This is a genomic window from Nocardioides humilatus (assembly GCF_008373755.1).
In the GTDB taxonomy this organism is placed as follows: Bacteria; Actinomycetota; Actinomycetes; order Propionibacteriales; family Nocardioidaceae; genus Nocardioides; species Nocardioides humilatus.
The window spans coordinates 281,759-339,429 of the sequence record NZ_VUJV01000006.1 but is presented as its reverse complement, the minus strand read 5'-3'; the positions used below and the strand labels follow the sequence as shown (position 1 = coordinate 339,429).

The 57,671-nt window shown below is 70.4% G+C and carries 49 protein-coding genes (2 of these 49 running past the window's edge); 18 read left to right on the top strand and 31 right to left on the bottom strand.

Features of this window, described 5'->3' with window-relative positions; genetic code table 11:
- The 5 genes in view from hutI to hutH are tightly spaced (each overlapping or abutting the next) and all read right to left on the bottom strand, a layout consistent with a single transcriptional unit that may run on beyond the window.
- On the bottom strand, positions 1–782 hold the 5' portion of the coding sequence (hutI, locus tag F0U44_RS17850) for an imidazolonepropionase (RefSeq protein ID WP_149729710.1). 397 nt of this gene lie to the left of the window's left edge; the window shows 782 of its 1,179 coding nt (coding positions 1–782); the start codon lies at positions 780–782; its stop codon lies beyond the left edge, outside the window.
- Entirely contained in the window at positions 779–1,912 is a 1,134-nt protein-coding gene (locus F0U44_RS17845) for a formimidoylglutamate deiminase (RefSeq protein WP_246160594.1), read from the bottom strand. Before F0U44_RS17845 ends, hutI begins: the two co-directional genes overlap by 4 nt.
- Positions 1,912–3,105, bottom strand: coding sequence for an allantoate amidohydrolase (locus F0U44_RS17840; protein WP_149729708.1), 1,194 nt, complete (start codon positions 3,103–3,105; stop codon positions 1,912–1,914). The genes F0U44_RS17845 and F0U44_RS17840 overlap by 1 nt, the downstream gene beginning before the upstream one ends.
- Entirely contained in the window at positions 3,102–4,763 is a 1,662-nt protein-coding gene (hutU, locus tag F0U44_RS17835) for a urocanate hydratase (RefSeq protein ID WP_149729707.1), read from the bottom strand. The genes F0U44_RS17840 and hutU overlap by 4 nt, the downstream gene beginning before the upstream one ends.
- Positions 4,760–6,316, bottom strand: coding sequence for a histidine ammonia-lyase (hutH, locus tag F0U44_RS17830; RefSeq protein WP_149729706.1), 1,557 nt, complete (start codon positions 6,314–6,316; stop codon positions 4,760–4,762). The genes hutU and hutH overlap by 4 nt, the downstream gene beginning before the upstream one ends.
- 96 nt (positions 6,317–6,412) lie before the next feature.
- Here hutH and F0U44_RS17825 point away from each other — a divergent pair, with 96 nt between their 5' ends.
- Together F0U44_RS17825 and F0U44_RS17820 are read left to right on the top strand one after the other, a co-directional pair.
- On the top strand, positions 6,413–7,222 hold the full coding sequence (locus F0U44_RS17825) for a VOC family protein (RefSeq protein ID WP_149729705.1): 810 nt from the start codon (positions 6,413–6,415) through the stop codon (positions 7,220–7,222).
- 4 nt (positions 7,223–7,226) lie between these two features.
- Positions 7,227–7,976, top strand: coding sequence for an IclR family transcriptional regulator (locus F0U44_RS17820; protein WP_149729704.1), 750 nt, complete (start codon positions 7,227–7,229; stop codon positions 7,974–7,976).
- On the opposite strand, the gene F0U44_RS17815 is transcribed toward F0U44_RS17820, so the two are convergent.
- Positions 7,973–8,350, bottom strand: a complete 378-nt coding sequence (locus F0U44_RS17815) for a hypothetical protein (RefSeq protein WP_149729703.1) — start codon at positions 8,348–8,350, stop codon at positions 7,973–7,975. The two genes, F0U44_RS17820 and F0U44_RS17815, sit on opposite strands and share 4 nt — an antisense overlap.
- Positions 8,338–8,775: a GNAT family N-acetyltransferase gene (locus F0U44_RS17810; protein WP_223163738.1), complete on the bottom strand. Its 438-nt coding sequence runs from the start codon at positions 8,773–8,775 to the stop codon at positions 8,338–8,340. The genes F0U44_RS17815 and F0U44_RS17810 overlap by 13 nt, the downstream gene beginning before the upstream one ends.
- Before the next feature lie 206 nt (positions 8,776–8,981).
- Between F0U44_RS17810 and F0U44_RS17805 the strand changes: the two genes are divergently transcribed.
- On the top strand, positions 8,982–9,929 hold the full coding sequence (locus tag F0U44_RS17805) for a DUF7485 domain-containing protein (RefSeq protein WP_149729701.1): 948 nt from the start codon (positions 8,982–8,984) through the stop codon (positions 9,927–9,929).
- Between the two features lie 59 nt (positions 9,930–9,988).
- On the opposite strand, the gene F0U44_RS17800 is transcribed toward F0U44_RS17805, so the two are convergent.
- Complete coding sequence (locus F0U44_RS17800) at positions 9,989–11,320, bottom strand: amidohydrolase family protein (RefSeq protein ID WP_149729700.1); 1,332 nt, start codon at positions 11,318–11,320, stop codon at positions 9,989–9,991.
- 161 nt (positions 11,321–11,481) lie between these two features.
- The gene (locus F0U44_RS17795; protein ID WP_149729699.1) at positions 11,482–11,769 is read right to left on the bottom strand and encodes a hypothetical protein; all 288 of its coding nucleotides are present in this window, start codon (positions 11,767–11,769) and stop codon (positions 11,482–11,484) included.
- A 58-nt stretch (positions 11,770–11,827) separates the two neighbouring features.
- On the opposite strand from F0U44_RS17795, the gene F0U44_RS17790 reads away from it, so the two are divergent.
- Positions 11,828–12,394 (top strand): GNAT family N-acetyltransferase, encoded by a 567-nt coding sequence (locus tag F0U44_RS17790; RefSeq protein WP_149729698.1) that lies wholly within the window; start codon positions 11,828–11,830, stop codon positions 12,392–12,394.
- Between the two features lie 13 nt (positions 12,395–12,407).
- Here the strand turns inward: F0U44_RS17790 and F0U44_RS17785 are convergent, their stop codons facing one another.
- Genes F0U44_RS17785 through F0U44_RS17770 form a run of 4 tightly spaced genes read right to left on the bottom strand, consistent with a single transcriptional unit; the run spans position 12,408 to position 15,604 of the window.
- Entirely contained in the window at positions 12,408–12,986 is a 579-nt protein-coding gene (locus F0U44_RS17785) for a DM13 domain-containing protein (protein ID WP_149729697.1), read from the bottom strand.
- A gap of 10 nt (positions 12,987–12,996) precedes the next feature.
- Positions 12,997–13,824: an ABC transporter permease gene (locus F0U44_RS17780; RefSeq protein ID WP_149729696.1), complete on the bottom strand. Its 828-nt coding sequence runs from the start codon at positions 13,822–13,824 to the stop codon at positions 12,997–12,999.
- On the bottom strand, positions 13,821–14,639 hold the full coding sequence (locus F0U44_RS17775) for an ABC transporter permease (RefSeq protein ID WP_149729695.1): 819 nt from the start codon (positions 14,637–14,639) through the stop codon (positions 13,821–13,823). The genes F0U44_RS17780 and F0U44_RS17775 overlap by 4 nt, the downstream gene beginning before the upstream one ends.
- Entirely contained in the window at positions 14,639–15,604 is a 966-nt protein-coding gene (locus tag F0U44_RS17770; RefSeq protein ID WP_438616496.1) for an ABC transporter ATP-binding protein, read from the bottom strand. The genes F0U44_RS17775 and F0U44_RS17770 overlap by 1 nt, the downstream gene beginning before the upstream one ends.
- 75 nt (positions 15,605–15,679) lie before the next feature.
- Between F0U44_RS17770 and F0U44_RS17765 the strand changes: the two genes are divergently transcribed.
- Entirely contained in the window at positions 15,680–16,198 is a 519-nt protein-coding gene (locus F0U44_RS17765) for an ATP-dependent endonuclease (RefSeq protein ID WP_149729694.1), read from the top strand.
- Here F0U44_RS17765 and F0U44_RS17760 read toward each other — a convergent pair.
- Positions 16,164–17,609, bottom strand: coding sequence for an HsdM family class I SAM-dependent methyltransferase (locus F0U44_RS17760; RefSeq protein WP_149729693.1), 1,446 nt, complete (start codon positions 17,607–17,609; stop codon positions 16,164–16,166). The two genes, F0U44_RS17765 and F0U44_RS17760, sit on opposite strands and share 35 nt — an antisense overlap.
- A 59-nt stretch (positions 17,610–17,668) precedes the next feature.
- On the opposite strand from F0U44_RS17760, the gene F0U44_RS17755 reads away from it, so the two are divergent.
- Genes F0U44_RS17755 through F0U44_RS17745 form a run of 3 tightly spaced genes read left to right on the top strand, consistent with a single transcriptional unit; the run spans position 17,669 to position 20,261 of the window.
- A complete protein-coding gene (locus F0U44_RS17755) occupies positions 17,669–18,985 on the top strand; it encodes a nicotinate phosphoribosyltransferase (protein ID WP_188113542.1) in 1,317 nt (438 codons plus the stop codon).
- Positions 18,982–19,554, top strand: coding sequence for an isochorismatase family protein (locus F0U44_RS17750; protein ID WP_149729692.1), 573 nt, complete (start codon positions 18,982–18,984; stop codon positions 19,552–19,554). Before F0U44_RS17755 ends, F0U44_RS17750 begins: the two co-directional genes overlap by 4 nt.
- On the top strand, positions 19,551–20,261 hold the full coding sequence (locus F0U44_RS17745; protein ID WP_149729691.1) for an NUDIX hydrolase: 711 nt from the start codon (positions 19,551–19,553) through the stop codon (positions 20,259–20,261). Before F0U44_RS17750 ends, F0U44_RS17745 begins: the two co-directional genes overlap by 4 nt.
- On the opposite strand, the gene F0U44_RS17740 is transcribed toward F0U44_RS17745, so the two are convergent.
- Entirely contained in the window at positions 20,210–21,511 is a 1,302-nt protein-coding gene (locus F0U44_RS17740) for an APC family permease (RefSeq protein ID WP_149729690.1), read from the bottom strand. The genes F0U44_RS17745 and F0U44_RS17740 overlap by 52 nt on opposite strands.
- Positions 21,508–22,197: a pyridoxamine 5'-phosphate oxidase family protein gene (locus tag F0U44_RS17735; RefSeq protein ID WP_246160593.1), complete on the bottom strand. Its 690-nt coding sequence runs from the start codon at positions 22,195–22,197 to the stop codon at positions 21,508–21,510. Before F0U44_RS17735 ends, F0U44_RS17740 begins: the two co-directional genes overlap by 4 nt.
- A 79-nt stretch (positions 22,198–22,276) precedes the next feature.
- On the opposite strand from F0U44_RS17735, the gene pdxR reads away from it, so the two are divergent.
- On the top strand, positions 22,277–23,608 hold the full coding sequence (pdxR, locus tag F0U44_RS17730) for a MocR-like pyridoxine biosynthesis transcription factor PdxR (RefSeq protein WP_149729689.1): 1,332 nt from the start codon (positions 22,277–22,279) through the stop codon (positions 23,606–23,608).
- A 24-nt stretch (positions 23,609–23,632) separates the two neighbouring features.
- Here pdxR and F0U44_RS17725 read toward each other — a convergent pair whose 3' ends face one another.
- Together F0U44_RS17725 and F0U44_RS17720 are read right to left on the bottom strand one after the other, a co-directional pair.
- The gene (locus F0U44_RS17725) at positions 23,633–24,433 is read right to left on the bottom strand and encodes a hypothetical protein (RefSeq protein WP_149729688.1); all 801 of its coding nucleotides are present in this window, start codon (positions 24,431–24,433) and stop codon (positions 23,633–23,635) included.
- Positions 24,430–25,011 (bottom strand): zinc metalloprotease, encoded by a 582-nt coding sequence (locus F0U44_RS17720; RefSeq protein ID WP_149729687.1) that lies wholly within the window; start codon positions 25,009–25,011, stop codon positions 24,430–24,432. Before F0U44_RS17720 ends, F0U44_RS17725 begins: the two co-directional genes overlap by 4 nt.
- 222 nt (positions 25,012–25,233) lie before the next feature.
- Between F0U44_RS17720 and F0U44_RS17715 the strand changes: the two genes are divergently transcribed.
- The 3 genes from F0U44_RS17715 to F0U44_RS23080 are packed head-to-tail and all read left to right on the top strand — an operon-like array spanning position 25,234 to position 26,677.
- A complete protein-coding gene (locus tag F0U44_RS17715; RefSeq protein ID WP_149729686.1) occupies positions 25,234–25,608 on the top strand; it encodes an ArsR/SmtB family transcription factor in 375 nt (124 codons plus the stop codon).
- Positions 25,605–26,108 (top strand): SRPBCC family protein, encoded by a 504-nt coding sequence (locus F0U44_RS23085; RefSeq protein WP_188113540.1) that lies wholly within the window; start codon positions 25,605–25,607, stop codon positions 26,106–26,108. Before F0U44_RS17715 ends, F0U44_RS23085 begins: the two co-directional genes overlap by 4 nt.
- Entirely contained in the window at positions 26,105–26,677 is a 573-nt protein-coding gene (locus F0U44_RS23080; protein ID WP_188113539.1) for a TIGR03086 family metal-binding protein, read from the top strand. The genes F0U44_RS23085 and F0U44_RS23080 overlap by 4 nt, the downstream gene beginning before the upstream one ends.
- A gap of 7 nt (positions 26,678–26,684) precedes the next feature.
- On the opposite strand, the gene F0U44_RS17705 is transcribed toward F0U44_RS23080, so the two are convergent.
- The 3 genes from F0U44_RS17705 to F0U44_RS17695 all read right to left on the bottom strand — a co-directional run bounded on the left by F0U44_RS17705 (position 26,685) and on the right by F0U44_RS17695 (position 28,601).
- On the bottom strand, positions 26,685–27,002 hold the full coding sequence (locus F0U44_RS17705) for a hypothetical protein (RefSeq protein ID WP_149729685.1): 318 nt from the start codon (positions 27,000–27,002) through the stop codon (positions 26,685–26,687).
- Between the two features lie 21 nt (positions 27,003–27,023).
- A complete protein-coding gene (locus F0U44_RS17700; protein ID WP_149729684.1) occupies positions 27,024–27,785 on the bottom strand; it encodes a hypothetical protein in 762 nt (253 codons plus the stop codon).
- Positions 27,786–27,965: 180 nt separating this feature from the next.
- On the bottom strand, positions 27,966–28,601 hold the full coding sequence (locus tag F0U44_RS17695) for a class F sortase (protein ID WP_149729683.1): 636 nt from the start codon (positions 28,599–28,601) through the stop codon (positions 27,966–27,968).
- A 68-nt stretch (positions 28,602–28,669) separates the two neighbouring features.
- On the opposite strand from F0U44_RS17695, the gene F0U44_RS17690 reads away from it, so the two are divergent.
- Positions 28,670–29,002, top strand: a complete 333-nt coding sequence (locus tag F0U44_RS17690) for a TfoX/Sxy family protein (RefSeq protein WP_149729682.1) — start codon at positions 28,670–28,672, stop codon at positions 29,000–29,002.
- Positions 29,003–29,045: 43 nt separating this feature from the next.
- On the opposite strand, the gene F0U44_RS17685 is transcribed toward F0U44_RS17690, so the two are convergent.
- Positions 29,046–29,498, bottom strand: coding sequence for a hypothetical protein (locus tag F0U44_RS17685; RefSeq protein ID WP_149729681.1), 453 nt, complete (start codon positions 29,496–29,498; stop codon positions 29,046–29,048).
- A 161-nt stretch (positions 29,499–29,659) separates the two neighbouring features.
- Between F0U44_RS17685 and F0U44_RS17680 the strand changes: the two genes are divergently transcribed.
- Entirely contained in the window at positions 29,660–31,447 is a 1,788-nt protein-coding gene (locus F0U44_RS17680) for a GAF domain-containing sensor histidine kinase (RefSeq protein ID WP_149729680.1), read from the top strand.
- Complete coding sequence (locus F0U44_RS17675) at positions 31,444–32,103, top strand: response regulator transcription factor (protein WP_246160592.1); 660 nt, start codon at positions 31,444–31,446, stop codon at positions 32,101–32,103. Before F0U44_RS17680 ends, F0U44_RS17675 begins: the two co-directional genes overlap by 4 nt.
- An 11-nt stretch (positions 32,104–32,114) precedes the next feature.
- On the opposite strand, the gene F0U44_RS17670 is transcribed toward F0U44_RS17675, so the two are convergent.
- On the bottom strand, positions 32,115–32,633 hold the full coding sequence (locus tag F0U44_RS17670) for a protein-tyrosine phosphatase family protein (RefSeq protein ID WP_188113538.1): 519 nt from the start codon (positions 32,631–32,633) through the stop codon (positions 32,115–32,117).
- A 52-nt stretch (positions 32,634–32,685) separates the two neighbouring features.
- Between F0U44_RS17670 and F0U44_RS17665 the strand changes: the two genes are divergently transcribed.
- From F0U44_RS17665 to htpX, 3 genes are all read left to right on the top strand, one after another.
- A complete protein-coding gene (locus F0U44_RS17665) occupies positions 32,686–37,233 on the top strand; it encodes an ATP-dependent helicase (RefSeq protein WP_149729678.1) in 4,548 nt (1,515 codons plus the stop codon).
- A gap of 3 nt (positions 37,234–37,236) precedes the next feature.
- A complete protein-coding gene (locus tag F0U44_RS17660) occupies positions 37,237–38,022 on the top strand; it encodes a DNA-formamidopyrimidine glycosylase family protein (protein WP_149729677.1) in 786 nt (261 codons plus the stop codon).
- Positions 38,023–38,189: 167 nt separating this feature from the next.
- A complete protein-coding gene (gene htpX / locus F0U44_RS17655) occupies positions 38,190–39,128 on the top strand; it encodes a zinc metalloprotease HtpX (RefSeq protein ID WP_223163737.1) in 939 nt (312 codons plus the stop codon).
- On the opposite strand, the gene F0U44_RS17650 is transcribed toward htpX, so the two are convergent.
- The 8 genes from F0U44_RS17650 to F0U44_RS17615 form a co-directional block, all read right to left on the bottom strand.
- Positions 39,125–39,433 carry a helix-turn-helix domain-containing protein gene (locus F0U44_RS17650; protein ID WP_246160632.1) on the bottom strand — a complete coding sequence of 103 codons (309 nt, stop codon included), beginning with the start codon at positions 39,431–39,433 and terminating at the stop codon, positions 39,125–39,127. The genes htpX and F0U44_RS17650 overlap by 4 nt on opposite strands.
- Before the next feature lie 36 nt (positions 39,434–39,469).
- Positions 39,470–39,985: a CinA family protein gene (locus F0U44_RS17645; RefSeq protein WP_306461722.1), complete on the bottom strand. Its 516-nt coding sequence runs from the start codon at positions 39,983–39,985 to the stop codon at positions 39,470–39,472.
- Positions 39,986–40,020: 35 nt separating this feature from the next.
- Positions 40,021–43,635 carry an ExeM/NucH family extracellular endonuclease gene (locus tag F0U44_RS17640; protein ID WP_149729674.1) on the bottom strand — a complete coding sequence of 1,205 codons (3,615 nt, stop codon included), beginning with the start codon at positions 43,633–43,635 and terminating at the stop codon, positions 40,021–40,023.
- A gap of 122 nt (positions 43,636–43,757) precedes the next feature.
- The gene (locus F0U44_RS17635) at positions 43,758–51,539 is read right to left on the bottom strand and encodes an ExeM/NucH family extracellular endonuclease (RefSeq protein WP_149729673.1); all 7,782 of its coding nucleotides are present in this window, start codon (positions 51,537–51,539) and stop codon (positions 43,758–43,760) included.
- A 222-nt stretch (positions 51,540–51,761) separates the two neighbouring features.
- Positions 51,762–52,418, bottom strand: coding sequence for a CDP-diacylglycerol--glycerol-3-phosphate 3-phosphatidyltransferase (gene pgsA, locus F0U44_RS17630; protein ID WP_149729672.1), 657 nt, complete (start codon positions 52,416–52,418; stop codon positions 51,762–51,764).
- A complete protein-coding gene (gene rimO, locus F0U44_RS17625; RefSeq protein ID WP_149729671.1) occupies positions 52,415–53,857 on the bottom strand; it encodes a 30S ribosomal protein S12 methylthiotransferase RimO in 1,443 nt (480 codons plus the stop codon). The genes pgsA and rimO overlap by 4 nt, the downstream gene beginning before the upstream one ends.
- 91 nt (positions 53,858–53,948) lie before the next feature.
- Positions 53,949–55,601 (bottom strand): helix-turn-helix domain-containing protein, encoded by a 1,653-nt coding sequence (locus F0U44_RS17620; RefSeq protein ID WP_149729670.1) that lies wholly within the window; start codon positions 55,599–55,601, stop codon positions 53,949–53,951.
- A gap of 1 nt (position 55,602) precedes the next feature.
- Positions 55,603–57,671: the 3' portion of a DNA translocase FtsK gene (locus F0U44_RS17615; protein WP_149729669.1), read on the bottom strand. Its footprint extends 535 nt past the window's final position; only the last 2,069 of its 2,604 coding nucleotides appear in the window; its start codon lies off the right edge, out of view; it ends in the stop codon at positions 55,603–55,605.

The window sequence follows — 57,671 nt, the reverse complement described above, 5'->3', positions numbered from 1 at the left end:
CGGAGCGCGGCGACGTCGTCGTCGGTCAGGTAGGTGCAGTGGTCGACGGCGGTCAGGCCGAGCTCGGTGGCGAGAGCCACACCGGGCCCCGGCCCGAGCTGGTTGGCGTGCAGCCGTCCCTTCAGGCCGGCCGCAGCACCGGCCGTGAGCACGGCTCGCGCCTGGTCGGCGTCGAACGCCCCGGTCTCGCAGAAGACGTCGATCCAGCGCGCGTGCGGCGCGGCGGCGGCGAGCATCTCGCCGGTGACCAGCGCGACGTAACCGGCGGGGTCGTCGGCGTACTCCTGGGGCACGACGTGTGCTCCGAGGAAGGTGGTCTCGTCGGTGAACCGCGCGGCGACCTCGAGCGAGCGGGCCTCGTCGACGACGCTGAGCCCGTAGCCCGACTTGATCTCGACGGTGGTCGTGCCCTGCGCCTGCATCTCCGCCACCAGGCGGGCGACGTTGGCGGCAAGCTCGTCGTCGCTCGCCGCGCGGGTGGCCGCGACCGTGGTGCGGATGCCGCCGGCGGCATAGGACTCCCCCGCCATCCGCGCCCGGAACTCCTCGGCGCGGTCGCCGGCGAACACCAGGTGGCTGTGGCTGTCGACGAACCCGGGGAGGACCGCCCGGCCGGCGGCGTCGACGACCGTGTCGGCCGCGGGCGCTGCAGTTGCGTCGCCGACCCAGGCGATCCGGCCCTCGTCGAGGACGATCGCTGCGCCGCGACGGATGCCGAGCAGGCCGTCGACCGCGGGGTCGTTGGTGACCAGCTCGCCGATGTCGGTGATGAGGATGCTCACGCCCACACCTTCTCGATCGCAGCCTCGAGTTCGCGGCCGACGCGCGCGTGGTCGCCGTCGAAGACCGTGCGGCCGTCGATGACCACGTCGGTCACATCGGCGGCGGTCGCGGCGAAGACGGCGGCGTGGACGTCACCGCCGGTGCCGGCCGTGCGCGGGCTGGCCGGGTCGATCATCACCACACCCGACTCCTGGAGCCCGAGCGACGCGTGACCGTTGACGGTCGCGGTCTCGAGCAGCGCGGCGGCCGACCAGTGGCCGCGGACGCCGGTGCGGAGCCGGTCGTGCATCTCCACCCCGCGCATCTCCTCGAAGAGGTCGACGACGGCGTGGCTGTCGGAGCCCAGGCAGATCCTGGTGCCGGCCGCGCGCAGGTCGCCGCCGTGGCCGAGTCCGTCGGCGAGGTCGCGCTCGGTCGTCGGGCACAGGCAGACCTGGGCGCCGCTGTCGCCGATGAGGCGGACGTCGGCGTCGGTCAGGTGGGTGGCGTGGACGAGCGTCGTGCGCGGGCCGAGGACGCCCTCCTCGGCCAGCACCCGGGTCGGGGTGACGCCGTAGGCCGCGACGCACGCCTCGTTCTCGGCAGGCTGCTCGGACAGGTGCACGTGGACCGGCCCGCCGAGGGCTGCGACCGTGCCCATCTGCTCGCGCGGCACCGCGCGCACCGAGTGGATCGCTGCACCGACCCGCGGGTCGTCGAACGCCGCGACCCGCTCGGCCCACGCCTCCGCATGGCCGTCGCTGAAGCGCCGCTGCACGCCTGCGGGCGGTTGCCCGATCCCGGCGGTGAGGTAGCAGGTGTCGAGCAGCCGGATCCGGATGCCGACCTCGTCGGCGGCCGCCAGCAGCGCCCGGCCCATCTCGTTGGGGTCGTCGTAGGGCGTGCCGTCGGCCTGGTGGTGCACGTAGTGGAACTCCCCCACCGCGCCGATCCCGCCGGCCACCATCTCCGCGTAGACCGCGCGGGCGAGCTCGAAGTAGAGGTCGGGCGTGAGGCGGGCGGCGAGGTCGTACATCTGCTCGCGCCAGGTCCAGAAGCTGCCCGTGCCCTGCTGCGTGCGTCCGCGGAGCGCCCGGTGGAAGGCGTGCGAGTGGGCGTTGGCCATCGCGGGGATCTGGAGGACGGACATCAGACGAGCTCGCTCAACGCGTCGGCGAGCGCCTCGACGCCCGCGATGCAGTCGGCCATCTCGGCGTGCTCGTCGGGTGAGTGGGAGACCCCGGTCGGGTTGCGCACGAAGAGCATGGCCGACGGGTGGCCCGCGGCGGCGAGGATGCCGGCGTCATGGCCGGCCTGGGTCGGCAGCACCGGCCAAGCGCTGTGGGCTCGGATGCGGTCGGTGAGGTCCTTGCTGAACTCCACCGCGCCAGAGACCGACTCGGCGGTCAGTTCCATGGTGGTGCCGTCGCGATCGGCCCGCTCCGACGCCTGCTTCTCGATCGCGGCGACGAGTGCCTCGAGGCTCGCGTCGGAGTCAGCGCGGGCGTCGAGCCAGGCACTGACGCGGGAAGGTACGGCGTTGGTGCTTCCCGGCGCGACCTCGAGCCTCCCAAACGTGGCCCGCTGACCCGAGAGGCGCGCCTGCTTGTTGGCCGCGAGCGCCGTCATCGCGTAGGTGAGCATCGGGTCGGCCCGGTCCTCCATGCGCGTGGTGCCGGCGTGGTCCGCGCGGCCGGCGAAGTCGAAGCGGTAGCGGCCGTGCGGCCAGATGCCGCTCGCGAGCCCGACCGGAGCGTCCCGGTCGACGAGCGCCCGACCCTGCTCGACGTGGAGCTCGACGAAGCACCCGACCTCGGCCAGCACGCCGCCTGCCCCCGCGTCCGGAGCCGCGGTCACGTCACCGAGCGCGACCCCGTTGCGGTCACGCAGGCCCTCGACGTCGGACCACGCCACCGAACCGCTGGCGAGGCGCGACCCCAGGCAGGCCAGGCCGAAGCGCGAGCCCTCCTCCTCACGGAACACCCCGACGCCGACCGCACGCCCGGGCTCGACGCCACGTTCGCGCAGCAGGTCGATCGCGGCCAGCGCGGAGACGACACCGAGCGGGCCGTCGTACGCACCACCGTCGAGGACGCTGTCGAGGTGGCTGCCGGTGAGTACGCCGAGGATCTCGACGCGTCCCGGCACCGGCTCGGGGCGCCACCACGCGACCTGGTTGCCCATCGCGTCGGTCTGCAGCGTGAGACCGCGCGCCGCAGCCTGCTCGGCGAACCAGGCGCGCAGCTCCTCCTCGGCGCTGTCCCACGGCTGCCGGAAGTAGCCGCCCGAGGATCCCGAGCGGCCGATCGGCGCGAGGTCGCGCCACATCTCCTCGAACGTCATGCGTCGCTCATGGGGATCCTGACCCCGCGTGCGTCAGCGACCTCGACCGCGCGGTCGTAACCGGCGTCGACGTGGCGGATGACGCCCATCCCCGGGTCGTTGGTGAGCACCCGCTCGATCTTCTGTGCCGCGAGCTCGGTGCCGTCAGCGACACACACCTGTCCGGCATGGATCGAGCGTCCCATCCCGACCCCACCCCCGTGGTGGATCGACACCCAGGTCGCCCCGGATGACGTGTTGACCAGCGCGTTGAGCAGGGCCCAGTCGGCGATCGCGTCGGAGCCGTCGAGCATCGCTTCGGTCTCGCGGTAGGGCGACGCGACGGAGCCGCAGTCGAGGTGGTCGCGCCCGATGACGATCGGCGCCTTCAGCTCGCCGGAGGCGACCATCTCGTTGAACTTCAGGCCGGCGAGGTGGCGCTCGCCGTAGCCGAGCCAGCAGATGCGCGCGGGCAGGCCCTGGTAGTGCACCCGCTCCTGCGCCATGGTGATCCACTTCCGAAGGCGCGCGTTGTCGGGGAACAGCTCGAGGATCGCCTCGTCGGTCCTGCGGATGTCCTCGGGGTCACCGGAGAGCGCGGCCCAGCGGAAGGGGCCCTTGCCCTCGCAGAAGAGCGGCCGGATGTAGGCGGGCACGAACCCGGGGAACTCGAACGCGCGGTCATAGCCGCCCTTGCGCGCCTCGTCGCGGATCGAGTTGCCGTAGTCGAAGACCTCGGCGCCGGCGTCCTGGAACTCCACCATCGCCCGCACGTGCGCGGCCATCGAGTCCTGCGCGCGCTTGGTGAAGCCGACCGGGTCCTCGGTGCGCTCGCGCTCCCAGTCGTCGAAGGACGTGCCGACGGGGAGGTAGAAGAGCGGGTCGTGGGCGGACGTCTGGTCGGTGACGATGTCGATCGGGGCACCAGACTCGAGCAGCGCCGGCAGCATCGCCGCCGCGTTGCCGAGGACACCGATGGACAGCGCACGGCGCTCGTCGCGGGCAGCGACGGCGAGCTCGACGGCGTGCTCGAGCGAGTCGGCCTGGACGTCGAGGTAGCGGTGGTCGATGCGCCGCTGGATGCGGGAGGCGTCGCACTCGATGCAGATCGCGACGCCGTCGTTCATGGTGACCGCGAGCGGCTGGGCGCCACCCATGCCGCCGAGACCCGCGGTGACGGTGATCGTGCCCGCGAGGGTGCCCCCGAACCGCTTGTCGGCGACGGCTGCGAAGGTCTCGAACGTGCCCTGCAGGATGCCCTGGGTGCCGATGTAGATCCACGAGCCGGCGGTCATCTGGCCGTACATCGTCAGGCCGAGGTCTTCCAGCCGCCGGAACTCCTCCCAGTTGGCCCAATCGCCGACCAGGTTGGAGTTGGCGATGAGCACCCGCGGCGCCCACTCGTGGGTCCGCATGACGCCCACCGGCTTGCCGCTCTGCACGAGCATCGTCTCGTCGGGCTCGAGGTCGCGCAGGGTGCGCACGAGCGCGTCGTAGGCCTCCCAGTTGCGGGCCGCCTTGCCCGTGCCGCCGTAGACGACGAGGTCCTCCGGGCGCTCGGCGACCTCGGGGTCGAGGTTGTTCATGAGCATCCGCAGCGGCGCCTCGGTCTGCCAGCACTTGGCGGTGAGCTCGGTGCCGGTCGCGGCGTGGATGGGGAGCCTCTCGTTGGCATTCACTTCAGTTCTCCGATCACGGACTGGGCGGCCGCGAGGACCGCTCCGGAGTGGACGAGCGAGACCGCGGCCTCGATCTCGGGTGAGAGGTGGCGGTCGGGTCCGGGGCCGGCGATGCCGGCCTCGCGGAGGAGTCGTACGACGGCGCCGGTGGCCGGGGAGGGCATCAGCGGCGCCCGCAGGTCGAGGGCTCGGGCCGCGGTGAGGACCTCGATGGCGACGACCCGGGTCAGGCCGTCGACCGACCGACGGAGCTTGCGGGCCGCGGACCAGCCCATCGAGACGTGGTCCTCCTGCATCGCGCTCGACGGGATGGAGTCGACGCTCGCGGGGTTGGCGAGCCGCTTGAGCTCGGAGACGATCGCGGCCTGGGTGTACTGGGCGATCATGTGGCCGCTGTCGACGCCCGGGTCGTCGGCCAGGAACGGCGGCAGCCCGTGGTTGCGGGCCTTGTCGAGGAACCGGTCGGTACGACGCTCGCTGATCGACGCGACGTCGGCCGCGATGATCGCGAGGAAGTCGAGCACGTAGGCGACCGGCGCTCCGTGGAAGTTGCCGTTGCTCTCCAGTCGTCCGCCCGCGTCGTCGAACAGGACCACCGGGTTGTCGACCGCGCTGGCGAGCTCCCGGCCCGCGACGGTGGCGGCGTGCTCGACGGTGTCGCGCGCGGCACCGTGCACCTGGGGCGAGCAGCGCAGCGAGTAGGCGTCCTGGACCCGGTTGCAGTCGGGGCCCCGGTGCGAGGCGACCACGCCGGAGCCGGTGAGGAGCGCGACGAGGTTGGCTGCCGATGCAGCCTGGCCGGGGTGTGGTCGGATCGCCTGGAGCTCAGGAGCGAAGACCCGATCCGTCGCGAGCTGGCCCTCGACCGACATCGCCGCTGCGATATCGGCGGTGGCGAGCAGGCGGCGCAGGTCGACGATCGCCATCACGAGCATCCCGAGCATGCCGTCGGTGCCGTTGATGAGCGCGAGGCCCTCCTTCTCGGCGAGCTCCACGGGCTGGAGGCCGGCGGCGGCGAGCGCGTCGGCGGCCGACATCAACGTGCCGGCGGCGTCGCGGACCTCGCCCTCGCCCATCAGCGCGAGCGCGCAGTGCGACAAGGGTGCGAGGTCGCCCGAGCACCCGAGCGAGCCGTACTCCCGCACCACCGGCGTGATGCCGTGGGTGAGGAGGTCGGCGATCAGCTGAGCGGTCTGCCGTCGTACTCCGGTGTGGCCGGTGGCCAGCGTCGAGAGCCGCAGCAGCATCAGCGCCCGCACCACCTCGCGTTCCACCTCGGGGCCCGAGCCCGCGGCGTGCGAGCGCACCAGGGACCGCTGGAGCTGCGTGCGCAGCTCGGGGGCGATGTGGCGGGTGGCGAGGGCGCCGAATCCGGTCGAGACGCCGTACGCCGGCGTGGGTGACGCCGCGAGCTCGTCCACCACCGCGCGAGCCCGGTCGATCGCGTCGAGGGCCGTCGCGGACAACCGCACCGCCGCACCGCCGCGCGCGACCTCGATGACATCGGCGAACGAGACCGGGCCCGTGCTGACCTCGACGTAGCTCTGCTCCATGCCCTCCATCAAACGCCTTCGCAACGGCCTCCCACCAGCGCCTTCGAACGGCTAATGTCTCGGATACGAGACGCCCGATCCCAACGAGGAGACCACATGCCTACCCGCGACGAAGCCTGGCCCCACGGCACCCCCAACTGGGTCGACCTGGCGGCCGACGACACCGCTGCTGCGGCGAAGTTCTACAGCGAGCTGCTCGGCTGGCGGGTCGACGCCCCGACCGACGACGCTGCGGGCGGCTACATGATCGCCACGAAGGACGACCGTCCCGTGGCAGGCATCGGCCCGAAGCCGATGCCCGACATGCCGAGCAACTGGGCGACCTACATCGCGGCCGACAGCGCCGACGCCACTGCCAAGGCCATCAAGGCCGCGGGCGGCACGCTCCACATGGACCCGTTCGACGTCGAGACCGGCCAGGGCAAGCACGGGCGGATGTTCTTCGCGACCGCGACCGACGGCTCGACGTTCGGTGTCTGGGAGGCCGCCAACCACATCGGCGCCAACCTCTACAACGAGCCGGGCGCGCTGTCGTGGAACGAGCTGCACTCTCGCGACCTCGCCAAGGGCAAGGCGTTCTACAGCGAGGTCTTCGGCTACGAGTTCGACGACATGTCGGGGCCTGAGTTCACCTACCTGATCTTCAAGCGGCCGGGCGAGGAGCAGGGCGTCGGCGGCATGGGCACCGACGCGATGCTCCCCGAGGGCGTGCCGTCGGTCTGGCTGACCTGGTTTGCCGTCGACTCGTGCGACGCCGCCGTCGCCAAGGTGGCCGAGCTCGGCGGGGAGGTCCGCATGGAGCTCGGCGACTCCCCCTTCGGGCGGATGGCCGTCGTCGCCGGTCCGCAGGGCGAGGTCTTCGGGGTGATCGGCCTGTCCGAGGCCCAGGGAGAGATGCCCGGCTGACCCGATGGGACAAGTCCCCTCAGCCACCCGCGCGCTGCGGGTGCTGCGATTCCTGGCCGCGCAGCCGGAGCCCGTTCCGCTCGAACGGGTGACGGCCGCGGTCGGGATCCCGCGGTCCTCGGCCTACCACCTCCTCACCGCCATGGTCGAGGAAGGCTTCGTGGTGCACCTCGCCGAGGAACAGAGGTACGGCGTCGGCGTCGCCGCCTTCGAGGTCGGCTCCGGCTACGCCCGTCAGGCGCCGCTGCAGCGGATCGCGCGGCGGCCGCTGGCCGCGCTCGTCGACGAGGTCGGCCAGTCGGCGCACCTCGCGGTCCTGCACGGTCGCGACGTCCTCTACGTGCTCGAGGAGCGTGCCCCCGGCCGGCCGCCGCTCGTGACCGACGTCGGCGTCCGACTGCCCGCCCACCTGACGGCGAGCGGCCGCGCGATCCTCGCGCACCTGCCCGCTGCCCAGGTGCGCGCGCTCTACCCGGACCGGTCGGCCTTCGTGGATCGGCACGGGGTCGGCCCGCAGTCATTGACGGCCTTGCGCGTCGTCCTCACGGACACGCGGCGTTGGGGGCACGCGCGAGAGGACGGCGAGGTGACCCCGGGGCTCGCGAGCGTCGCTGCCGCCGTACTCGATCACAACGCGCACCCGGTCGCTGGTGTCGCGGTGACCTTCCCGGCCGGCGATGCCGACGTGGCGGACGTGGCCGTTGCCGCGACCCGGACGGCCGCAGGGCTCAGCCGGCGGCTAGGCGGGCGCTAGAGGTCCTCGGCCGCGCCCGGCTCAGGCCGGAGCCCCGTGCCGTCGACGCACTCCCAGTCGGTCTCGCTGCCGTACTGGTTGGTCCCCTTCACGCAGTACTCGCCGTCCCGCTCCTCCACGACGATCTCGACGCCGGGGTTGGTGCGGAAGGCGGCATCGCCGATGTGAACGGGTTCGGTGACGTCGAGCGAGACCTCGATGCCCGGCTTGCCCGACTTCAGCAGGTCGTACTGCAGCCCCGCCATCACGTAGGTGTCGTGGTACATCGGCCGGTCGCGGTCGGCGTATTCATCGACCTCGAAGATCCCCACCACGGCCCCGGCGGCTGCGACCGCGCCGACCAACAGGCCGGCGGCGACCTTCAGGCGTGCCATGGCGTCTCCTGCATGGGCATATCCAATCGCATCAGGTCGTCGGCTGGCCGGAACCCCAGTGACTGATACATCGGGATCGACATCGGCGAGGGCGCGAGCACGACCCGGACCATGCCATTGGCCCGCGCGAAGTCGACCAGGTCGAGGGTGAGCGCGCTGCCGATGCCGCGGCGGCGGTGCGAGTCGAGGACGTAGACGTTGGCGACGTAGAGCCAGCGGGCGTCCGGCTTCCCGGGTGCAGGCATCCGGGAGAAGATCTGCGCGTTGGCCATGCCGACGGGCGCGTCGTCCTCATAGGCCACCACGGCCCGCCTTTGATGGCGCTCGCGCTCCCACCAGGCGTGCAGGCGATCCTCGAAGCCTTCGTCGTCGCCGGGGTGCCAGGCCCGACGGAGGGCGATCAGGTCGCGGCAGTCTTCCGTCACGTTTCGAATGTCGTAGGTCGCCGACGTCACCTAGGCATGATGATGTGCCCGTGCAACTCCGACGAGCAGCGGGTCCCTGGTGGGTGCGGGTAACGACGGCCTGGACGCTGGTCGCGGTCGGGTTGACCGGGTGTAGCGGAGATCCGTCGGCCTCGCCGACCCCGTCTGGCTCGCCGGCCTCGCCTTCCTTGTCGAGCTCGTCAGATTTGTCCGACTCCCCCGCCGCTACGCCGACCGATGACCGCGTCCTCGACGTCGACTCGCTGGTGGTGCCGCCCGCGGCCGACGAGCTGCCCGCGGCGTGGCACGAACGGTTCGTCATCGGGTATGGAGCTGGCACGACGCTTCTCGGCACCTCGCCGGGCGGTGACTCCGGCACGCTCGACATCGGCCCCGAGTACGGCGCCCCCGCGCCGGACGGCAGCTGGTGGTTCCTCGACGCAGCCAAGACACGCATCGCCCACTACGACTCGTCGGGACAGTTCCTCGACCAGGTGAGGATCCCCAGAGGCCTGCTTGTCGACGGACGCTACTTTCAGTGGCAACTCCCTCACGTGCTCGCCGACGGCACGCTCGTCGCCGCCCGCCAGGACGGTGAACGCACCTGGCTGCTGCGCGTTGACGACGGCACCGTCGACGAGATCCCCGTCGACGGGACCTTTGCCCCGGCGTACGACGACGGGGTGCTCCTCTACGGCTTCGCCGACAGCGGCGCCACGGTCGCCGTGGACCCGACCGACGGGTCGCTCCGAGTCGTGTCGAGCTATCGCACGCCCTCGGGGGCGCGGTTCTCGATCTCCCTGGGCCGCAAGTTCCGGCTCGACCTCCCCGATGCGGGTACGTCGACAGCCCTGCCCATCGTCACCGCATCGGGCGCGGCCGCTCACGTCGGGCACCAGGTCCGCGCCGGCGCGGACGGCACGCTCCACCTGTTCCTCGTCGGAGCCGGGGAGGACGACGAGTCCGTACAGCTCGTGGGGGCGACGGTGGTCAGTCGGGCAGGCGGGGTCGCCGAGGTCGAGGCACTGCCCGACCCGTTCAGCGAGGCCGACCCGGGCAGCCCTGCCCAACTCGCGATGGCGTCGGGCTCCTCGACGCCGAACCTCGTCTACGTCCTCGACGACGGGGTGCACGTCTACGAACGGACCGGTTGATCCACGCCACGGCGGTGACCGTCGGCCCGACGACAGCGTGGACCGCCAATTGCCGCTCCTCAGCGGTCGGTCGCGGCGGCCAGCAGGTAGTCGCGTGACGACTCCGCTCGTCGGAGCACCGACGGAAGGTCCAAGTCGACGAACTGGCCCGCTCGTTTGACCAGTCGCCCTGCGACGTAGACGGTGTCGACGTTGTGCGTGCCGGCCGCATGGACGACTGCTCCGATCGGATCGTTCACGGGCGCCAGGTTCGGCAGGTCGGTCCGCAGCAGCAGGAGGTCGGCCTGCTTCCCGACCTCGAGCGTCCCGATGCGATCCTCCAGGCCGATCGCCCGGGCGCCGTCGACCGTGGCCATGGCCAGGACGTCCCGCGCGGTCATCGAGACCACCTCGAGGGTCTCTCCGCGGGTGAGAGCGGCAGCGTGGTCGGCTCCGCGCTGCAGGGCGATCGCCACCCGCATCGCCCCGAACAGGTCGCCACCGACGTTGGTGCAGACGTCCGCCGAGATGCCAGTCGGGATGCCCCGCGACCGGAGCCGCGCTGTCGCGGGCGGGCCATGCCCCATGTTGGCCTCGACCTCCGGCGAGACCGATGCACGTCCGCCAGACGAGGCGATCAGCTCGAGCTCGGCGTCACTCAACATGTTGCAGTGCACGTAGGTCGTGTCGGGACCGAGCAGCCCGCGCTCCGACAGTGCCCGGATGCCGCCCTGGGCACCCCGCAGTCCGCCACCGACGTGGACGGTCATCGGCACGCCGAGCTCGCGTGCCAGTCCCCAGTCGGCCTCACAGTTGTCGATCGTCGTGAACTCCGGTCCACGCACCGCCATCGCCAGGGTCACCCGGGCGGCGGCGTCGCCGGCGACCTCCGTGCGGAGCCTCGCGACATCGCGGGTGTGGGCCGACACGTCGTTGCGGAGGGCTTGGTCATTCGTGGCGCCGTACGCGAAGACCGCCCGCCCGCCTCCCTCCTGCAACGCCGCCCACGCTGCGTCGGCGTGGGCGGGGGTGTTGAGGTTGTGCGACCAGTCGACCACCGTGGTGATGCCGGCATCGAGCGCCTCGACCGCGCCGAGCAGGGTGCCGGCGAAGATGTCCTCGGGGCGGAACAGGCCACCGAACTGCCCGCGCATCCGGGCGAAGTACTGGCCCAGGGTCCAGTCGCACGCGAGGATGCGCAACGAGGACTGCCACAGGTGCCGATGGCTGTCCACCAGGCCCGGGAGAATGATCCGGTCGGTGGCATCGACGACCTCGGCCCCCGGCGGCGGGTCGACCCGGCCGACGGCGGCGATCAGGGAGTCACGGATGAGGACGTCACCGCGTGCCGGTTCGGACCCCGGCACCATCGTGATGATCCAACCCCCGCGCAGCAGCGTCGTCTGGGTCACGGTCACATGATGGCGCAGCCGGAGGACCTGAGGGCGCTGATGGCGATCAGTTGCAGGGAGCGCCTTCACAGCAAGGCCGGATGTAGCCGCAGCCGTCGCACCGCTCGTGCGACGTCTCCCAGCGCATCAGCGTGGAGCAGTTGGGACAGGGCTCGGTCAGGTCAGCCACGAGTGGAGGTTAGATCGGCGGTCCGCGGAAATGCCGGCGCCACACGGCGCAAGGTCCGCCATGTCCGTACCGCCAGCGCCAGCCAGCACCCGACGGCGAACAGCGCGAGCAGTGCCGGGATCCAGTGGTGGAGCAACGTCGAGGCCGCGACCGCGCACCCGAAGGCGACCAGGTTGGCCAGCACGTCATAGACCGGAGCGACGAAGCGCTTGTTGATCACGTGCGCGACGGCGATGAACAGACCGCAGGCAAACGTCACCGAGAGCAGGAAGCCGACCACGCGGAGATTGTCGTCGAGCAGCCCAAACGACCCCTCATTCGGGGCTAGGGTCGCCCCCATGCCCTCGCATCTCGGAAGTGCGACCCCGACGCTGACCTGCGACCGTGTCGTCCTGCGTGGGTTCGTGGCCGAGGACGCGACGGCCCGGGCACGCCTCGGGCAGGACGCCGCCATCGTGCGGATGTTCGGCAGCACCCCGGCGTGGTCCGGCATCCGCGCGATGACCGAGCACCAGGGACAGTCCTGGTACCGCGCGGTCACCTCAGGCTCCGACGACCGCACCAACTGGGCCATCGAGCTCGACGGCCGCTTCGTTGGCAGCGCCCGCCTCCACCACCTGAGCGAGGAGGACCGGAAGGCGCGCTACGCGATCGGCATTCTCGACGCCTCGCTGCACGGGAACGGCCTGGGTCGGGAGGTCACCCAGCGGATCCTCCAGCACGCCTTCGACGACCTCCACCTCCACCGCGTCGACCTCCGCGTGCTCGCGTTCAACGAGCCCGCCATCCGGTGCTACCGCGCCTGCGGCTTCGTCGAGGAGGGACGCGAGCGGGAGTCGGCGTACGTCGACGGCAAGTGGCACGACGACGTGATCATGGGCGTGCTCGCCCACGAGCATCCGTAAGCGGCCGGATCCGTCAGCTGATGTCCGCCGTCCCGAAGGCGACGTTGAACTGGTCGCACCAGATGACGACCGACTTCATGCCGCCGAGGTTCGCGTCAGCGGGGATCTCGTAGTTCTGACTCCCCTGGTTGCCCTTCAGGTCCCCCAGCTCGACGTAGCGGCCGTCGTCGTAGGACATCCACGAGCCGAAGCAGCCGCCGCAGTCGCCGCCGCTCCTCTGGTCGGTGATCCAGACGTGCAGGTCGGGGCCGTTGGAGGTGTCGAGATCCTCCAGGCGCAGGTAGCGGGTGCCGTCATCGCGGAGGTAGAGGATCGCGCGGCCCGACGTGCCGTGCTCGCCGTCGATGAAGTCGGCGGCGGCCAGCTCGACGCGGCGTGGCTCCCCCGAGTCGGACGCGGACGGTTCGTCGGTCGGGAAGGCGGTCTGCGAGAGCCCCTCGGACGCCGTGGCGACCACCTGGCCCGTCTCGTCGGCTTCGTCGACCTCGTCGTCGATGAAGAGGAGCCAGGGCTGGAACACCAGCAGCCCGACCAGGACCACGAGGGCGAACACGCCCGCAAGGCCCAGCAGGATCGCCTTCCGACGACTCATCGCAGTCTCCTCAGGTCAGCAGCAGCGCGTCGAGCCGACGGCGTACGACCATCAGCCCCACCACACCCATCACCAGAAGGTAGATCACCGAAACCCCGGACTCGACCGAAACGGTGCCGGTGGTGAGCTCGCGACAGAGCACGACGCCGCGGTAGAGCGGGGTGCACTCGATGATCCAGCGCACCGGTCCGGAGTAGGTGTCGACCGGGAAGAACGTCGCCGAGAAGAGGAACATCGGCAGTTGGACGAGCGTGATCTTGTCGAAGTCCTGGAAGTTCCGCATCCAGGTCGTCGCTGCCATGCAGACGGCGCTGAAGGCGAATCCGATGAGGAGCACGGCCGGCAGCGCCAGCACGGCCCACCACGACTCGATGAGGCCCATGCAGAGCATCACGAGCAGGAACATCGCGGCATAGGTCGAGCCGCGCAGCTGGCCCCAGGCGATCTCGCCGCGCGCGATGTCGCCGGTCGACAGCGGGGTCGCGAGCATCTGGTCGTAGAGCTTGACGTATTTCAGCTTGAAGAAGACGTTGAAGGTCGAGTCGAGCAGCGCTCCGTTGAAGGCCGACGCCGCGAGCATCCCGGGGGCGACGAACGTCGCGTAGGACACTTCCTTGCCACCGACCTCGAAGCCGCTCACCAGCGCTCCGACCCCGATGCCGATCGAGAGCAGGTAGAAGACCGGTTCGAGGAAGCCGGTCAAGAACAGCTTCCAGGCGTCGCGGTAGACCGTGTAGTTGCGCAGCACGAGCAGCCGCGTGGCGGCCGCCGGCGTGAGCGGCTCGACGGCAGTCGTGTCGGCGGCGAAGAGCGCGGTGCTTGTCGGGGGCGCGCTCATGCCAGCATCCGCTTCGTCAGGCCCGAGACGGACCAGCGCCACCCGAGCAGCATCACGACCACGAGCACGGCGACGTTAACCCCGGCGATCCACCAGGTGACGTTGTCGAGCGCGAACATCCGGGACAGGTTGACCCCGTGCCACAGCGGAGTGAGCCGGGCCAGCCAGGCCGCGCCGCCGAGGTTGCCGACCGGGAAGAACGCTCCGGAGAAGAGGAACAGCGGGAAGACCCCGAGGCGGAACAGCACGCCGAAGCCCTCCTCGGACCGCAGCCGCGTCGAGAACGCGTAGACGACGGTCGCGAAGGCCATGCCGGTCAGCACCTGCGAACCGAACGCCAGGAACGGTCCCCACCACGACTCGTAGACGCCGAACGGCGCCAGCACGAGCGTGTAGAGGCCGCACGTCGCAGCCAGGTGCAGGGCGACCGAAGCCAGGTGGGCGCCGACCACGTGGCGCGGTTGGAGTGGCGTCGCGAGCATCGACTCGTAGATGCGCTGCCACTTGATCATGCCCATCACCGGATAGGTCGTCTCGGAGACGGCCGTCTGCATGGCGTGAGCGGCGATCAGGCCAGGGACGACGAAGGCGAGGTACGACGACGCCCCCTCGAGCTGGTCGGCGTCGGCCTCGACGAAGCCTCCGAGCAGCACCCCCATGGCGAGCACGTAGAGGAAGGGCGAGAGAAACGACGACGCGACGACCCCGCGCCACGTGCGCGCCCAGAGGACCGCCCAGTAGTCGGCCTGCCGGAGCACACCCTCCAGGAACGGCAGGTCGTTGGGCCGCGCGAGCGCGCCGACGAGGGGCGCCATCAGTCGACCAGCGTCCGGCCGGTGAGGCGGAGGAAGACGTCCTCGAGCGTGGAGCGGCGCACCAGGCTCGCGATCGGCTCGAGACCGCGCTCGTGGGTGCGGGCGACGACCTCCTCGCCGTCGGCGGCGTAGACGAGGAGCCGGTCGGGCAGCACCTCGACGCGCTCCCCCAGGTCCGCCAGCTTCTCGGCGAGGGCAGCGTGTTCGCCGACCCCGAACCGCAGCTCGGCGACCTCCCGCGTGGAGTGCTCGTTGATCAGCTCGCGCGGCGCGCCCTCGGCGACGATCACGCCCTTGTCCATGACGACGAGCCGGTCGCAGAGCTGCTCGGCCTCGTCCATGTAGTGGGTCGTGATCACGAGCGTCACGCCGGCCTGCTTGAGCCGGAAGAGCTGGTCCCACAACAGGTGGCGCGCCTGCGGGTCGAGGCCGGTGGTCGGCTCGTCGAGGAGGAGCAGGTCGGGCCGGTTGATGAGCGAGCGCGCGATCGTGAGGCGCCGCTTCATGCCCCCGGAGAGCTCGTCGACGCGCGACTTGGCCTTCTCGGTGAGCTTCGCAAACTCCAGCAGCTCGCCCACCCGGTCGCGCACGACCTGCTTCGGCAGCCCGAAGTAGCGGCCGTAGATGTAGAGGTTGTCGAAGACGTTGAGCTCCTGGTCGAGGTTGTCCTCTTGCGGACACACCCCTAGCCGGCCGCGGATCGCGGGACCGTCCACGGCCGGGTCCATGCCGAGGATGCGCAGCTCACCGCCGGAGATCGGCGAGACCGCGGCGACCATCCGCATCGTCGAGGACTTGCCCGCACCGTTGGGGCCGAGGAAGCCGAACGCCTCTCCCCTGCGCACCTCGACGTCGATGCCCTTGACGGCTTCGAAGGTGGCTCCGTTGCTCTGCCGGAAGCTCTTCCGCAGTCCGCGCGCGACGATCATGGCCTCGGTCATCGACTCGGTCATCGACTGGGTCATCTACGGGTCGTCTCGCTCACCTGACCGATAGTAGGAGCGCGCGCCGACAGGTGCCGTTCGATTAACGTCGTCGGCATGTCCGGTCCCCTCGCTCTCGTCGAGGGTGAGAGCGACCGCGTCGCGCTGCTGGAGCTCGCTGCCCGGCTCGGCCGCGACCTCAGCGGGGTCGAGGTCCGCGCGATGGGCGGCATCACCAACCTGGGCTCCCACCTCACGTCCGCGGATGCCGCGCAGCACACGGTGCTGCTGCACGACGAGGGCGAGACGGCGTACGTCGAACGCACGCTGGCCCGCCTCGACCGCGACATCCCGCGCTTCGTCTGCCGTGCCGACCTCGAGGACGAGCTGGTCCGAGCGCTGGGGATCCCGCGGGCGCTCGAGGTCGTCGACGCCGGCGGCGATCTCGCCTCGTGGGAGATCCTGACCCACCAGCCGTTCCACCGCGACCGCCCGGAAGCAGCGGTGCTGCGGCGGTTCTGGGGCACGACGAGCGGTCGCAAGGAGAAGTACGCCGGCCTGCTCGCTGCCGCGCTGGAGCCCGATCAGGCTCCCGCGCCGCTCACCGGGTTGCTGGACGCGCTTCGAGCCGGGTGAGCCACCAGTCGAGCACCTCGTCGCCGGGATCGACGCCGTAGGCGGTCGTCATCACCCGGGCCGCCCCGGGCAGGTCTCCGGCCCGAGCGAGGTCGGCGCCCTTGCGCCAGGCCGCTTCGTCGGACGGCAGCGGGAGTGCGGCGAGCTGCCGCGCACTCACCTTCACCGAACCAGGGGTGAGCCCGGTGCCGACATAGCGAGCGGCGGCATCGGCGACGACCGGAGGAGCGAGGAGCACGGCCAGCAGGCGCCACAGGTCGGCGCGGTCGCGCGGGACGACAGAGAGGACCGGGACCGACGGGAGCCACGCGCCCGACTCGTCCACCACCGCTTCGATCACCCGGCCCTGACCGGCTACGAGCAGCTTGGGGACGAGCCGGCTCTCCGCCCACGCGCCCAGCTTCGGGTCCGCCGCAGCGAGCGAGCGGACGTCGACCACCGGGGCGCCGTACTGCTGACGCGCGAAGCGGGTCGAACGCTTGCCCCACTCACACGAGCCGGGCTCGATCAGGCCGCTGGTGATGAGGGGTACGCCCCCGTCGACATCGGCGCCGTCGCTCACGTAGGGAACGAGGCCGTAGTACTGGTCGCGGAAGTCGGCCGTGCAGGCTGCCAGGTCACCGACCGTGCCGTGCGACGTCGCGAGCGAGAGGGCAGGGATCCCGAAGTACGGCGCCGCGAGCCTCCCCCATCCATCGGCGGCCGGACCGCCCTCGGCACCGACCCGGACCACGGGCACGCAAGCGAGGACGGTGGTGCCTCGGAAGACCGGCTTGTTCGACACCCACAGGTCCTCCACGGCCCCGACCGCACTCACCTCGGCGCGGACCGGACCGGCGTCGCGAGCGCCGAGGACCGAGAGCGGCTGGACGAGCGCGACCACCCCGTCCGCGCCCACCAGCCCCAATGCTCGGTGGAGGAAAGTCGCGCTCGTGTCGGTGTAGGCGCCCAGGCCCCCGCGCTGACCGGCGGTGCGCGACTTGAGCTGACCGAGGAAGGGCGGGTTGCCCACGACGGCGTCGAACCGCTCGCCCTGCCAGGCCTCCAGTCCATCGGCGACGCGGACCTGTGCCTCCACGTCCTCGACGCTCAGCGACGCGTCCTCGGCCAGGAGCCGCAGGCGGGCGATCCGCACGGCCTCCTCGTCGAGATCGGAACCATAGACACCGTGGGCCGTACCGAGGCGACGCGCCGCCGCGACCAGGAAGTGGCCGGTGCCGCAGGCCGGGTCGAGCACCCGCTTCGTCGTCGGGCCGACCGCCCGGTCGAGGATCCAGGCGACCAGCTCGGGCGGCGTGTAAAAGGCGCCTCGGGCGCGTCGCTCGTCGACCAGCGCCCCGACCAACCGGTCCTCGTAGGCGTGGGCGAGCGCCTCGGCACGCTCGCGCTCATCCACGGGCGGCTCATCCACGGGCGGAAGGCTACGCGTCCCGTGTTATAGTCAGATTGACTACAACGAGGAGCGTCACCGTGACCGACCGCACCGGGTTGCTGACCGACCGCTACGAGCTCACCATGCTCGACTCCTGGGTGCGCGACGGGTCGGCCGATCAGAACCGAGCGCAGCACAGCGCGGTCTTCGAGGTCTTCGCGCGACGGCTCCCCGAGGGCCGACGGTACGGCGTCCTGGCCGGCCTCGGTCGCCTCCTCCCCCTCGTCGAGGCGTTCACCTTCGACAGCGACGAGGTCGCCTGGCTCCAGGCAGAGGGCGTCATCGGCGAGCAGACCGCCGACTACCTGCGCGACTTCAGGTTTCGCGGCGACATCGACGCCTACCCCGAGGGCGACCTCTACTTCCCCGGCAGCCCGGTCCTCACCGTCCGCGGCACGCTCGGCGAGTGCGTGGTGCTCGAGACGCTGGTCCTCAGCGTCCTCAACCACGACACAGCCATTGCGTCGGCGGCTGCGCGCATGGTGGTGGCCGCAGGTGATCGGCCGATCATCGAGATGGGAGGGCGGCGTACGCATGAGCAGGCAGCGATCGCCACCGCCCGCGCGGCCTACCTCGCCGGCTTCGCCTCGACGAGCAACCTGGCCGCCGGGCGGCGCTACGGCATCCCGACCGTCGGCACCGCCGCGCACGCCTTCACGCTCGCCCACCGCAGCGAGGAGGCGGCCTTCCGCAGCCAGGTCGACGCGCTCGGCGCCGGCACCACGCTGCTGGTCGACACCTACGACATCGCCGAGGGCATCCGGACCGCCGTACGCGTCGCCGGGCCTGCGCTGGGAGCCGTCCGCATCGACTCCGGCGACCTGGCCGACGAGGCCGCGAAGGCGCGGGTCCTGCTCGACGAGCTCGGCGCGCCGGACACCCGGATCGTGGCAACCAGCGACCTCGACGAGTTCGTCATCACCGCGTTGGCCGACGCCCCGATCGACGGCTACGGCGTCGGCACGCGCGTCGCCACCGGCTCGGGCCACCCGACGGCGAGCATGGTCTACAAGCTCGTCGCGGTGAGCGACGCCGTCGGCGGACCGTTGCGCACGGTGTCGAAGAAGTCGAAGGACAAGGTGTCGGTGGGCGGACACAAGACCGCCTTCCGCGAGTACGACGACGGGCGGCTCGTGCGCGAGTACTTCATCACCGACGGGGCACTGCCCGACCGAGGCAAGCCCGTCCAGGTGCCCGTCATCCGCGCCGGCGAGGTCGTCCACTCACCCGGCATCGAGGAGGTCCGCGCCTTCACCGCCGCCGCCCTGCGCACCCTGCCCGCCGAGGCGCTGTCCGTCGCGGCCGGCACGCCCTACCTGACCGTCACGCTCGACAACCCGGAGGAGACAGCATGAGCAAGGCACTGATCGTCGTCGACGTGCAGAACGACTTCGTCGAGGGCGGCTCCCTCGCCGTGACCGGCGGCCGCGACGTCGCGACCCGGATCACCGCGCACCTCGCGGCCCACGCCGGCGACTACGCGGTGATCGCGGCCTCGCGCGACTGGCACCACGGCCACGACACCAACAGCGGGCACTTCGCGGCTCCGGGCGAGGACCCCGACTTCCTCAACACCTGGCCCGTGCACTGCGTCGACGACTCGCCCGGGTCGGACTACGCGCCCGAGCTGGTGACCGACGCCGTCACCCACCACGTGCGCAAGGGACAGGGCGTGCCGGCCTACTCCGCCTTCGAAGGCATCACCGACGACGGCGCGGCGCTCGCCGACGTCCTGCGCACGGCCGGTGTGACCGAGGTCGACGTGACGGGCATCGCGACGGACTACTGCGTCCGCGCGACCGCTCTGGACGCGCGCCGCGAAGGGTTCGCCGTACGCCTGCTCGACGGCTTGCACGCCGGGGTCGCTCCCGAGACGAGCGCGGCTGCCGTCGCGGAAATGGCCGAAGCCGGGGTGGAGCTATGAGCGAGCACCCGCCCTTCGCCGTCGCGGTCGACCTCGCGATCTTCACCATCCGCGACGGGGCCCTGTCCGTGCTCCTGGTCGAGCGCGGCGCCGAGCCATTCGCAGGGCAATGGGCGCTCCCGGGCGGGTTCGTCGAGCCCGACGAGGACGCCGAGCAGGCAGCCTGGCGCGAGCTCCGCGAGGAGACCGGTCTCGACCCGTCGGCGCGGTTCTCCGGACACCTCGAGCAGCTGCGCACTTACTCCGCGCCCGACCGGGACCCGCGGATGCGCGTGGTGTCCGTCGCCCACGTCGCGCTCGCTCCGGATCTGCCGGAACCGCAGGCCGGCACCGACGCCGCCGACGCACGCTGGTGGGTGGTCGACGACTTGCTGTCCTCGGTGGACGACGCGCCCGACCTGGCCTTCGACCACCGCCAGATCCTGCTCGACGCTCGCGAGCGGGTGCGCGCCAAGCTCGAGTACACGACCCTGGCCACCGAGTTCGTGGCCGAGCCCTTCACGCTGCCGGAACTGCGCCGCGTCTACACGGCCGTCTGGGGCACGCCGCCCGACCTCGGCAACTTCCGCCGCAAGGTGCTCGGCACCGAGGGGTTCGTCGTACCGACCGATGCCCACGGTTCGCCGACGGGCGCCGGCGGCCGACGCGCACTGCTCTACCGCAGGGGCTCCGCGACGGTCGTCTCGCCGCCGATGGTGCGCGGCTGACGACGCGTCCGGCGTGAGGTCCAGACCAGGCCCGCGAGGCCGGTCGCGATCGGGAGCAGCACCGCCCAGCCGGTGAGCACGACGAGCGCCACCGATGCGGCGAGCGACAGCACGGCGGCGACGCGCGGCCACCCGCCCGGCAGCAACCGCACCGCGGCCGCGGTCCCGACGACGTAGACCAGCGCGAAGGTGCCGGTGGTGACGAGCAGGGTCGCGTCGGTCTTCAGCCCGAGGACCGCCTCGCCGATCGTGACGGCCAGCCCGAGCGCAACGACGACGGACAACGCGTGCCGCGGCGTACGACGTCCGTCGCCGATGTCCGAACCCAGCCAGCGCGGCATCGCGCCGGTGATCGCGAGTGAGGCGCCGAGTCGTGAGGCGCCGGCGAAGTAGGAGTTGATGGCGCCGACCGTCAGCAGCACAGCGACGACCGTCGTCAGCGGGCGCGCCCAGCCGCCGAAGGCTCCGGCCAGCAGGTCGGCCAGCGGCGCCCGCCCCTCGGCGTTGCCCAGGACGCCGATCGTCACGAACGCGATGCCGAGGTAGAGCACCGTCACCACGGCAAGCGTGATCGAGGTGGCGCGGCCGATGTCGCGCGCGGGGTTGCGATATTCGGCCGACAGCGAGCTGACGATCTCCCAGCCGGCGAACGCCCAGACGAGCACCGCGGCAGCCGAGCCGACGCCTGACCAGCCGTGCGTCAGGAAGGGCGTGAAGTTCGCGGTGTCGACCCGCGGCAGCGAGACCACGATGACGACCAGGAGCAGGGTCGCGATCACCGCAGCGATCGCGAGCTGCACGCCCGCCGAGACCTGGATCCCGAACCAGTTCATGACCGCCACCACGCAGATGACGGCAGCGGTGACCACGACCTCCGTCGTACGCCCGCCGCCGACCGCGTCGGCGACGTAGGCCGCGGCGAAACCGGCAGCGACCGGAGCCCCGATCGGGATCGCGAGGAAAAAGCCCCAGCCCACCATCGTCGAGACCCGCTCGCCGAACGCGAGCCGGGCGTAGGTGGCCACGCCACCGCCATCGGGGTGCCGCGCGCCGAGCGCGGCGAAGGTCGCGGCCAGCGGCACCGAGATGAGGAGCAGCGCCGCCCAGGCGAGCAACGACGCTGGCCCGGCCGCATCAATCGCCAGGGCCGGCAGGGAGATCACGCCGGTGCCGAGCACCGCAGCGAGGGTGAGCGCGGTGCCCTGGACGACGGTGACGGTGCCGCCGGTGCCCTCGGAGGACGGGCTCATGCCAGTGCCTCGGCCCGCGCGCGCACGTCGACAGGCAGGTCAGCGTGCGAGTCGGCGGCCCGGACCGGTGCGTCCGCGACGCGGCGCAGCGGCAGGTGACCGGCCCACACGTCGCCGACCACATCCTCGGGATCGTCGATCGGTCCGCCTGCGCGTTCCTTGAGGGACGCCTCGTGCAACGACAGGGCCAGTACGGCGGTCGCGGCCAGCTCCTTGCGGGTCGATGCCCGCAGCGTGGCCGACCGGCCAGGGACGATGTGGTCGACGATCCGGTCGAGGGCGTCAGCACGCTCGGCGGGATCGTCGACCAGCCGGGCCCGACCGATGACGACCGCCGAGCGGTAGTTCATCGAGTGGTGGAAGGCGGACCGCGCGAGGACCAGCCCGTCCACCTCGGTCACCGTCACGCAGACGTCGGCAGCGAGCGCGGCCCTCAGCCAGCCGGCGCCCGTGGAGCCGTGCAGGTAGAGGGTGCCGCCAGCGTCGGGGCCGTCGCGGCGTACGGCGTAGGCGGTCGGCAGGACGAGGGGGTGCCCTGGACCGCCGTCGCCGCCACCGCCGACCGTGACCCCGAGGTGCGCGACCAGAGCGTCCTCGAGCAGTGCGAACAGGCGGTCGCGCTCGGCGACCATTCGGTCCGAGAGCCGGGTGGGGGTCGTCCTGGGGGTGGGCGAGAGCGTCTGCACGGGACTAGTCTTTCGTGGGATTGGCCCGTGGTCACGGGCCACTTTTCGACCACTTGGACAGGACACTTGGGAGGGCAGCATGCGCACGCTTCCGGTTCGCCTCGACCGGGGTGCCGCCGACCCGCTCGGCGTCCAGCTGTCGTCCCAGGTGCGCGAGCTGGTCCTCGGCGGCACTCTCCAGGCAGGCGACCGACTTCCGAGCACGCGCGCACTCGCCGCCGACCTGGGTGTCGCGCGGTCGGTGACCGAGCAGGCCTACGACCAGCTCCTGGCCGAGGGATGGCTGACGTCCCGGCAGGGCGCCGGCACCTTCGTCGCATCGGGCGGCGGGCCGCGCACGGTCGCGCGCAGCCGCCCTCCGCGCGCACCGCAGGCCGACCTGATCACGCTCGACCTCGGCTCCCCCTGGATCGACCCGCGGCACGCTGCCGGCTGGCGCCGCGCCTGGCGCGATGTCTCGACCGCCCCGCCGCCCCGTGGCTACCCCGACCCGCGCGGCATCCCCGAGCTGCGCGCCGAGATCGCCGACCGCCTGGCGCGCACGCGCGGCCTCACCGTCGACCCCGACGAGGTCCTGCTCACCGCGGGCACGACCGACGGGCTGCGCCAGTTGCTCCCCCACCTGCCCACCGGTGCGGTCGGCGTGGACGACCCCGGCTACCGCGCGGCCTGCGAGACGGTCGTGGCAGCGGGCCGCGAGGTCGTCGACCTCACGCCGGGCGAGCCGATCCGCGTGCGCGGGCTGGGCGCCGTCTACGCCACCCCCGCCCACCAGCACCCGCTCGGCCACGTGATGCCCGCTGCTGATCGGCTGGCCCTCCTCGACTCCGCGCGCGAGCACGGTGCGATCGTCATCGAGGACGACTACGACTCCGAGTTCCGCTACGACGTCGCCCCCATCCCAGCCCTCGCGTCCCTCGAGCGCAGCCACGTCGCCTACCTCGGCACCGCCTCGAAGTCGGTCGGCCCCGGCCTGCGCATCGGCTGGATGGTGCCGACCCCCGACGCCCTCACCGCCCTCCTCCGCCAGCGCGAGCAGACCTACGACATGCCGTCCTGGCCGACCCAGCGCGCCCTCCTGACCCTGCTGCGCGAGGGGTGGGTCGACAAGGTGGTTCGCACCGCGCGTCGCGTGTACGCCGACCGCGCCCCTCGGGTCGCCTCAACCCTCGCGCCCCACGGCACCCCTGCGGGTCCCGCGGCCGGCATGTACTCCACCTGGCTGATGCCACCGGTCGCCGTACAGAAAGCGCGCGCAGCGGCGCGCGAGGCGGGCTTCGAGGTCGCCCCGATCTCCAACTACTGCCGCAACGCCCAGATGAGCGGCTTGGTCGTCGGCTTCGGCGGCGTCACCGATGCCGAGCTCGATCGGGCGCTGGCTGCGATCGGGCGGGGGCTAGAAGAACGCTGACATCGGAAGGTTCTCCAGTTCGAGCTACTTTCGCTCAAGCACGCCAGTCTCCATGTCGATGGCGATCTCGATTGGCTGCGGGGTTGCCTTCCACGCCGCGTCGAGGTCCGCGATCGTGGCTGATCCGACGAAGTCACTGCTTTCGGGGCCAAGACCGGGGAAGCCGATCTCGCCTGCCGTGTCGATGTCTCCGAGGAGCACTCCCCCGCGTGCAACCGGAAACACGTTGGTGTTCCACTCGAACCTTCTGGCGGGGTCGAGGACGAGGACGATTCGCCCGAGATCGGCCAGACCGCGCATCTCGGCTTGGCCGAGGGGGTCGCCAGCAGGGTGCGCGACAAAGGCGCCGACCTCGATGTCCGTGGGGGCCGGCGCATCGGCGTACCAGCGGTCGACGCTGACCTGCAGGCGGGCGATCCGCCACTCGGCAAGCGGGTCCTTGAACCCGACAAGCATGCTGCGGCCGTCTTGGCTGTCCGTGCTGTCGGTGACGTAAGCCCGACCAGGGAGTACGCCGGTGACGCGACCGACCACGATCCCGCGAGACAGCGTGATCGGCTCTTGGCCGTTGACGATGAACTGCTGGTTGGGCAGGTGCTCGACGATGTCGTTGCTGAACCGCAGCTCAGCGCCAGCGTCATTGACGCCGGCGATCGAGCGGAAGTAGATCTGGATGTCGTCGTTCTGCGGCACCCGGTAGGTCGACCCGGGCCCGAGGACAGGACCGGCGGCAGGGTCACTGCTGGCGGCGGTGTCGGTGCTGCAACTGGTCAGCGCGATCACTACGAGGGAGCCGGCAACGAGGTTCTTGATCATGGTGTTCACCAGGCCGCCGCGTTGATGTGTGCCTTGTCGTGGGAGGTGTAGTCGTCTTGTCCCGACGGCGTCGAGGTCATTGCGCCGAGTTCGGTGTCACGATGCGCGAGGCCGATCGCATGGCCGTTTTCATGGGCGGCGAGCCAGTCAGCGAACCTTGAGCCGAGGTCGTCGACTGCGTTGAGGTTGTAGCGCACCTCGTGCTGGCCGCACCGGCCACTCGCGTTCGCGCCGTTGCAGGTCGTGAGGCCAAGCACTCCACCACTGGTGCCACTAGAGGCCCAGTCCTTGTTGCAGTAGTCGACATAGTGCTTCGAGATGATGATGACGTCGGTTGCACTGGTGCGGTCGGTCACGAGCTGCGGGTCGACGTCGGTCGGCTGGATGACGTCGGCCATCACATAGTTCGTCGAATAGAACGTGTCATACGAGTAGGACTCGAAATAGATCGTGTGAGGGTTGGCGTCAGCCCGGTTGTTGCTCCCACACGAGGACATGTAGCCGAACCCGGTCGCGCCGAACCAGTTGTTGGCATCCGCCGGAGCAGCCCATGTTCCGGGGACAACCAACGTTGCCCCGAGGAGCACCCCCGCCGCTATCAGCTCCCCAACGCGTGCACGACAGCGCACTTCCGACTTCCCCCGAGTCTTTACCATCGGGCGAACCTAGGAGCGCCGGAAACGTGCAGTCAATGACCATTGCAGTGAACGCCGCCGGAGGGCTCACCCAAGGTGCCGACACGCTCACGCACGTACGATTATCAACCAACTGGTTGACAACTACTCGACCGCGGTGCTGTACTCAACCGCATGGTTGAACACGAGGACCGCCTGTCACGGGTCTTCTCCGCGCTCGCCGACCCGACCCGGCGTGACATGGTCGCCCGGCTCGCGGCGGGCGACGCGACGGTGAGTGAGCTGGCGGCCCCCTACGACGTCTCGCTCCAGGCCGTCTCCAAGCACATCCAGGTCCTGCAGGATGCCGGCCTGGTGCACCGCAGCAAGGACGCCCAACGGCGGCCGGTGCACCTCGACGCGGAGGTGTTCGACCTGATGACGAAGTGGATCGAGCGCTATCGCGCTCAGGCCGAGGCGCGCTACCAGCGACTGGACGCCCTCCTCGACCGACTCCAGGGCAAGACGACCGAGGACGAGCAGGAACAGACCAAGGGAGCAGCAGGATGACGACCACGACCACCCCGGAGACCCTCATCGAGGCGGATCCGAAGATCCCGACCGTGCGGATCGTCCGCGAGTTCGACGCGCCCGTCGAGCTCGTCTACCGCGCCCACGTCGACCCCGAGCTGATCGCGCAGTGGCTCGGCCCCGCCTCGATCGGGATGGACATCGAGAAGTGGGACATGCGCACAGGTGGCGAATACCGCTACACCGCCCTCCGCGACGGCGAGGAGATCGCCCACTTCTACGGCTCGGTCCACCGGGTGTGGGAGAACCGCAAGATCATCCAGACCTTCGGCTTCGAGGAGATGCCCGACGCGGTCAGCCTCGACACCCTCGAGCTGCACGACCTCGGCGACGGCCGCACCCGCCTCGAGATCCTGTCCGTCGTCGACTCGATGGAGGCGCAGGCCGGGATGATGGCGAGCGGCATGGAGGTCGGGATCCTCGAGGGCTACGCCGCCCTCGACACGCTTCTCGTCACGCTCAAGGGAGCGCAGGCGTGATCCCCGACCAGCCCGCCGAGGAGCACCGCTCGATCGCCGGCCGGTTCACCGAGGTCGCCCGCGCTGCTGACGCTGATCAGTGGGACGCGCAGAGCCCGGTCGCGGACTGGAAGGCGCGCGACGTCGTACGGCACCTCGTGGAGTGGTTCCCCTCGTTCCTCGCCGACGGCAGCGATATCAAGCTCTCCGCCGGTCCGTCCGTCGACGACGATCCGGTCGGGGCGTGGGAGCACCACGCGGCGGCCGTGCAGGCAGTGCTCGACGACCCGGCCAACGCCGACGTGGTCTTCACCCACCCGCGACTCCCCCAGATGCCGATCCCCCAGGCGATCGCGCAGTTCTACACGAGCGACGTCTTCATGCACACCTGGGACCTCGCCCGTGCGACCGGCCACGAGCCTGCTCTCGACGATGACCGCTGCCGCACCATGTTCGGCGGCATGGAGCCGATGGACGAGATGCTGCGCCAGAGCGGTCAGTACGGCGCCCGGGTCCCCGTCGCCGACGACGCGTCCTGGGAGGACAAGCTCATGGGCTTCGTCGGCCGCGATCCGGCGTGGTCCGTCTGACGGAGGCCTACGCGTTTCGATCTGGCGCGCGCGCAGGACGGACGGCGGAGACCCCGGCAACGACCACGGACCATCCGAGAATCGCGATCAAGATCATCCGGTGGATCGAACGCGACATGCCACCGATCTCAGCCTCGTCAGCGAAGCCGAGGTTTCCGCCGATGCTCCACCAGTCGATCAGCAGAAGCAGCACGCCTCCGCACAGACTGACGGTCAGCGCCCACCTTGTTGCTTGTGTGGAGTGCCCGCGGATGCGCGAAATCGCAGCGACCACGGCGCACCCCACCACCACGGCGAGGATGGTTGCCGAGAACGTGTCGATCACGATGCCTCCAACGTCAGTCGACTAGCCCGAGGACCCGCCGCTGCCCTCGAGGGAGCTCGGCGAGACTTGGTCCACGTTACCGGGATCGCGGAAGCGCTTGACCTTGCTGTCGGGAGGATTCGGAAGGTTGTCGACGTCCACCAATTCGTCGTAGTTGTCGATCGAGTGAGCGAGCCGGGTGGGTGTATCTACGCCATCCCAGACACCGTCATCGGGGTCGACGACCCTTCCCGGTGCGATCAACTGGTTCCAGATGGCTGCTGCGAACGTCGAGCAGTTCCGCGTCGTAGACCATTCGTTGTAGTACTCGAGGTTGTCTCGCAGCCACTGGAAGTCGCCGAGGCACATGTTCTTGGACAGCGCCACATTGTTGCCGTAGGCGCCGCTCTTGTGGAAGAAGTGGCCCTCCAGGTTGAGGTAGATCCCCTGGCCGTCTTCCCTGTTGCCCCACGTGCCGAAGGTCAGCGCTTGCCCCGCCATCAGCGTGATGGAGTGGAAGTGTCGCTGGGTCTCCCCGATGTTTCGCAGCATCATGAAGGCGTGGCCGTCGGTGCCTCCGGGGCCGTACGCGATGATCCACGCTTTGACCGCGTAGCCCTGTCCCGCACTGCAAGGCGTTTCGCCTCGCGCCACCCGGCTGCCGTGCCCACTAACGGCCCGTGACACCGACGTCTTGGCGACGGGTGAGGCGACGGCAGTCGACGCGATCGGCAAGGCGGTGGACAGGGCAAACGCGGAGGCGATGACTCCGGCCAGCGTTGGGCAAGACAATGCGCGACTCATCGATCACTCCCGAGACGAAGTGGGTGGGACGGCGTCGGACGCTAGCGGCGACGCGGACCCGAAGGCGACGGCGTCAGGACCACCTGCGAAATCGTGACCGCGTTGTGTTCAGGCGCGCATCGGCTTTGTCACGTTCGTTAGCAGCAGAACCCGTCGCGGCCCGGTCGGTGAAGGCGCCGTTCAGCGCCTCGGGCTGGCGAACCACATCGTCCGGTGCGTCCACTGCCCCGGTCCGGTCCGCGTGCCTGAGCAGACGATGATCGCGATCTGCGGCGGACCATCTTCGTCGTAGTACGGCGGGTAGCCCTCGGTCGCCAGCACCTCGATCCGCTCGGTCACCTCGTAGCACAGCGAAGCGTCCTCGCCGGTCACAAGAAGCTGGTCGCCCTCGTCGAGGTCGGCCAGCAGCTTGTTGCCGAGGGCGGTGCCATCCGGCCAGGTGTGCGTGTTGAGCAAGACGTTGCCGTGCTTGCTCCCGGGCTCGATGCCACCGAGGTCCCACGCGAAGTCGTACTTGTCGCTCGACGGCAGCACGCCAGTGACGCCCCGGCTGTCGCGAGGTACGCCGATGACGGCCACCGCGTCCGCGATGCCGTCGATCGTGATGGCCTCAGGGGGGAAGGCGTGCCGAGCCGGGTCGTCGCAGGGCCCGGGCACCGGACGCACCGTGGGAGCCGGCACCTTGACCAGCGGCACCGTCGGCGCCGGATCGGCCGCCTTCTCGGGCTCCGCGTCCGGCCGCAACAGCCACCAGACGAGCACGCCGATCAGGACCACCACGAGGGCGGTCGCGATCAAGGCTCGACGTCGGCGCACCCCGTCATTGTCGCCTGCCGGTCGGCAGCCGGCGGCCGCTTGTCCGTGGGCGGTCGTACTCTCGCGCCATGGCCTACGACGAAGTCCTCGCCGACCGGATCCGGGCGCTCCTCGAGGGCGCGCCGCTGCTCACCGAGAAGAAGATGTTCGGCGGGCTCGGCTTCATGGTCGGCGGCAACATGGCGGTCGCCGCCAGCGGCCAGGGCGGCATCCTCGTGCGGGTCGACCCGGCCGAGGGAGACGAGCTCGTCGCAACCACGCCTGCGGAGCCGATGGAGATGCGGGGCCGCTCGATGTCCGGCTGGCTCCGCGTCGACACCACGGACGTCGCCACCGACGACGCGCTCGACGCGTGGGTGCAGCGCGGCGCGACGTACGCCGGCTCGCTGCCGCCGAAGTAGCGACGAGCGGGCCGGCGTCCGCCGCCCCACAGAGTGACCGGGCTCAGCCCGCCAAGGCTGCCCAGACGGCGACCGCGCCCACGAGTGCGGTCACGACGAGGACGATCCGGGACCCGAGGCTGCGCGGGTTCTCCATCGCAAGGCACGCGGCCCCGCCGGCGAACACCATCGGGAGGCCGGCCCAGAACACGGCGATGCTGAGCACCGAGAGCACGGACAGGACCGCCGTACGGACCCGGCCACCCCCGGCGGGCGCCTTCCGGACGACGAGGCCGAAGACGACCGCGGCAGCGACCGCGATGACGGCGATGACGACCAGGTAGGCGATGAAGTCCTCGCCGCTCTGGGTGGCCTCGTAGTTGGCGAGCGGCGACCAGAACGTGCCGATCGCGGTCAGGACGACGGACAGGCCGACCGAGACCGCGGCGTACAGCGGCCAGCTCTCGGTCGCACGGGCGACGTCGGGACGGTGGGTGGTGGTGATCTGGCTGGTCATGACGTTCTCCTCGGGAGCGGGTTGTCGAAGGAGCCCCAGCACACCGTCGATCGTGCGCGCTACCCAGGTGCAGCCGTCCTGGTCGGGCCGGGAGGACGTCCCGGGCGACCTGGGACGCAAACCGAGGACGAGCGGCCGAGCGAAGCGCCACACTCAGGTGCATGCATCGCCCGTCGGAGACACGGCTCAGGTTCTTCGGCCTCGCCCTGTTCGGCCTGGTCGTGGTGGCCGACGTCGGCTACCTGCTCCTCGTGCGCGGTCTCGACCTCGAGAACCACCCGCTCCTGACCTACCCGATCGAGCCGGACGTCGACGACGTCCTCGGCAGCATCGCGACGGCGACGGTCGGCACCGTCTTGACCTGGCTCCGTCCGCGCAACCCCATCGGCTGGCTCGTCACCGTGGCTGGCCTGAGCCTCGCGCTCTGCACGGCCGGCCAGGCGTACGGCGCCCGCGCACTCGTCCTCGATGACCGCCTCCCGTTCGGCGCGCTCGTGCTAGCGCTCACGGCCGGCCTGTGGGTCGTCTCGGTGTTCGTCCCCGTCACCTTGCTCGTCGTCCGCTACCCCACCGGCACCCTGTCGGGGCGGTGGCCAGCGCGATTCGAGCGGGTGGCGTTGACCGGCCTGGTCGTGCACTACGTCGGATACTCGATGACGCGCGAGGCCGTGACCGACGTGGTCCGCGACACCAGCTCCGTGCTGACGTTCCAGCCCGTCGGCATCCCGCTCCTGATCGGCGGCGCTGCGATCGTCCTCATCGCCGCCGTGCTGATCATCGGCGAGGCAGCGGTCCGGATCCGACGGCGTCCCGGGCCGGAGCGGTCCGCCCTTCTCCTGCTGCTGGCCTCGACGGTGACAGCGGCGCTGGTGATCTTCTTCGGCCCGACCGAACGGTTCGGGACCGTCGCCTACGCTGCGGTCCTCGTCGCCATGGCGGTCGGCGTGCTGCGCCACGGGGCGCTCGGCATCGAGGTCACCTTGCTGACCGGCGACCGCAACGATCCCTTCGCCATGCTCAACCGTCTCGGCGTCCCCATGGGAGAGGCGATCGACGACCAGACGCTCGGCAGCGTCCTGGCCCGGCTGCGGGACGCGCTCGGGGTCGAGGGGATCGGGATCGCCGGCCCGGCCGGAGCGCAGGTCGGCACCCTCCCCGCCGAACCGCTCGAGGTGCCCCTCACCTTCGGCGGCAACCTGCTCGGCACCATGCGCGTCGGGCCCCGCGTCGGCAGGTCGGCCTGGACGGGCGCCGATCGACGGATCGCCGAGGCGGTCGCTCCACTCATCGCTGCGGTGCTGCACGCGGTCCGCATCGCCGAGGAGCTGCGGCTCGAGAAGGAAAGGGTGGTCTCGGCGACCCAGGCCGAACGCGGCCGGCTCCGCCAAGAGCTGCACGACGGCCTCGGCCCCGCCCTGACCGGGATCGGGCTCGGCCTCGACGCACTCGCTCCGACCGTTCCCGGCGAGGGTGCCGAGATGGTCTCGCGACTCCGAGCAGAGGTCTCCTCCTCGCTCGAGGAGACCCGACGGATCATCGATGACCTGCGGCCCGCCGCCCTCGACGGAGCGGACCTCGTCGAGGCCCTGCGGCGCCGTACTGATCAGGTGCGCGATGCCGGCCTCCTCGAGGTGTCCTTGGAGGCCCCGTCCGTCCTACCGAGCCTGCCGCCGCCGGTCACGGCCGCCGCGTTCCGGATCGCGGAGGAGGCGATCACCAACGTCGTACGCCACGCCCACGCCTCCCGCTGCACGGTGCGGATCGCGCTCGACGACAGGCTCGTCGTCGAGGTGCGTGACGACGGGGTCGGGTGGACCGGACCGCGTCCCGGCGGTGTTGGCACCGCGTCGATGACGGAGCGGGCCGAACGGCTCGGCGGCACCCTCCTGATCGAGCGGGCAGAGCCGGGGACCCGGGTTCGCGCCGAGCTGCCGGTCGGTGCCCCGTGATCCGGCTGGTGGTCGCTGACGACCACCCGATGGTTCGCTACGGGATCACGGCGGTCATCGCGCGATCGTTGTCCGTCGAGCTCGTCGGAGAGGCCGCAGACGGCCCCGAGCTCCTCGCTGTCGTCGCGCGCACCCACCCGGATGTCGTGCTGACGGACCTGTCGATGCCCGGGCTGGACGGCATCGCCGCGATCCGGCAGCTCCGCGCCGACCACCCCGACCTGCCCGTCCTCGTCCTCACCATGCACGAGGACGACGAACAGGTCTTCGGAGCGTTGCGCGCCGGAGCCCGTGGCTACCTCATCAAGGGTGTCGACGGCGAAGAGCTCGAACGCGCGATCGAGTCCGTGGCGGCGGGCAACGCGGTCTACGGACAGGCGGTCGCCAACCGGATCATCGCCTTCTTCACCGGCACGTCCGAGCAGTACGCCGCCCAGGCCTTCCCCGAGCTCACCGAGCGCGAGCGAGAGGTGCTCGACCTCATGGCTCTCGGGCTCCGCAACCGCGCGATCGGCGAGCGGCTCGGTATGGCTGAGAAGACCGTGCGCAACCACGTCTCCGTGGTGCTGCAGAAGCTGCAGGTCGCCGACCGCACGTCTGCGGCGATCAAGGCGCGCGATGCGGGTCTCGGCCAGGGCTCGCTGCCGCCCAATTAGGTGGTCTCGACCTACAAAGACTTGAGGTGCCTGACGAACATCGGATTCGTCAGGGCCCAAGGGCCGCGGGCGGCTCGGACCAGGTCCACGGCGTCGGATGCGGAGTAGCCGAGCTCGACCAGGGTGCGGGCCACGACCAGGCCTGAGCGGTTCAGGCCGCCCGAGCAGCGGACCAGGATGCGGCGCTCGTCACGCACGGCCGCAGCAACGACCGTCGCGAGCTCCTGCAGGCGCTCGGCGACGAGGGTGTCGACAACGGCATCTGAGATCCGGAACACGTGGTGCTCCACCCCCTCGTCCGGCCCGTAGCCCCGACGGGCGACGAGGCTGACGACAACGTCGAACTGGTCGGTGACGACGCAAGCGGAGTGGCGCTGAGACCGTACGTCGTGGCCGCCCTGCCACAGTCCGGGGATGACCTCGTTCCACGGGTCGTCACAGAGGGGCATCCGCGTGGCGCGGCCGCTCCCCTGGCATGCCCCGCAGTCGGGCATGGCATCCGGTTCGGCGTAACAGGAGTGGCAGAGCACGGCCCGCATCATCCCATCGCGGCCTGTCGGCGCGGTGCGCAAGGATGGTGCGGTGGACGAGTCACCCGACGCGCTGAGCCGGTTCAGCGAACCCACCCGGACCTGGTTCCGGGCGGCGTTCGCCGACCCGACGCCGGCGCAGGCGGGCGCGTGGGAGTCCATCGCGAGCGGCCACCACACCCTGGTCATCGCACCCACCGGCTCAGGCAAGACCTTGAGCGCGTTCCTCGCCTCGATCGACCGGCTGCTGACGACGCCGACGCCTGAGGAGAAGACGAAGCGCACCCGGGTGCTCTACGTCTCGCCACTGAAGGCACTCGCGGTCGACGTCGAGCGCAACCTGCGCGCTCCGCTCGCCGGCATTCGGCACACCGCGGAGCGGTTGTCGCCCGGCGCGTCGCTGCCCGACGTCCGAGTGGGCATCCGTTCGGGTGACACTCCCGCCAACGAGCGACGCACGCTGACCACGCGACCGCCCGACGTCCTCATCACCACGCCCGAGTCGCTCTTCCTGATGCTGACCAGCCGGGCGCGCGAATCGCTCGCGGGGATCGACACCGTCATCCTCGACGAGGTGCACGCCGTCGCGGGCACCAAGCGCGGAGCCCACCTCGCGATCACCCTCGAACGCCTCGATGCCCTGCTCCCGAAGCCTGCCCAGCGCATCGGCCTCTCCGCGACCGTGCGGCCGGCCGAAGAGGTCGCGCGGTTCCTCGGCGGCCAGGCGCCGGTCCAGATCGTCGCCCCACCCGCCCACAAGGAGTGGGACCTGACCGTCGTCGTACCCGTCGAGGACATGACGGAGCCTGACAGCGGACGCCCCGAGGTGGAGGCGTACGACGACCTGGGCGAGTCGGTCGCCCGGAGGCGCGCGAGCATCTGGCCCCATGTCGAGGAACGGGTCGCTGAGCTGATCGGCGAGCACCGCTCGACCATCGTCTTCACCAACTCCCGCCGGACCGCCGAGCGGCTCACCGCCCGGCTCAACGAGATCGCGACCGGCGAGAGCGCCGACGGTGTGGTGCCGCCCGCACAGGTCATGGCCCAGTCCGGCGCCTCGGCGGGCTCGGCGCAGCTGCTCGCCAAGGCTCACCACGGCTCGGTCTCCAAGGAGCAGCGCGCGCAGATCGAGGACGACCTCAAGGCCGGCCGACTGCCGGCGGTCGTCGCGACGAGCAGCCTCGAGCTCGGCATCGACATGGGTGCGGTCGACCAGGTCCTCCAGATCGCGTCGCCACCGAGCGTGGCCTCGGCCCTCCAGCGGGTCGGTCGCGCGGGCCACCAGGTCGGCGAGACTTCGAAGGGCGTCTTCTTCCCCCAGCACCGCGGCGACCTCGCCCCGGCTGCGGTCTCGGTCGCGCGGATGCGGACCGGCGGCATCGAGGCGCTGCGGGTGCCGGCCAACCCCCTCGACGTCCTCGCCCAGCAGGTCGTCGCCATCACCGCCCTCGACGAGTGGGACGTCGACGAGCTCTTCGACACCATCCGGCGCGCCGCCCCCTACGCCGGACTCCCCCGGTCTGCCTACGACGCCGTGCTCGACCTGCTGGCCGGCCGCTACCCGAGCGACGAGTTCGCCGAGCTGCGGCCCCGCATCACATGGGACCGCGTCACCGGCCGCATCTCCGGCCGTCCCGGCGCGCAGCGGCTGGCCGTGACGAGCGGCGGCACGATCCCGGACCGAGGCCTCTACGGCGTCTTCCTCGTCGGCGAGGGCACCGGCCGGCGGGTCGGCGAGCTCGACGAGGAGATGGTCTACGAGAGCCGGGTCGGCGACGTCTTCGCGCTCGGCGCGACCAGCTGGCGCATCGAGGACATCACCCACGACCGGGTGCTGGTCTCCCCCGCACCCGGGGTGCCCGGACGCCTTCCCTTCTGGAAGGGCGACACCCTCGGCCGACCTGCTGAGCTGGGCGAGGCCGTCGGCGCCTTCAACCGCGAGCTCGCCTCGATGCCCGACGACGACGCCCGCGCTCGAGCCAAGACCGAGGGCCTCGACGACAACGCGGCCAACAACCTGGTCGGCTACGTCCGCGAACAGGTCGAGGCGACCCGCCTGGTCCCGAGCGACACGACCCTGCTCGTCGAGCGGTTCCGCGACGAGCTCGGCGACTGGCGTCTCGTGCTCCACTCCCCCTACGGCACGGCCGTCCACGCGCCGTGGGCGCTCGCCATCAACGCCCGCCTGCGCGAGCGCTACGGGCTCGCCGGCCAGGGCAGCCAGGCGATGGCCTCCGACGACGGCATCGTGATCCGGATCCCCGACACCGACGCCGAACCTCCGACGGCCGACCTCGTGGTCTTCGAGCCCGACGAGATCGACGACATCGTCACCCGCGAGGTGGGCGGGTCGGCGCTGTTCGCGAGCCGGTTCCGCGAGTGCGCGGGCCGAGCCCTGCTGCTGCCCCGCCGCGACCCCGGTCGGCGCAGCCCGCTGTGGCAGCAGCGCCAGCGCGCTGCGGCGCTGCTCGAGGTCGCCGCTCGCTACCCGTCCTTCCCGATCGTGCTCGAGACCGTCCGCGAGGTGCTCAACGACGTCTACGACCTGCCCAGCCTGACCGCCCTCCTCGGCCGGGTGCAGCGACGCGAGGTCACGGTCACCGACATCGAGACCAGCCAGCCGTCGCCGTACGCCCGGACGCTGCTGTTCGGCTACGTCGCGCAGTTCGTCTACGAGGGCGACTCCCCCATCGCCGAGCGGCGCGCCGCCGCCCTCACCCTCGACCAGGGCCTGCTCGCCGAGCTACTCGGGCGAGCCGAGCTGCGCGAGCTGCTCGACCCCGACGTGCTCGCCGAGGTCGAGGCCGAGCTCCAGCGCGTCGCCCCCGACCGGCGGGCCCGCGACGCCGAGGGCATGGCCGACCTGGTGCGCCTCCTCGGGCCGCTGACCACCGCCGAGGCGGTCGCGCGAGCGGTGCCCGACTCCCCCGTCGCCGACTGGCTGGCCGACCTCGCGGCGACGCGCCGGGTGGTCCAGGTCCGCATGGCCTACGGCGAAGCCTGGGCCGTCGTCGAGGACGTGGCACGACTGCGCGACGGCCTCGGCGTCCCCGTGCCGCCCGGCACCCCCGCGACCTTCACCGAGCCCGTCGACGACCCGCTGGCCGATCTCGTCGCCCGTTACGCCCGCACGCACGGCCCGTTCACCGACCGACAGGTCGCCGAGCGGTTGGGCCTGGGCATCGCTGTCGTGCGCCACACGCTCCAGCGACTCGAGGCCCAGGGCCGGGTGCTCACCGGCGAGTTCCGGCCGACCGGGGTCGGCGACGAGTGGTGCGACGCCGAGGTGCTGCGCCGGCTGCGCAGGCGCTCTCTCGCCAAGCTCCGCCACGAGATCGAGCCGGTCGACCCGGTCGCACTCGCCCGCTTCTCGGCCGCCTGGCAGCAGGTCTCGCCAGCAGGCAAGGGGTTGCGTGGCATCGACGGGGTCCTGCGAGCGGTCGAGCAGCTCGCCGGAGCCCCCGTGCCGGCCTCCGCCCTCGAACCGCTGGTCCTCGCCTCCCGGGTGCGCGACTACGAACCTGCCTACCTTGACGAGCTGACCGCGACCGGCGAGGTCGTGTGGGCCGGCCACGGCCCGCTCCCCGGGAGCGACGGCTGGATCTCACTCCACCTCGCCGACCAGGCGTCGTTGACGCTCCCCGACCCGCAGGGCGAGGTCGACGACGAGCTGCAGCGGCAGGTGATCACCGCGCTCGCACCCGGAGGCGCCTGGTTCTTCCGCCAGCTCAGCGACTCGATCGGCAGCCTCGACGACGCGGCGTTGAGCGCCGCGCTGTGGGACCTGGCGTGGTCGGGACGCATCAGCAACGACACCCTTGCCCCGGTGCGGTCGCTGACCCGGTCCGGACGACCGGCCCATCGCAGCCGCCGGGCCGCCCCGCGTCCCGGTCGCGTCGCGCGATCCGGTCCGCCCGAGACCGCTGGGCGGTGGGCGCTGCTGCCCGCCATCGACACCGACCCGACCCGGCGTGCCCACGCGACCGCCGAGCGGTTGCTCGACCGTCACGGCGTCGTCACCCGCGGTGCCGTCGTCAGCGAACGGGTCCCGGGTGGCTTCGCGGCCGTCTATCGGGTGCTGTCCGCCTTCGAGGAGTCGGGCCGCTGCCGGCGGGGCTATTTCGTCGAGGGGCTCGGCGCCGCCCAGTTCGGCACGGCCGGCTCGATCGACCGGCTGCGCACTTTCGCGACGGTCTCCGAGCACGACAAGCCGACCGCGATCGCACTCGCCGCAACCGACCCCGCCAACCCTTACGGCGCCGCCCTCCCGTGGCCCGTGTCGACGGCGGCAGAGACCGGGGAGACCGGGCACCGACCCGGCCGCAAGGCAGGAGCGATCGTCACCCTCGTCGACGGCGCCCTCGTCCTCTACGTCGAGCGCGGCGGCCGCACGCTGCTCACCTGGAGCGACGATCCTGAGCTGCTCGGTCCGGCGGCCGAGGCACTGTCCGCCGCCGTACGACGTGGCACGCTCGGTCGGCTCACCGTCGAGAAGGCTGACGGCGCTCCGCTCCTCGGTTCGGGGCCGAGCAACCTGCGCGCAGCCCTCGACGCGGCCGGCTTCGTGGCCACCCCGCGCGGCCTGCGGATCCGGGGCTGACCTGTGCCTGAGGGCGACGCCGTCTTCCTCACGGCGCGACGGCTCGACCGAGGGCTGAAGGGTCGGGTCCTCATCCGGTCCGACTTCCGGTGGCCGTCGCTGGCGACGGTCGACCTCGCCGGCGCGACCGTGCTCGGCACGCACACGCACGGAAAGCATCTGCTCACCCGGCTCGACCACGCCGGACAGCCCCTGACGCTGCACACCCACCTCAAGATGGAGGGGGTCTGGCGGACCTACGAGGCCGGGCAGCGCTGGACGCGGCCCGCCCACGAGGCGCAGGTCGTGCTCCGCGCCGAGGGCCGAGAGGCCGTGGGCTTCGCCCTCGGACTCGTGGAGCTGTTGCCCACGGCCGACGAGCAGTCCGTGATCGGTCACCTCGGACCCGACCTGATGGACGACGACGTCGACCTCGACGAAGCGGTCCGCCGACTGCTGGTCGACCCCGACCGCCCGCTGGGCGAAGCGCTCCTCGACCAGACCGTCGTCGCCGGCATCGGCACGATCTACCTCGCGGAAACGTGCTTCCTCCAAGGACTGCACCCGCTCGGGCCGGTCAGCACCGTGAAGGACCCCGCGAGGCTCATGAAACGCGCCCACCTGCTGCTGCGCGCTGGCGTGGAGCACGGCCGGCCCTCGACCACGGGCGACCGCCGCGGATCGATGTGGGTCTACCGCCGTCAGCGCCAGCCGTGCCAGCGCTGCGGCACCACGATCGTCGCCGGACCGATCGGCGACGAAGGTCGGGAGCGTACGACGTACTGGTGCCCCTCCTGTCAGCCCCGCTGACCCCGCGAAGTGTCGACCTTGAGCCTTCGAAGTGTCGGGGTTGTTTACACGAGGTGTCGGAGTTGCCCGCGTCAGGAGTGACACCTCGGCAGTGCAACCTCGACACTTCGTGCGCTCAACAGCGACACTTCGTGCGCTCAACAGCGACACTTTGCGGGGACCCTGAGATGACCCTGAACACATCGCCGCCCGGGAACGCCCGGGCCGCGGGCACCGTTGAATTCAACGTGCACAACCACTTCAACGGACTGAAGACCACGGCGCTGTTCGCCGCCATCATCGGGCTCCTGCTCGCCGTCGGCGGCGCCATCTCCGCGGCCACCGGCAACGCGATCTTCATCTGGGTCTTCGCCCTGATCGGCGTGGGCACCACGGCCTACGGCTACTGGAACTCCGACAAGCTCGCCATCCGCGCGATGCACGCCTACCCGGTGACCGAGGCGCAGCAGCCAGCGATGTATCGCATCGTCCGCGAACTCTCCGAGCGCGCCGGCAAGCCGATGCCGACCCTCTACGTCTCCCCGACCGACGCTCCCAACGCGTTTGCGACCGGTCGCAACCCGGAGCACGCCGCGGTCTGCTGCACCGAGGGCATCTTGGGTCTGCTCGACGAGCGCGAGCTGCGCGGTGTGCTCGGCCACGAGCTCATGCACGTCTACAACCGCGACATCCTCACCTCGTCGGTGGCGGCGGCCGTCGCTGGCGTGATCAGCTCGGTCGGCCAGTTCCTGGCGTTCAGCTCGATCTTCGGCGGCGGTGACGACGAGGACCGCCCCAACGCGTTCGCCATGATCGCGATGGCGCTGCTCGCCCCGTTCGCCGCGATGGTCATCCAGATGGCGATCAGCCGGACCCGGGAGTACGACGCCGACGAGGACGGTGCCCGCCTGACCGGCGACCCGCTCGCGCTGGCCTCAGCCCTGCGCAAGCTCGAGCGCGGCACCCAGGTGGCGCCGCTCCCGCCGACCCAGCAGCTGCAGACGGCGAGTCACCTGATGATCGCCAACCCGTTCCGAGCGCAGGACGTCACCCGGCTCTTCGCCACGCACCCGCCGATGGGCGAGCGGATCGCACGGCTCGAAGCGGCCGCGCTGCGCAACCGCTAAGCGGCGGACGCCACGACTTGGTCGGGCTGCGGGAGCTGCCCGATCGGGGTGGGCACGAGGATGCCTTCCTCGACCGCGACCGCGTCGGCCACGTCACGCAGCACCTGGGACAGCGGGACCTCGAGGGCGTCGCACAGCGACGCGAGCAGCTCGGAGGAGGCTTCCTTCTGACCGCGCTCGATCTCGGAGATGTAGCCAAGGCTCACCCGGGCGGTGCCGGACACCTCGCGCAGGGTCAGGCCGAGCTCCGATCGGCGCTCGCGCAGTACGTCACCGAGCATCCGGCGAAACAGCGCCATGCCGATCTCCCCTCTCGAACCCGTGCGGTCTTTCCCCCAACGCTACCCGAGCCCCGGATGTTCCGGTTCACGACCGGCCGGTGACCGCTCCTCCGCCTCCATGATGCCCGCCAGCGCCGACAACGTCTCCGAAACCGTCGAGACTTGGATTTCGCCGCGGTCGCCGTCGAGCTGAAGGGCGACCACCTGGGTGCCCGAGGGGCTCGCGACGCCGACGAAGACCGTGCCCACCGGCTTGCCCTCCTGGGTGTCGGGACCGGCGACGCCGGTGGTGCTGACGCCGTACGTCGTCCCGAGCAACGCCCGCACGCCCTCGGCCATCGCCTTCGCGCACTCCGCGGACACGACGCCGTGGTCGGCGACGAGGTCCGCGGGCACACCGAGCACGGAGATCTTCACCGCGGTCGCATAGCTCACGATCCCACCGACGAACACCGCCGAGGCGCCCGGGACGTCGGTGATCCGCGCCGCGACCCGGCCACCCGTGAGCGACTCCGCGGTCGCGACCGTCGCGCCGGCCTCTTTCAGCCGCGCGACGATCGCGCCGGGGTCGTTCACGCCCCCGATGGTAGGGGCCGGGGCCAGGAGTCGGGCTAGGGGTTGACCGTCAGCTGCACCGTGTCCGTGCTCTGCTTCATCGACACGTCACCGTTGTACTTCACGGTGACGTCGTACGGCGTCCCGGACGCCGGCACCTTGTTGCGCAGGATCGTCACGGTGGCCGACCCGCCCGACAGCGTCGCCGCTCCGATGGTCGTGCCGTTGACGATCAGCACCACCTTCCCGGTGGCGACCACGCCGGTCGCGGTCGTCACGGACACGGCCATGTGTCCGAGCTGTCCGGCCGTCATGGTGGTGTCGGTGCCGGTCACGGTCGTCGCCGTCTTCTGGACGACCAGGACCACGGTGCCCGTGGCGGCCGCGACGAAGCCGTTGCCCGAGTAGGCGACGTCGACCAGGTAGCCCGTCGGCGACGCCGGCAGCGCCTGCGCAGCGACATCGACGTCGACCGCGCCGTTGACCAGCGTGCCGTTGCCGATCTCGGTCCCGCCGACCGACAGAGTCACGGTGCCGCCCGGCACGACGCCGGAGGCGGTCACGCGGACCGGGACCGAAGCGGCGTCGCCGTACTCGACCGTCGTGCGACTGCGCACGATCGCCGGGGTGGCCTTGACCACGGTCAGCGTGGCCGTGCCGGTGCCCGGTTCGGTCGTGCCGTCACCGGCGTAGGTGATCGTCACGGTGTGCGTGCCGACGCCGAGCTTCTTGGCAGCGATCGAAGCGGTGGCAACTCCGCCGGACAGGACGCCCGAGCCGAGCGCGGTGCTGCCCGACTTGAGCGACACGTAGCCGGCCGGCGTGTGCCCGGCGCTGTCGGTCACGGTGACCTGCATCGTGCCCGGCTTGCCGTAGGACTGCTGGCTGTCCGTCCCGGTCACCGTGGTGACCGCGACGGCACCCGGGGCGTCGATCCCGATGAGGGCCGGGTTGTGGTCAGACGCCCCGAACGCTCCATTGTTGTAGAGGTTCGTCGCGTTGTAGTTGTAGCGGCTGTAGAGGTTGAACACCGTCTCGTTGGCGTTGGTCTCCCAGATGTCGACGCCGTCGACGAGGTCGACCGCCGCCGCGTTGGCGAGCACGTGGTCGAGCGAGCCCGACTGGCCGTCGAAGCTGTAGGACCACTTGTTGGCCGGCGAGAGCTCGTCGAAGCCTGCGTCGTAGAGGACCTGCATCGGGTCCTCCTCGGAGTAGGCGTTGAAGTCACCGGTCAGGAAGATCGCCTCGACGCCGCGAGCGGCCGCGAAGTCCTCGGCGTAGCCCGACAGCACCTCGGCCTGCGCGATGCGCGACGGGTTGGACGCGCCCTGCCCGGTGCCGTCGTCGGTGCCGGAGCCCTTCGACTTGAAGTGGTTGGCGATGACGGCGAACCCGTCAGCGTCATCGGCTCCCGCCACCTTGAAGGCCTGGGCGAAGGGCTCGCGCGCGTTGGCGAACGCCTCGGTCGGGTCCGAGTCGGGGAAGAGCATGTCGGCAGCGCCGACCAGCTCGACGGTGTCCGGCTTGTAGATGAACGCCGTACGGATGACGTCCTGCTCGGCCTCGTTGGCGACCGTCGACGCCTCCGCCGGCGAGTCGACGTAGTCCCACGTGCCCGCGCCGGCGTCGGCGTTGAGGGCGGTGACCAGAGCAGCGAGGGCCTCGTCGCGGTTGTGACCGTCGACGACCAGGCTGTTCTCGATCTCCTCGACGGAGACGATGTCGGCGCCGAGGATGTTGATCGCCGTCACGATCTTCGCCTGCTGGCGCTGGAAGTTCGCGTCGTTCCACGCGCCGCGCGGGCCGCCGGTCGGGCACTGGTTCACCGCGATCGGCTGGTTGGCACGGTCCTTGTAGGAGCTGCACCCGCCGAAGGTGGCGCCCAGCGTGGTGAAGTAGTTGAGCACGTTGAACGTGGCCAGCTTGATGTCCCCACCGACGTCGGTCGGCGTCGCCTGGCGGTCCTGCTCGAAGGACACCAGCTCGGAGCCGGCGCCGACGACCTGGTGGACCGGCTGCAGCTTCCAGCCGAAGCGGTAGTCGAGGACCACCGGCTGCTCGAACGTGACAGCGGCACCCACCCGGACCTGGTTGGTCGGGGTGAACCACGGCATGGGGGTGTCCTTGCCGGTGGCGTTGTTGGCGGTGTTCCAGTAGGTCGTGCTCGAGCCGTCGTCGAGGATCACCCGGTGGGCGTCGTTGTAGGCCTTGCGGGCCGCGATGGCACCGGTCGCCTGGGCGTCGATGATCTCGGTCGGCGCGACGAGCGGGAGGGTGGAGTTGCCGGCGAGGCCGAGCTCACCCACGTTGTTGAAGTTGGTGGCGCCACCACCGGTGTAGGGACCGCCGTCGTAGACGTCGGTCAGCGTGTAGGTGTCGGTCGGCTGGAAGACCTCGCCCTCGAACTCCTCCTTGGCGGTGTCGATCGCGGCGGTCGTCGAGCACGAGGTGCCCGGAAGCGCACAGCCGGTGCCGGGGACCACCGTGTTGGGGACGACGTCACCGAGGTCGCCGATGGCCGAGACCGAGGTCATGTTGATCTCGGTCAGGCCGCTGAACTCGGCAACGGCGCCGGTCACCGACACCGAGTCACCGAGGTCCAAGGTGCTCTCGTCGAACGGTCCGCCGCTGAAGACGAAGACTCCGTCGGACGCACCCGGCGTGGTGTCCGCGCCAGCCGTCTGGATGTAGAAGCCGTTGAAGCCGCCGGTCGGGTAGGTCGCAGTGACCACACCCTCGACCGTGACGGTGTCGCCCACCATCGGCGAGGCGCTGCCGGTGCCCTGGACGTCAGCGATCGCGGTGGCTGCGCCCTCCTCGTTGACCGTCAGCGTGAAGGCCACGTCGTCGGTGGCGTCGACGTCGTCGGTGACGGTCGCCGTGATCGGGAAGGTGCCGGTCGCGCCCGGGATGCCGCTCAGCACACCCGCGGACGACAGCGAGACGCCTGCAGGCAGCGTGCTCGCTGTCGCCCACGAGTACGGCGGCGTGCCTCCCGTCGCTTCGAGGACCACATCGGCCATCGCGACGTCGACCGTGGCCGACGCGTTGGGCTCGGTGACGGCAGCGAGGTCTCCCCCGCCGCCACCGCCGCTGTAGCCGTTGGGGGCGCCCTTGGTGGCGGTCGCCGGACCCGTCCAGGACCCGTCGACCTGGCGCTGGAGCGACTGCCCCGCCGTCGTGGCGCTGCCCTCGGCGACACCGATGTCCACCGACGTCTGTCCGTTCGCCGCGCCACCCGACGCGGTCATCGAGCCCTCCCACGACAAGAACTCCACGAGCGTGCCGTTGTGGGTCAACGCGATCCCGTCGGCCGTCCCGTTCTGGAGGCCATCGACCGGGTAGTTGACGACCCCGGTCCCCCAGCCGTCGAGCTGGTTGGCCGCCGTGCCCGTCAGCGAGTTCGAGGCAGCCGGCGTCGTGTAGACCGCGCCCGCCGTCGGGTTGCTGCCGTTGTAGCGCACGATCGCGTAGGTCGACAGGTCCGTGCCGGCCGGCGCGGTCACCTCGACGAACTCCCCGGCGTCGGTCCCCGAGTTGTCGTAGTGGATCTCGGAGATGAACACCCCGGTCACCGCGTGCGCCGGCGACGGAGCGAGGCCGAGCGCGAGGCCGGTGGTGGTCAGGCCGAGTCCGAGGACCCCGCCGATGACCTGACGAGCAGACGACATGTGTGCACCTTCTGAAGGATCGGGAGTTGATCTGAGCGAGACGTTGCATGCCGAAATCGGCGTTTCAGCGAGAAGGAACGAGAAGGGCCGGCCCCTCGCTGCGGACCGGCCCTTCTTCGTTGCTACGGGTTGACCGTCACCTGCACCGTGTCGGTGCCCTGCTTGACCGACCCGTCACCGTTGTACTTCACGGTGACGTCGTACGGCGTCGCCGACGCGGCCAGCTTGTTGCGGAGCAGGGTCGCGTTGACGCTGCCGTTCACGAGCGTGCCCGAACCGATCGTCACGCCGCCCGAGGTGAGGACCACCTTGCCGGTCGGGATCACGCCCGTGGCGGTCGTGACCGACACGTCCATGTGCCCGATCGAACCCGCGGTCATGGTCACGTCCTCGCCGGTCACCGTAGGCGTGGCCTTCGAGACGACCAGGACGACCGTGCCACTGGCGTTGCCGACGAAGTCGTCACCGGAGTAAGCCACGTCGACCTGGTAGGCCGCCGCCTGCGCCGGCAGCGCGAGCGCTGCGACGTCGACGTTGACCGAACCGCCGGACAGCGTGCCCGTGCCGATCTCCGTGCCGCCGACCGACAACGTCACCGTGCCGCCTGGCACCAAGCCAGGTGCGGTCACCCGGACCGGGACCGAGGCGGCGTCGCCGTACTCGATCGTGGTGCGGCTACGGACGATCGATGCGGTCGCCTTGGACACCGTCACGGTCACCGTGTCGCTGCCGGGCTTGACCGACCCGTCACCCGGGTAGCTGACCGTCAGCGTGTGCGTCCCGATCCCCAGCTTCTTCGCCGGGATCTTCGGGAACGCGGTGCCGCCGACCAACGCGGCCGAGCTGATGATCGTTGAACCTTCGCGGAGGGTGACCCCACCGGTCGGGGCGACATCGGCGGAGACGTGGACCTCGACCGTGGCCGCCTGGCCATAGGTCTGGTTGGCGTCGCTGCCATCCACCGTGCTCGTGGCCCGCTTGACCACGATCGGGACCGAGGCGCTCGTGCCGGTCGAGGAACCGACCAGCTTGAGCGTGTGGTCTCCGACCGTCAGGCCACCCGGCAGGACGAAGTCGACGTGGGCGGTGCCGTAGGAGTCGTACTTCGCGTTGCCGATGGTGTTGTTGAGCGTCGCGGTGCCGACCACGGTGGAACCACCGTCGATCTTCACCTCGATCTGGGTGTCCTTCACGTCATCGACGGTCGACATGGTCCACGAGCCGACGTCGAAGGTGACGTGGCTGCCCATGGCGTAGTCGGCGGCGACGTTCTCGACCTGGACGGCGTGCTGGCTGTAGTCGATCGCCAGCGGGCTGCCGACCGGAGCGAACTCGTCCATGTAGTCGACGACTGCTGCCAGGTCCACCTTGCCGGTGTCGACCTTCCCGGTGCCGTTGGCGAACTCCCGGAAGTTGTCGCCACCGGAGCCGAGGAAGGCGTTGACCGTGACCGAGTAGGTGGCCGACGGGTCGATCGCGACACCGTTGAGCCACATGCCCGTGACCTCACCCTGGAACGTGGCGACGGTGCCCGATGCCGGCGGTGCCGCCGGCACGTTGACCGGCGTCTCCGTGTAGGTGTAGGTGAAGCCGTCGGAGACACCGAGCCGCAGGAACGGCCGGGTCGGCAGGTTGCCCGACGTGTCGCGCTGCCACTGCTGCTCGAGCGCCGTCTCGATCTGGGCACCGGTGAGGTCCATGTTGACCAAGGTGTTGGCGAACGGCTGGACCACGGCGGCCTGCTGGTAGGTCAGGTCACGGGCGCCACCGTTGACGGTGCCCGTCATGTCCTGACGCAGACCACCCGGGTTCATGAACGCGATCTGCGCGTTGCCGGTCTCCGGGGTTGCGGTCGCCCAGCGCTGGATCTCCGCCACCTGGTTGCCGATGGTGGACTCGCCACCACGGTTCTCGGTGTTGTCGGCGTTCTTCGCGCGGTTGAGCGGGGCCTGGATCTGGCCGAGCACCACGGCTCCGAGCACTGCGCTCTGAGCCTTGGCGTTGTTGGCGATCGTCGCCGTGGCCGCGTCCTCGGTGAAGTTGGCCTCGGTCAGCGCGACGATCGACTGCGTCTTCGCCTCGACCTCACCGCTGCCGTTGTCGACGGTCAGGATCAGCTTGTTGATGTTCTGGCCGTACTGACCCGACGACACCACCGGACGCTGCGTCACCGCGCGGCCGTCGTCGACCCAGTCCTGCACCGTGATGGAGCAGTTGTAGGCCAGGTGCGTGTGACCGGAGATGATCGCGTTCACGTCGGGCGAGACGTTGGCGACGATGTTGCCCCAGACGGTCGCCGGGTTGGTGAAGTCGGCCGAGGCACAGTTGGTCGACGAGGAACCCTCGTGGACCAGCATGACCACGACGTCGGCACCGTCGGCCTTCAGGTCGGCTGCGGCCGTGTTGACCGAGTCGACGATGTCGGTGACCGTGAGGCCCTCGATGCCGGCCGGGGAAACCAGGGTCGGGAGCTCCTCGGTGACTGCACCGACGAATCCGACCTTGATGCTGCCGAAGTCCTTCGTCCAGGTCTCGGCGAGGTCGTCACGACCGTCCGGCTCCTCGACGTTGGCCGCGAGGTACTCCCAGTTGGCGCCGCCTTCCGGGTTGGTCGACGCGTTGTACGGCGCCATCACCCGGTCGACGAGGTCCTCATAGCCCTGGTCGAACTCGTGGTTGCCCACCGAGGAGACATCGAGGCCCGCCTCGTTGAGGGCGTCGATCGTCGGCTTGTCGTGCTGGATGAACGACTCGAACGTCGAGGCACCGATGAGGTCACCGGCGGCAGCGAACACCGTGTTCGGGTTGCTGGTCCGCAGGGACTTCACCGCACCCGCGAGGAGTGCCGAGGGGCACCCCACGCCGACCGAGCTGCAGTTCTGGGCCGTCGTCAACCCGTCCGGCAGGAGCCGGCCGTGGAAGTCGTTGGTGCCGATGATCTGGATGTCGGTCGTCGGACGCGTGACGGTGATGCCGACCGGGATCGAGGTCCCCGTCTGCGCACCGACCAGGGTCAGGTCCTGCGCACCCTTGTGGATGCCGGCGGGCAGCGTGACGCTGACCGACGCGGTGCCGTAGGTGTCGTAGGGCTTGGCGCCCACGGTGTTGTTCAGCGTCGCCGTGCCGAGCACGTCGTTGCCGTACTTCACCGTGATCGCGGTGTCCTTGGTGTCGCTCGGGTTGGACATCGTCCACGACGACACGTCGAACGCGACGGTGTCACCGGGCGCGTAGGACGCCGGCGCCGAGACCGGGAACTCGACCTCGACAGCCCGCTGGCCGTAGTCGACCGCGAGCGGCGTGCCGGCCGGAGCCTCTTCGGAGAGGTAGTCGACCATCGCCTGGAGGTCCACCTTGCCGGTGTCGACCACGTCGTCGCCGTGGGCGAGCTCGTGGAAGTTGTCACCGCCCGTGGAGAGGAACGAGTTGACCGTGACGGAGTACGTCGCCGAGGGGTCGATCGCCACACCGTTGAGCCACATGCCCGTGACCTCGCCACGGGTCGTCACGACCGGCGCGGCCGGCGGGATCGACACCGTCTCCGGCTCGGTCGTGTAGGTGTAGGTGAACCCGTCGGAGACACCGAGCCGCAGGAACGGCCGCGACGGCACGTTGCCCGTGGGCGTGCGCTGCCACTGCTGCTCGAGCACCGTCTCGATCTGAGCACCCGTCAGGTCCATGTTGACCAGGGTGTTGGCGAACGGCTGCACGTTGGCGGCGTCACGGTAGGTGACGTCGTAGGCGCCACCGTTGAGCGTGCCGACCAGGTTCTTACGGAGGCCGCCCGGGTTCATGAACGCGATGTCAGCCTCGACACCGGTCTCCGGGAGCTGGGTCGCCCAGCGCTGGATCTCAGCGACGAGGTTGCCGAGCGTCGACTCGCCACCACGGTTCTCGGTCTCGCCCGAGGACGGGTTGTAGACCGCACGCTTGGCGAGGCTGTCGGTCTGGCCGAGGACCTGGCTGCCGATGCCGTTTGCGAAGGTGATGGCGTCATCGACGATCGGCTGGACCGCCGGGTCGTTGGCGTAGCCGACACCAGCCGTGGCGATGATGTCCTGGTCGATCTCGAGCAGGTCACCCGACGTGGTGTCGAAGTTGAACACCAGCTGGTTGAGGTTGGTGCCGTACTGGCCCGCCGAGACCACGGGGCGCCGGGTCACGGCGTCGCCGGCCCAGTCGGCCACCGGGAAGCGGCAGTTGTAGGCCAGGTGGGTGTGACCGGACACGATCGCGTTGACGTCGGAGGAGACGTTCTCGACGATGTTGCCGAAGACCGTCGCCGTGTCGGTGAAGGCGGTCGACGAGCAGTCGGTCGACGGCGAGCCCTCGTGGACCAGGAGGACCACGATGTCGGCGCCGTCCGCCTTGAGGTCGGCGGCCGCGGCGTTGGTCGAGTCGACGATGTCGGACACCGTCACCCCGGTCATGCCGGCCGGGTTGACCAGCGTGGGCAGGTCCTCGGTGACGGCACCGACGAAGCCGACCTTGACGCCGTCGATGGTCTTGGTCCACGTCGAGGCGAGCTTGTCGGGCTGACCCTCCGGCTCGTTGACGTTGGCCGCGATGTACTCCCAGTCAGCCCGGTCCTGGACCCGGCCGACGAAGTCGGCGTAGCCCTGGTCGAACTCGTGGTTGCCCGCTGCGGAGACCTCGAGGCCCATCGCGTTGAACGCGTCGATGGTGGGCTCGTCGTCCTGGACGAACGACTCGAAGGTCGATGCGCCGATCAGGTCACCGGCCGCCGCGAAGATCGTGTTGGGGTGCTCCGCCCGCAGCTCGTTGACGGCCGTTGAGAACGGCGCCGCACCCGCGGCGTTGCCACCGTCAGGCAGGAGTCGACCGTGGAAGTCGTTGGTGCTGACGATCTGCACCTGCTTCGTCGTGGTCGGCGTGAAGTCGGGCAGGTTGACGCCGATCACCTCGGGGTTGTGGTCCGAGGTCGCGAACGGCAGCGTCGGCTGCCAGAAGTCCGTGACGTTGTAGTTGTAACGGCTGTAGTTGAACGAGATGGCCTCGTTGCCGTTGATCTCCCAGATGTCCGTCCCGGTCACCATGGCGTGCGCGGCGTCGTTGACGAACACGTGGTCGAGCGAGCCCATCAGGCCGTCGAACGCGTAGGACTGCTCGTTGGGGGTGTCCGACTCGAGCGCCTCGAAGCCACCGGCCTCGATCACCTGGACCGGCTCCTCCATGGAGTAGGCGTTGTAGTCGCCCAGCATGAAGATCGGCTCGATGTCACGCGCGGAGGCGAACGCGTTCGCGAACGTCAGCAGACGCGTCGCCTGCCGGACCCGGTCGCCGTTGAAGGAGCCGGTGTAGGTCCCCTCCGCGTTGTCGCCCGTGGCCGGAACCGCGCCGGGGCCCTTCGACTTGAAGTGGTTGACGATCACGGCGAACTGCTGGCTGTTGGGCGCGCCCACGGCCTTGAACGCCTGCGCCAGCGGCTCGCGTGCGTTGGCGAACTCGTTGGTCCCGAAGAGGATGTCGGACTGGCCGACCGGGGTCACGCTGGCCGGCTGGTAAATGAACGCCGGCCGGATCACGTCCTGCTCCGCGATGGCCGAGGCGGTGGTCGCCTCACCGGGGCTCTTGACGTACTTCCACTTGTTCGAGCCCGCGGCCGTGTTGAGCAGGTCGACCAGGTGCGCGAGCGCCTCGTCGCGGTTGGTCTCGCCCGGCAGCTTGTTGGAGTTCTCCATCTCCTCCAGGCCGATGATGTCGGCGTCGAGGGCGCTGATCGAGGCGACGATCTTCGCCTCCTGGCGCAGCAGGCTGGCCGTCGTGGCCGCGCCGCGCGGGCCGCCACCGTTGTTCTGGGTCGCCTCGTTGGCCGGGGTGTCGGGGTCGTCGATCAGCCGGACACCGCAGGAGTTGTTGCCGATCCGCTGCGAGGTGCCGGGGCCGCGGTCGGTGAAGTAAGTGCAGAACGTGTCCTGCGGCGGGTCCTGGAGCGGACCGGCTGCGGAGTACGCCTCACCGGTGGTGTCGAAGTAGTTCTGGACGTTGAACGTCGCCATGGTGATGTCGCCGCCCACGGACTGCGGGGCCAGGTTGCCCGTGCGGTCGTCGGCGAAGGAGATCACGTTGGAGCCGGGGTAGGTCGTGTCGCCGGTGACCTGCTGGCGCGGCTGGAACTTCCAGGCGAAGTTGCGGTACTCGAGGATCACCGCCGACTGCAAGGTGGCCGGAGCGCCGACCCGCGGCGGGTTGGCGACGACCGACCCGTTGGCGGCCGTCAGCCACGGCAGCGGGATCGCCTTGGTGGTCTGGTTCTGCAAGAAGTTGGTGGAGGCACCGTCATCGAGCGTGACGGCGCGGGCTGCGTTGTCGGCGACGATCGCGTCGATCGCGGCGGTGTCGTCCGGGTCAGCGAACTCAGTCGGCTGCTTCAGCGGCACCCCACCGGTCGCGAGACCGATCTCGCCCCACTGGTTGGCGGAGAAGACATCGGAGACCGTCCAGGTGTCGGTCGGCGCGAGGAGCATGCCCTCCTGGGCCTCGCGGTCGGCCTCGGTGGTCGGGTAGGCGATCTGGAGCGGGGTGACCGCAGCGAGCGGCGAGCCGAGCTCGACGACGCCGTTGGACGCCGCGGCGGTGATCTCGGTGGTGCCGTTGAACTCGCTGACCACACCCGTCACGCGGACGGAGTCGCCGAGCGCGACGTTGGACGGGATCCGAGCTGCACCGGCAGTGCCGTAGACGAAGATCGCGTCGGACTTGCCGGTCGTGGCGTCGCTCATCCCACCGGTGCCGGCGGTCTGGACGTACATGCCGTCGAAGCCACCGGTCTTGTAGAGCGCGGTGACGATGCCCTGCACGGAGACCGTGTTGCCGTTCTCCGGCGAGGTGTCACCCGAGCCCTGGACCGCGTCGATCGCGGTCAGCGTCGGCGCCGGGTTGACCGTGAAGGTGAAGCTCTCGTTGGCCGTCTCCGGCGTCGGTGAGGCCGCGTCGGTGGCCGTCACGCTGACCGAGCAGGTGCAGGTCACCGACGGGGTGCCGCTCACCTCACCCGTCAGGTTGTTGATCGACACTCCGGTCGGGAGGCCCGTGGCGCTCCAGGTGTACGGCGAGGTGCCGCCGGTCGCGGCCATCGTGAACGGCGTGATCGCGAGGTCCTGCTCGCCGGTCTTGTTGCCCGGGGCGGTGACGTCGAGCGGGTTGCTGCCCGAGCCGTTGAGGGCGGAAATGTTCACATTGTCGACGCCGACCCACTCGTCACTACCCGACGCGTTGGTCGTCATGACGCGCACGTAGACGTCTGCCTGGTTGTTCGCGGCCGCCGGAAGCGTGACACTCACCGCGGTCACCTTCGTCGCGAGGTTCTGCTCGGTCGCGTCGGCGATGTAACCGGCCGCCAGATTGGTGTAGTTGCCGGTGTTACCAACTCGGTAGTGAACCGCGATCTGCTGAGCTGCATTGTCTGCCGACCCGTCGAGGTCCTTCGCGTCGAAAGCGAAGACGGCGGTGTTCTTACCCGTCAGGTCGAAGTGGAACGCGACGTACGGCGCGTCGGCCGTGCCACTACCTTGCAGCGCGATCGACTGGTTCAACTCAGACTCAATGACACCGCCGGCGGTCTGGGTGTTCAAACTCCCCGTACTGTTGGCGATGACGTCCTTATCGTTTGCCACGGCGCTCGCCCCAGCCAGCAGCGTCTGCGGATCTGTCCCGGCTGACGACGTCGTAATGTCTTGGCCGAGGAAGCCCTCGACGCCGGAAACGCCGGACCAGTCGTCGTTGGCCGTGATCAGCGACGCGCTAGACCACGCCTGGCTGTAAGGCAGCGCGCCGACCTTCGCGGAGATGTCCGCGTGTGCGGTCGGGAGGGCAACAGAAAGACCAGCGATGGCCAAGGCGGTTCCGAGGGATCCGGCCAGGACCTGACGTACTGAAGGCATGGGCGCACTTTCCAGAGGGCGTGACGAACTGACTGACGACGCAGCAAGACCTCCGGGCGCGAGCAACGACCGAGGGACCTGGGGGAAGTGCCCTGACCTTAAGCCGGAGTGTCGGCCAGATCACAGCGAATCTGAGAACTAGACCCAACTATTTCGTGACGAAACAGAAATTTCACTCAACGCGGTCTAGACCAGGCCGCGGACAGGAAGATCTTCGGAAGGTCAGGCCGCGTCGGCCGCGACGACCTTCTTGCGGATGTCGTGGCGCTGGTGCCAGACGTCGCGGAAGAACTGGTAGCCGGACACGAGGGTGAGCACGAAGGCGATCGCGAGGAAAACCAGCGCGATGACGTAGACGACCTCGCCCGGCACGTCGAGCCAGCCGTCGACCTCGAGGAGCGGGAGGGTCAGGAAGCCGAGGGCCATGGCCTGGGCCATGGTCTTCCACTTGCCGATGTCGGCAGCCGCGATGACGACCGCCTTGAGGACCGAGAGGCGCAGGAGAGTCACGGCCCACTCGCGGACGAGCACGATGATCGCGATCGACCACATCCACCAGTTGTTCATGATGATCGCGAGACCGACGAAGGCCATGCCGGTGATCGCCTTGTCGGCGATCGGGTCGGCGATCTTGCCGAAGTTGGTGATCAGGTTGCGCTTGCGGGCGATGTCGCCGTCGATCTTGTCGGTCACCATCGCGGCGACGAAGATCACCCAGGCGATGGTGCGCCACGTGGTGGATTCGCCGCCGTCGACGAGGAGCGCCCATCCGTAGAACGGAACCGAGGCGATGCGCAGCGTGGTGAGCGCGTTGGGCAGGTTCCAGTTGCTCGGCTTGGCCGGCTGCTCCGCCGTTGCCGCCACGTCGTCCGCGCTCATCGCTTGTCTCCTGTCGCTTCCGCGACCAGGTCGACCCCGTCGCTCTCGACCACCACGGCCGTCACCAGGTCACCGACCCGGGCGTCGGGACAGCCCCGCACCAACGTGCTGCCGTCGACCTCGGGGCCCTGGTGGGCCGCACGGCCCTCCACGTGACCCTCGAGCTCGGTGTCCAGCTCCTCGATGAGCACCTCGACGGTCTCGCCGATGCGCTCCTCGGCCCGGTCGCTCGTCAGTGCGGCGACCAGGTCGGTCAGGTGCGCCACCCGGGCGCGGATCTCGTCGTCGTCGTGCTTGCCCTCGAAGCCCTCGGCCTCGGTGCCGTCCTCGTCGGAGTAGCCGAACACGCCGGTCACATCGAGGCGGGCCTCGGTCAGGAAGTCGCAGAGGATCTCGAAGTCCTCCTCGGTCTCCCCCGGGAAGCCGACGATGACGTTGGACCGCACACCGGCCTCGGGGGCGAACGAACGCACCTGCTCGAGGAGCTTCAGGAAGCTCTCCGGGTCACCGAACCGCCGCATCCGTCGGAGGACGGCGTTGCTGGCGTGCTGGAAGGAGAGGTCGAAGTAGGGAGCGACGCCCGGCGTCGTGGCGATCGCTTCGATCAGTCCGGGGCGGGTCTCAGCCGGCTGGAGGTAGGACACGCGGACGCGGTCGATGCCGTCGATCGCGGCCAGCTCGGGCAGCAGCGTCTCGAGGAGGCGCAGGTCGCCGAGGTCCTTGCCGTAGGAGGTGGAGTTCTCGGAGACGAGGAAGAGTTCACGCGCGCCCTGGGTCGCCAACCACTGACCCTCGGCGAGCACGTCGGAGGGACGCCGGCTGACGAACGACCCACGGAACATCGGGATCGCGCAGAAGGTGCAGCGTCGGTCGCAGCCGCTGGCCAGCTTGAGCGCGGCCATCGGGCCCGAGTCGAGCCGGGCGCGGGCCTCCAACGTCGCCGGGCCGGCCGGCCGACGCTCGGCCGGGCTGATCGGGAGCAGCTTGCGCCGGTCCTGCGGGGTGTGGGCGTGCGGCCGCTCCCCCGCCACGATCGACCGCAGCCGCGCGGCGATGTCGGTGTAGTCGTCGAAGCCGAGCACCGCGTCGGCCTCGGGCAGCGACTCCGCGAGCTCGGAGCCGTAGCGCTCGGCGAGGCAGCCGACGGCGACAACAGCCTTGACCTTGCCGCCGTGATCGGCCGACTCCTTGAGGTCGGCCGCGGCCAGCAGGGTGTCGATCGAGTCCTTCTTGGCCGCGTCGACGAAGCCGCAGGTGTTGACCAGGACCGTGTCAGCCTGCTCCGGGTCGTCGACGAGCGTGAACCCATCGGCGGCCAGTCGGCCCGCGAGCTCCTCGGAGTCGACGTCGTTGCGCGCACACCCGAGGGTGAGCATCGCGACCGAGAGCGGCTCGGAAGCGGCAGTCGGAGTGGCTGAGGACGGGGCGGCAGTGGTCATGTCTACCGGCCAGTATGGCGGTTTGGCCCGCCCCGACGCGAAACGCGACGGAGCGGGCCAAACACCTTCAGAACCGGGATCGTCGGCTGGGTCAGCAGCCAGCCAGCGTCTTGGTGACCTCGACGCCGGTGTCGCCGAGCGCCACCGGGTCCTTGCAGTCGACGGCCGCGGTCACCGAGCCGTCCGAGGACCAGATCCGCACCGGCGGCGACACCTTGAGCTTGGTGGTCTGCCCGAAGGCCAGCTGACCGTCGAAGATCTCCTTGCCCTGGCCGTCGCGCACCAGGAGCCGGGCGCCACCAGCGGTCGCGGTCAGCGTGACCGGGACGGTCGGCGGCGCGGCCTGGCGGTGGTTGCCGGGCGTGCCCATGCTCGGCCGCAGGGTCGACGGGTTGCCGAGGTCGACCGGGCCGTCCATGACAAGACGGGCGATCGACCAGACCAGGATCGCGGCCATCACCGCGGCGAGCAGGACCGACCAGTTGCGGCCGCCCTTGGTGCCGCGGATCGACCCGCCCACTCCGGTGGCCAGCTCGGACTCGAAGACCCGGCGGGGGTCGACGGGTGCGTCGGCGTACTGCTCGTCGTAGGTGGCGACCAGCGGGGTGGCGTCGACGCCGAGCACCCGCGCGAGAGTGCGCAGGTGGCCGCGGGCGTAGAAGTCGCCGCCGCACGGGCCGAAGTCGTCGACCTCGATCGCCTCGATGACGTGGGGCCGGATCCGGGTGCGCTCGGAGAGCTGGTCGACGGAGAGCCGCAGGTTGTCGCGGGCCGCCTCGAGCAGCGGGCCGATGACCGGCTCGGCCGCCGGCTGCACCGCGACGTCGTCGAGCACGACGGTCAGCGTCAGCTCGACCTCCGCCTGCTCGTCGGCGTCGGCGTCGGCCACGGGCTCCATGCGCAGAGCGTTGGCGCCGATCGTCGGGTGGGAGCCGGTGTTGTTGTGGTCGGCGCGCTGCACCTCGACCCGCGACGCCGAGAGGACCGGGCGTCCCGGACCGGGCGAGGGTGACGGAGCGGGAGCCGCCTCGGGCTCGCGGAGCCGCTTCTCCACCTCGGCCGCGATGCCGCGGCGGGTGATCTTGACGGTCTCCTCCGGGGACATCGCCAGCTTCTCGAAAGTCGGCGGCTCGGGGTCGATGACCTCGTGGACGTCGATCGGGTCGATCTGGTCGACGACGTCGTCCTCGTCCTCGTCGATGCCCGGCACGACCTCGACCACATCGGCGCGACCGTCGGAGAGCTCGGCGAGCCCGTCGCTGATCGCCGTCGGGTCGGTGCCGACCACGCGCGTCGCCATCGTCAGCGGCACGATCAGCTGCTGGCCCGTCTCCCCCACCACGAGCAAGTGCCCGTCGTGGAAGGGCAACCGGCGCGGCAGGTGCTCGAGGCACTCGATGTGCTCCCAGGCGATGCCCTGCCACTCAGCGCCTTCGCGCAGACGCACGCCGAGCTGGTCGGCCACCAGCAGCGGCGCCCGGCCGTCGGCGACGGCCGCCAGGTGCATCACGGTGATCGCGCCGAGCACGGCGAGGAGCGCCCAGTCGAGTGGACCCCCGTCGCCGAACGCCCGCGCCGCGAAGGCGACAGTGAGCAGTCCCGAGACGGCACCGAGGACCGCGGAGAGGGTGACGTTGCGTCGTACCTCCACCTGGTCGGCCGGGGCCTGCTCGGGCTGACCGGCTTCGTCGGGCACGAAGGAATCGGTGTCGGAGAGGTGGGTCTCGAAGATCTGGTCGGTCATGTCACTCCCCCTGGATGGTCATGATCACGGAGTCGAGCTCGTCGGGTTTCACGAGGACGTCACGCGCCTTCGAGCCCTCACTGGGGCCCACCACGCCACGGCTCTCGAGGATGTCCATCAACCGGCCGGCCTTCGCGAAGCCGACGCGGAGCTTGCGCTGCAGCATCGAGGTCGAGCCGAACTGCGTCGACACGACGAGCTCGATCGCCTGGACCACCAGGTCCATGTCGTCACCGATGTCGTCGTCGAGCACCTTGTTGCTGCTCTGCGCGACCGTGACGTCCTCGCGGTAGGTCGGCTCGAGCTGGGTCTTGCAGTGCTTGACGACCTGGTGGATCTCGGCCTCGGTGACCCAGCTGCCCTGGACTCTTATGGGCTTGGACGCACCCATGGGGAGGAACAGACCGTCACCCTGACCGACCAGCTTCTCGGCGCCGGGCTGGTCGAGGATGACGCGGCTGTCGGCCAGCGACGAGGTCGCGAACGCAAGTCGCGACGGCACGTTGGCCTTGATCAGACCGGTCACGACATCGACCGACGGGCGCTGCGTCGCGAGCACCAGGTGGATGCCAGCAGCACGGGCGAGCTGGGTGATGCGGACGACCGAGTCCTCGACGTCGCGCGGCGCGACCATCATCAGGTCGGCGAGCTCGTCGACGATGACCAACAGATAGGGGTACGGCGCCAGCACGCGCTCGCTGCCCGGCGGCACCTCCACCTTGCCCCCACGGACGGCCTTGTTGAAGTCGTCGATGTGGCGGAAGCCGAAGTTGGCCAGGTCGTCGTAACGCATGTCCATCTCGCGACAGACCCACGCCAGCGCCTCGGCGGCCTTCTTCGGGTTGGTGATGATCGGCGTGATCAGGTGCGGCACGCCCTCGTAGTTGTTGAGCTCGACCCGCTTGGGGTCGACCATGATCATCCGGACCTCGTCGGGCGTCGCCCGCATGAGGATCGAGGTGATCAGGGAGTTGATGAAGCTCGACTTGCCGGAGCCGGTGGCACCGGCGACGAGCAGGTGCGGCATCTTCGCCATGTTGGCGACGACGAAGCCGCCCTCGACGTCCTTGCCGAGGCCGGCGACCATCGGGTGGTGGTCGTTGCGGGCCGCATTGGAGCGCAGCACGTCACCCAGCGAGACGATCTCCTTGTCGAGGTTGGGGATCTCGACACCGACCGCGGACTTGCCGGGGATCGGGCTCAGGATCCGCACGTCCTCGGAGCCGACGGCGTAGGAGATGTTGCGCGAGACGCCGAGGATCTTCTCGACCTTCACGCCGGTGCCGAGCTCGATCTCGTAGCGGGTGACCGTCGGGCCCCGGGTGTAGCCGGTGACCTGCGCGTCGATGCCGAACTCCTCCAGCACCTGGGTCAGCTTGTCCACGACGGCGTCGCTGGCCTTGGACCGCGCCCGGTGGGGCGAGCCCTCCTTGAGCACGGTGCTCATCGGCAGTGAGTAGGCGATGTCGCCGGAGAGGGCGAGCTGCTCGACGCGCTGCGGCAGCTGGGCGTGCGGCGGCGGCTCGAGCTCGCCGGTCTCCTGGGCTGCGGGGACCGGCATCGGCATCGGCTCGTCGTCGGTGAGCGAGATGTCGATGGGCTCGCGCAGCTCCATCGACTCCTCGACGGCAGCAGCGGTCTTGCGGGCGCGCCGCTTCCTCGTCGGCTCGGCGAGCAGCGGGGTGTCGTAGGCCGGGTCGCCCATCAGCGGGTCGACGGTGTCGTCGTCACGACCGCGGCGGACGCGGATCGGCTGGGTCGGCTCACCGCCGTCGTCCTCGGCGTGGTGCCGGCCGAGCAGGGTGTCGCCCAGCTCGCGGAGCCGGTCGGGCACGCGGTAGAGCGGCGTGGCCGTGATGACCAGGAGGCCGAAGAAGCAGACGAGCAGGAGAAGGGGTACGACGAGCGCGGGCGACCGGAGCAGGTCGAGCAGCAGCGCGGAGACGACGTAGCCGATGGCGCCGCCACCGTCACGGAGCACCGTGGTGTCACCGGCGACCGGCTCGGGGCTGCCGTTGGCGATGTGGACGATGCCGAGGAGGCCGAAGCCGAAGGCGGTCCAGCCGATGA

Coding starts and splice junctions, on each gene's coding strand:
- F0U44_RS17635 (WP_149729673.1), bottom strand. CDS start 51,539: ATGCCTTCAGTACGTCAGGTCCTGGCCGGATCCCTCGGAACCGCCTTG.
- F0U44_RS17750 (WP_149729692.1), top strand. CDS start 18,982: ATGAGCAAGGCACTGATCGTCGTCGACGTGCAGAACGACTTCGTCGAG.
- F0U44_RS17815 (WP_149729703.1), bottom strand. CDS start 8,350: ATGGCACGCCTGAAGGTCGCCGCCGGCCTGTTGGTCGGCGCGGTCGCA.
- F0U44_RS17765 (WP_149729694.1), top strand. CDS start 15,680: ATGTCCGGTCCCCTCGCTCTCGTCGAGGGTGAGAGCGACCGCGTCGCG.
- F0U44_RS23085 (WP_188113540.1), top strand. CDS start 25,605: ATGACGACCACGACCACCCCGGAGACCCTCATCGAGGCGGATCCGAAG.
- hutH (WP_149729706.1), bottom strand. CDS start 6,316: ATGGAGCAGAGCTACGTCGAGGTCAGCACGGGCCCGGTCTCGTTCGCC.
- F0U44_RS17820 (WP_149729704.1), top strand. CDS start 7,227: ATGGGACAAGTCCCCTCAGCCACCCGCGCGCTGCGGGTGCTGCGATTC.
- F0U44_RS17700 (WP_149729684.1), bottom strand. CDS start 27,785: ATGAGTCGCGCATTGTCTTGCCCAACGCTGGCCGGAGTCATCGCCTCC.
- rimO (WP_149729671.1), bottom strand. CDS start 53,857: ATGACCACTGCCGCCCCGTCCTCAGCCACTCCGACTGCCGCTTCCGAG.
- F0U44_RS17680 (WP_149729680.1), top strand. CDS start 29,660: ATGCATCGCCCGTCGGAGACACGGCTCAGGTTCTTCGGCCTCGCCCTG.
- F0U44_RS17685 (WP_149729681.1), bottom strand. CDS start 29,498: ATGACCAGCCAGATCACCACCACCCACCGTCCCGACGTCGCCCGTGCG.
- pgsA (WP_149729672.1), bottom strand. CDS start 52,418: ATGAGCGCGGACGACGTGGCGGCAACGGCGGAGCAGCCGGCCAAGCCG.
- F0U44_RS17785 (WP_149729697.1), bottom strand. CDS start 12,986: ATGAGTCGTCGGAAGGCGATCCTGCTGGGCCTTGCGGGCGTGTTCGCC.
- F0U44_RS17770 (WP_438616496.1), bottom strand. CDS start 15,604: ATGACCCAGTCGATGACCGAGTCGATGACCGAGGCCATGATCGTCGCG.
- F0U44_RS17840 (WP_149729708.1), bottom strand. CDS start 3,105: ATGACGTTCGAGGAGATGTGGCGCGACCTCGCGCCGATCGGCCGCTCG.
- F0U44_RS17845 (WP_246160594.1), bottom strand. CDS start 1,912: ATGTCCGTCCTCCAGATCCCCGCGATGGCCAACGCCCACTCGCACGCC.
- pdxR (WP_149729689.1), top strand. CDS start 22,277: ATGCGCACGCTTCCGGTTCGCCTCGACCGGGGTGCCGCCGACCCGCTC.
- F0U44_RS17690 (WP_149729682.1), top strand. CDS start 28,670: ATGGCCTACGACGAAGTCCTCGCCGACCGGATCCGGGCGCTCCTCGAG.
- F0U44_RS17715 (WP_149729686.1), top strand. CDS start 25,234: ATGGTTGAACACGAGGACCGCCTGTCACGGGTCTTCTCCGCGCTCGCC.
- F0U44_RS17790 (WP_149729698.1), top strand. CDS start 11,828: ATGCCCTCGCATCTCGGAAGTGCGACCCCGACGCTGACCTGCGACCGT.
- F0U44_RS17740 (WP_149729690.1), bottom strand. CDS start 21,511: ATGAGCCCGTCCTCCGAGGGCACCGGCGGCACCGTCACCGTCGTCCAG.
- htpX (WP_223163737.1), top strand. CDS start 38,190: ATGACCCTGAACACATCGCCGCCCGGGAACGCCCGGGCCGCGGGCACC.
- F0U44_RS17780 (WP_149729696.1), bottom strand. CDS start 13,824: ATGAGCGCGCCCCCGACAAGCACCGCGCTCTTCGCCGCCGACACGACT.
- F0U44_RS17745 (WP_149729691.1), top strand. CDS start 19,551: ATGAGCGAGCACCCGCCCTTCGCCGTCGCGGTCGACCTCGCGATCTTC.
- F0U44_RS17825 (WP_149729705.1), top strand. CDS start 6,413: ATGCCTACCCGCGACGAAGCCTGGCCCCACGGCACCCCCAACTGGGTC.
- F0U44_RS17775 (WP_149729695.1), bottom strand. CDS start 14,639: ATGGCGCCCCTCGTCGGCGCGCTCGCGCGGCCCAACGACCTGCCGTTC.
- F0U44_RS17620 (WP_149729670.1), bottom strand. CDS start 55,601: ATGACCGACCAGATCTTCGAGACCCACCTCTCCGACACCGATTCCTTC.
- F0U44_RS17640 (WP_149729674.1), bottom strand. CDS start 43,635: ATGTCGTCTGCTCGTCAGGTCATCGGCGGGGTCCTCGGACTCGGCCTG.